The organism is Rubrivivax sp. JA1026, assembly GCF_011065555.1.
GTDB classification, from domain to species: domain Bacteria; phylum Pseudomonadota; class Gammaproteobacteria; order Burkholderiales; family Burkholderiaceae_C; genus Rubrivivax; species Rubrivivax benzoatilyticus.
Genome location: NZ_JAALCQ010000006.1, coordinates 1 through 54,350, shown reverse-complemented (window position 1 = coordinate 54,350; position 54,350 = coordinate 1). Strand labels below are relative to the sequence as shown.

At 69.6% G+C, this 54,350-nt stretch carries 55 protein-coding genes and 3 pseudogenes (1 of these 58 running past the window's edge); 41 read left to right on the top strand and 17 right to left on the bottom strand.

What is annotated here, in order from left to right; all coding sequences use genetic code 11:
- Both G5B56_RS11555 and ccoG read left to right on the top strand, forming a co-directional pair.
- On the top strand, window positions 1–253 hold the 3' portion of the coding sequence (locus G5B56_RS11555) for a NifB/NifX family molybdenum-iron cluster-binding protein (RefSeq protein ID WP_164963300.1). The gene continues 146 nt to the left of window position 1, outside the view; 253 of the gene's 399 nt are visible here — the last part of the coding sequence; its start codon lies beyond the left edge, outside the window; its stop codon occupies window positions 251–253.
- A gap of 68 nt (window positions 254–321) precedes the next feature.
- Window positions 322–1,812, top strand: a complete 1,491-nt coding sequence (ccoG, locus tag G5B56_RS11550) for a cytochrome c oxidase accessory protein CcoG (RefSeq protein ID WP_050801715.1) — start codon at window positions 322–324, stop codon at window positions 1,810–1,812.
- 6 nt (window positions 1,813–1,818) lie between these two features.
- Here the strand turns inward: ccoG and G5B56_RS11545 are convergent, their stop codons facing one another.
- The 3 genes from G5B56_RS11545 to G5B56_RS11535 form a co-directional block, all read right to left on the bottom strand.
- On the bottom strand, window positions 1,819–3,831 hold the full coding sequence (locus G5B56_RS11545; protein WP_240920797.1) for a TonB-dependent receptor: 2,013 nt from the start codon (window positions 3,829–3,831) through the stop codon (window positions 1,819–1,821).
- A gap of 119 nt (window positions 3,832–3,950) precedes the next feature.
- On the bottom strand, window positions 3,951–4,373 hold the full coding sequence (locus tag G5B56_RS11540; protein ID WP_164963299.1) for a hypothetical protein: 423 nt from the start codon (window positions 4,371–4,373) through the stop codon (window positions 3,951–3,953).
- Window positions 4,374–4,413: 40 nt separating this feature from the next.
- Window positions 4,414–5,367, bottom strand: a complete 954-nt coding sequence (locus tag G5B56_RS11535; RefSeq protein ID WP_164963298.1) for a LysR substrate-binding domain-containing protein — start codon at window positions 5,365–5,367, stop codon at window positions 4,414–4,416.
- 112 nt (window positions 5,368–5,479) lie between these two features.
- Between G5B56_RS11535 and G5B56_RS11530 the strand changes: the two genes are divergently transcribed.
- The 6 genes from G5B56_RS11530 to G5B56_RS11505 all read left to right on the top strand — a co-directional run bounded on the left by G5B56_RS11530 (window position 5,480) and on the right by G5B56_RS11505 (window position 12,076).
- Window positions 5,480–6,994: an acetyl-CoA hydrolase/transferase family protein gene (locus tag G5B56_RS11530; protein WP_164963297.1), complete on the top strand. Its 1,515-nt coding sequence runs from the start codon at window positions 5,480–5,482 to the stop codon at window positions 6,992–6,994.
- A 182-nt stretch (window positions 6,995–7,176) separates the two neighbouring features.
- Window positions 7,177–8,943 (top strand): S8 family serine peptidase, encoded by a 1,767-nt coding sequence (locus tag G5B56_RS11525; protein WP_164963296.1) that lies wholly within the window; start codon window positions 7,177–7,179, stop codon window positions 8,941–8,943.
- A gap of 146 nt (window positions 8,944–9,089) precedes the next feature.
- A complete protein-coding gene (locus tag G5B56_RS11520) occupies window positions 9,090–9,854 on the top strand; it encodes an XDD4 family exosortase-dependent surface protein (RefSeq protein ID WP_164963295.1) in 765 nt (254 codons plus the stop codon).
- A gap of 160 nt (window positions 9,855–10,014) precedes the next feature.
- Window positions 10,015–11,148, top strand: a complete 1,134-nt coding sequence (locus G5B56_RS11515) for an aminotransferase class V-fold PLP-dependent enzyme (RefSeq protein WP_029718981.1) — start codon at window positions 10,015–10,017, stop codon at window positions 11,146–11,148.
- Window positions 11,149–11,204: 56 nt separating this feature from the next.
- Window positions 11,205–11,696 carry a hypothetical protein gene (locus G5B56_RS11510; protein WP_029718982.1) on the top strand — a complete coding sequence of 164 codons (492 nt, stop codon included), beginning with the start codon at window positions 11,205–11,207 and terminating at the stop codon, window positions 11,694–11,696.
- A 38-nt stretch (window positions 11,697–11,734) separates the two neighbouring features.
- The gene (locus G5B56_RS11505) at window positions 11,735–12,076 is read left to right on the top strand and encodes an ArsC family reductase (protein WP_009857228.1); all 342 of its coding nucleotides are present in this window, start codon (window positions 11,735–11,737) and stop codon (window positions 12,074–12,076) included.
- Here the strand turns inward: G5B56_RS11505 and G5B56_RS11500 are convergent.
- Entirely contained in the window at window positions 12,073–13,164 is a 1,092-nt protein-coding gene (locus G5B56_RS11500; protein WP_009857227.1) for a DNA alkylation repair protein, read from the bottom strand. The two genes, G5B56_RS11505 and G5B56_RS11500, sit on opposite strands and share 4 nt — an antisense overlap.
- Before the next feature lie 80 nt (window positions 13,165–13,244).
- Here G5B56_RS11500 and G5B56_RS11495 point away from each other — a divergent pair, with 80 nt between their 5' ends.
- Together G5B56_RS11495 and argG are read left to right on the top strand one after the other, a co-directional pair.
- Window positions 13,245–13,952, top strand: coding sequence for a riboflavin synthase subunit alpha (locus G5B56_RS11495; RefSeq protein ID WP_164963294.1), 708 nt, complete (start codon window positions 13,245–13,247; stop codon window positions 13,950–13,952).
- A 310-nt stretch (window positions 13,953–14,262) separates the two neighbouring features.
- Window positions 14,263–15,606, top strand: a complete 1,344-nt coding sequence (argG, locus tag G5B56_RS11490) for an argininosuccinate synthase (protein ID WP_164963293.1) — start codon at window positions 14,263–14,265, stop codon at window positions 15,604–15,606.
- 117 nt (window positions 15,607–15,723) lie between these two features.
- Here argG and G5B56_RS11485 read toward each other — a convergent pair whose 3' ends face one another.
- The gene (locus G5B56_RS11485; RefSeq protein WP_164963292.1) at window positions 15,724–16,173 is read right to left on the bottom strand and encodes a hypothetical protein; all 450 of its coding nucleotides are present in this window, start codon (window positions 16,171–16,173) and stop codon (window positions 15,724–15,726) included.
- A 269-nt stretch (window positions 16,174–16,442) separates the two neighbouring features.
- On the opposite strand from G5B56_RS11485, the gene G5B56_RS11480 reads away from it, so the two are divergent.
- Complete coding sequence (locus G5B56_RS11480; RefSeq protein ID WP_164963291.1) at window positions 16,443–16,913, top strand: hypothetical protein; 471 nt, start codon at window positions 16,443–16,445, stop codon at window positions 16,911–16,913.
- 34 nt (window positions 16,914–16,947) lie between these two features.
- On the opposite strand, the gene serC is transcribed toward G5B56_RS11480, so the two are convergent.
- Complete coding sequence (gene serC, locus G5B56_RS11475) at window positions 16,948–18,030, bottom strand: 3-phosphoserine/phosphohydroxythreonine transaminase (RefSeq protein ID WP_164963290.1); 1,083 nt, start codon at window positions 18,028–18,030, stop codon at window positions 16,948–16,950.
- 197 nt (window positions 18,031–18,227) lie between these two features.
- Between serC and G5B56_RS11470 the strand changes: the two genes are divergently transcribed.
- Window positions 18,228–18,671, top strand: a complete 444-nt coding sequence (locus tag G5B56_RS11470) for a universal stress protein (protein WP_009857221.1) — start codon at window positions 18,228–18,230, stop codon at window positions 18,669–18,671.
- 35 nt (window positions 18,672–18,706) lie between these two features.
- Here the strand turns inward: G5B56_RS11470 and G5B56_RS11465 are convergent, their stop codons facing one another.
- Complete coding sequence (locus tag G5B56_RS11465) at window positions 18,707–19,780, bottom strand: integron integrase (protein ID WP_240920796.1); 1,074 nt, start codon at window positions 19,778–19,780, stop codon at window positions 18,707–18,709.
- Between the two features lie 846 nt (window positions 19,781–20,626).
- Here G5B56_RS11465 and G5B56_RS11460 point away from each other — a divergent pair.
- The 8 genes from G5B56_RS11460 to G5B56_RS11425 all read left to right on the top strand — a co-directional run bounded on the left by G5B56_RS11460 (window position 20,627) and on the right by G5B56_RS11425 (window position 25,746).
- Window positions 20,627–21,127 (top strand): DUF4240 domain-containing protein, encoded by a 501-nt coding sequence (locus tag G5B56_RS11460; protein WP_164963289.1) that lies wholly within the window; start codon window positions 20,627–20,629, stop codon window positions 21,125–21,127.
- 109 nt (window positions 21,128–21,236) lie between these two features.
- Window positions 21,237–21,602, top strand: coding sequence for a zinc ribbon domain-containing protein (locus G5B56_RS20135; protein ID WP_164963288.1), 366 nt, complete (start codon window positions 21,237–21,239; stop codon window positions 21,600–21,602).
- A gap of 171 nt (window positions 21,603–21,773) precedes the next feature.
- Window positions 21,774–22,238 (top strand): GNAT family N-acetyltransferase, encoded by a 465-nt coding sequence (locus G5B56_RS11450; protein ID WP_164963287.1) that lies wholly within the window; start codon window positions 21,774–21,776, stop codon window positions 22,236–22,238.
- Between the two features lie 229 nt (window positions 22,239–22,467).
- Complete coding sequence (locus G5B56_RS11445) at window positions 22,468–22,833, top strand: hypothetical protein (RefSeq protein ID WP_164963286.1); 366 nt, start codon at window positions 22,468–22,470, stop codon at window positions 22,831–22,833.
- Window positions 22,834–22,866: 33 nt separating this feature from the next.
- Window positions 22,867–23,232, top strand: coding sequence for a zinc ribbon domain-containing protein (locus G5B56_RS11440; RefSeq protein WP_164963285.1), 366 nt, complete (start codon window positions 22,867–22,869; stop codon window positions 23,230–23,232).
- Between the two features lie 169 nt (window positions 23,233–23,401).
- Window positions 23,402–23,836, top strand: a complete 435-nt coding sequence (locus G5B56_RS11435; protein WP_009857219.1) for a hypothetical protein — start codon at window positions 23,402–23,404, stop codon at window positions 23,834–23,836.
- Between the two features lie 688 nt (window positions 23,837–24,524).
- Window positions 24,525–24,926, top strand: coding sequence for a hypothetical protein (locus G5B56_RS11430; protein ID WP_164963284.1), 402 nt, complete (start codon window positions 24,525–24,527; stop codon window positions 24,924–24,926).
- A 289-nt stretch (window positions 24,927–25,215) separates the two neighbouring features.
- Window positions 25,216–25,746, top strand: a complete 531-nt coding sequence (locus G5B56_RS11425) for a hypothetical protein (protein WP_164963283.1) — start codon at window positions 25,216–25,218, stop codon at window positions 25,744–25,746.
- A 517-nt stretch (window positions 25,747–26,263) separates the two neighbouring features.
- On the opposite strand, the pseudogene G5B56_RS11415 reads toward G5B56_RS11425, so the two are convergent.
- A pseudogene (locus tag G5B56_RS11415) lies at window positions 26,264–27,006 on the bottom strand (IS110 family transposase).
- A gap of 150 nt (window positions 27,007–27,156) precedes the next feature.
- Between G5B56_RS11415 and G5B56_RS11410 the strand changes: the two are divergent.
- The 10 genes and pseudogenes from G5B56_RS11410 to G5B56_RS11365 all read left to right on the top strand — a co-directional run bounded on the left by G5B56_RS11410 (window position 27,157) and on the right by G5B56_RS11365 (window position 33,046).
- Window positions 27,157–27,564, top strand: a complete 408-nt coding sequence (locus G5B56_RS11410) for a hypothetical protein (RefSeq protein WP_164963281.1) — start codon at window positions 27,157–27,159, stop codon at window positions 27,562–27,564.
- A gap of 52 nt (window positions 27,565–27,616) precedes the next feature.
- Entirely contained in the window at window positions 27,617–28,075 is a 459-nt protein-coding gene (locus tag G5B56_RS11405; protein WP_164963280.1) for a hypothetical protein, read from the top strand.
- A gap of 125 nt (window positions 28,076–28,200) precedes the next feature.
- A pseudogene (locus G5B56_RS11400) lies at window positions 28,201–28,335 on the top strand (transposase); the annotation flags it as partial.
- A 280-nt stretch (window positions 28,336–28,615) separates the two neighbouring features.
- Window positions 28,616–29,206: a lysophospholipid acyltransferase family protein gene (locus G5B56_RS11395; protein ID WP_164963279.1), complete on the top strand. Its 591-nt coding sequence runs from the start codon at window positions 28,616–28,618 to the stop codon at window positions 29,204–29,206.
- 112 nt (window positions 29,207–29,318) lie between these two features.
- Entirely contained in the window at window positions 29,319–29,786 is a 468-nt protein-coding gene (locus G5B56_RS11390; protein WP_164963278.1) for a hypothetical protein, read from the top strand.
- A 113-nt stretch (window positions 29,787–29,899) separates the two neighbouring features.
- A complete protein-coding gene (locus tag G5B56_RS11385) occupies window positions 29,900–30,109 on the top strand; it encodes a hypothetical protein (protein ID WP_164963277.1) in 210 nt (69 codons plus the stop codon).
- Window positions 30,110–30,232: 123 nt separating this feature from the next.
- On the top strand, window positions 30,233–30,493 hold the full coding sequence (locus tag G5B56_RS11380) for a hypothetical protein (protein ID WP_164963276.1): 261 nt from the start codon (window positions 30,233–30,235) through the stop codon (window positions 30,491–30,493).
- 88 nt (window positions 30,494–30,581) lie between these two features.
- The gene (locus tag G5B56_RS11375) at window positions 30,582–31,361 is read left to right on the top strand and encodes a cyclopropane-fatty-acyl-phospholipid synthase family protein (protein WP_164963275.1); all 780 of its coding nucleotides are present in this window, start codon (window positions 30,582–30,584) and stop codon (window positions 31,359–31,361) included.
- 42 nt (window positions 31,362–31,403) lie between these two features.
- The gene (locus G5B56_RS11370; RefSeq protein ID WP_164963274.1) at window positions 31,404–32,399 is read left to right on the top strand and encodes a hypothetical protein; all 996 of its coding nucleotides are present in this window, start codon (window positions 31,404–31,406) and stop codon (window positions 32,397–32,399) included.
- Between the two features lie 167 nt (window positions 32,400–32,566).
- Window positions 32,567–33,046: a DUF1648 domain-containing protein gene (locus G5B56_RS11365; protein ID WP_050801754.1), complete on the top strand. Its 480-nt coding sequence runs from the start codon at window positions 32,567–32,569 to the stop codon at window positions 33,044–33,046.
- A 22-nt stretch (window positions 33,047–33,068) separates the two neighbouring features.
- Here G5B56_RS11365 and G5B56_RS11360 read toward each other — a convergent pair whose 3' ends face one another.
- From G5B56_RS11360 to G5B56_RS11345, 4 genes are all read right to left on the bottom strand, one after another.
- On the bottom strand, window positions 33,069–33,776 hold the full coding sequence (locus G5B56_RS11360; RefSeq protein ID WP_164963407.1) for an EAL domain-containing protein: 708 nt from the start codon (window positions 33,774–33,776) through the stop codon (window positions 33,069–33,071).
- 17 nt (window positions 33,777–33,793) lie between these two features.
- Window positions 33,794–34,249 carry a BLUF domain-containing protein gene (locus G5B56_RS11355; RefSeq protein ID WP_037291058.1) on the bottom strand — a complete coding sequence of 152 codons (456 nt, stop codon included), beginning with the start codon at window positions 34,247–34,249 and terminating at the stop codon, window positions 33,794–33,796.
- Window positions 34,250–34,521: 272 nt separating this feature from the next.
- Entirely contained in the window at window positions 34,522–35,136 is a 615-nt protein-coding gene (gstA, locus tag G5B56_RS11350; RefSeq protein ID WP_164963273.1) for a glutathione transferase GstA, read from the bottom strand.
- A gap of 106 nt (window positions 35,137–35,242) precedes the next feature.
- Entirely contained in the window at window positions 35,243–36,334 is a 1,092-nt protein-coding gene (locus tag G5B56_RS11345; RefSeq protein ID WP_029719078.1) for an Acg family FMN-binding oxidoreductase, read from the bottom strand.
- 145 nt (window positions 36,335–36,479) lie between these two features.
- On the opposite strand from G5B56_RS11345, the gene G5B56_RS11340 reads away from it, so the two are divergent.
- The 3 genes from G5B56_RS11340 (at window position 36,480) to G5B56_RS11330 (ending at window position 39,645) form a co-directional block, all read left to right on the top strand.
- Entirely contained in the window at window positions 36,480–37,193 is a 714-nt protein-coding gene (locus tag G5B56_RS11340) for a DUF6781 family protein (protein WP_164963272.1), read from the top strand.
- A gap of 56 nt (window positions 37,194–37,249) precedes the next feature.
- The gene (sbcB, locus tag G5B56_RS11335) at window positions 37,250–38,689 is read left to right on the top strand and encodes an exodeoxyribonuclease I (protein WP_164963271.1); all 1,440 of its coding nucleotides are present in this window, start codon (window positions 37,250–37,252) and stop codon (window positions 38,687–38,689) included.
- A 227-nt stretch (window positions 38,690–38,916) separates the two neighbouring features.
- On the top strand, window positions 38,917–39,645 hold the full coding sequence (locus G5B56_RS11330) for a mobilization protein (RefSeq protein ID WP_009857203.1): 729 nt from the start codon (window positions 38,917–38,919) through the stop codon (window positions 39,643–39,645).
- 16 nt (window positions 39,646–39,661) lie between these two features.
- Here the strand turns inward: G5B56_RS11330 and G5B56_RS11325 are convergent, their stop codons facing one another.
- From G5B56_RS11325 to G5B56_RS11310, 4 genes are all read right to left on the bottom strand, one after another.
- On the bottom strand, window positions 39,662–41,998 hold the full coding sequence (locus tag G5B56_RS11325) for a penicillin-binding protein 1A (protein ID WP_164963270.1): 2,337 nt from the start codon (window positions 41,996–41,998) through the stop codon (window positions 39,662–39,664).
- A gap of 291 nt (window positions 41,999–42,289) precedes the next feature.
- Entirely contained in the window at window positions 42,290–44,881 is a 2,592-nt protein-coding gene (gene acnB, locus G5B56_RS11320) for a bifunctional aconitate hydratase 2/2-methylisocitrate dehydratase (RefSeq protein ID WP_164963269.1), read from the bottom strand.
- Window positions 44,882–44,989: 108 nt separating this feature from the next.
- Window positions 44,990–46,003, bottom strand: a complete 1,014-nt coding sequence (locus G5B56_RS11315) for a CoA ester lyase (protein WP_164963268.1) — start codon at window positions 46,001–46,003, stop codon at window positions 44,990–44,992.
- Between the two features lie 98 nt (window positions 46,004–46,101).
- Window positions 46,102–47,088: a malate dehydrogenase gene (locus G5B56_RS11310; RefSeq protein ID WP_164963267.1), complete on the bottom strand. Its 987-nt coding sequence runs from the start codon at window positions 47,086–47,088 to the stop codon at window positions 46,102–46,104.
- A 96-nt stretch (window positions 47,089–47,184) separates the two neighbouring features.
- On the opposite strand from G5B56_RS11310, the gene G5B56_RS11305 reads away from it, so the two are divergent.
- The 8 genes from G5B56_RS11305 to G5B56_RS11270 all read left to right on the top strand — a co-directional run bounded on the left by G5B56_RS11305 (window position 47,185) and on the right by G5B56_RS11270 (window position 53,899).
- Window positions 47,185–47,931 carry a GntR family transcriptional regulator gene (locus G5B56_RS11305; RefSeq protein ID WP_009857198.1) on the top strand — a complete coding sequence of 249 codons (747 nt, stop codon included), beginning with the start codon at window positions 47,185–47,187 and terminating at the stop codon, window positions 47,929–47,931.
- A gap of 96 nt (window positions 47,932–48,027) precedes the next feature.
- Complete coding sequence (sdhC, locus tag G5B56_RS11300) at window positions 48,028–48,450, top strand: succinate dehydrogenase, cytochrome b556 subunit (protein ID WP_009857197.1); 423 nt, start codon at window positions 48,028–48,030, stop codon at window positions 48,448–48,450.
- Between the two features lie 10 nt (window positions 48,451–48,460).
- Window positions 48,461–48,823, top strand: a complete 363-nt coding sequence (gene sdhD, locus G5B56_RS11295) for a succinate dehydrogenase, hydrophobic membrane anchor protein (RefSeq protein WP_009857196.1) — start codon at window positions 48,461–48,463, stop codon at window positions 48,821–48,823.
- A gap of 2 nt (window positions 48,824–48,825) precedes the next feature.
- The gene (gene sdhA, locus G5B56_RS11290; RefSeq protein WP_164963266.1) at window positions 48,826–50,619 is read left to right on the top strand and encodes a succinate dehydrogenase flavoprotein subunit; all 1,794 of its coding nucleotides are present in this window, start codon (window positions 48,826–48,828) and stop codon (window positions 50,617–50,619) included.
- Between the two features lie 15 nt (window positions 50,620–50,634).
- Window positions 50,635–51,339: a succinate dehydrogenase iron-sulfur subunit gene (locus G5B56_RS11285; protein WP_009857194.1), complete on the top strand. Its 705-nt coding sequence runs from the start codon at window positions 50,635–50,637 to the stop codon at window positions 51,337–51,339.
- Between the two features lie 23 nt (window positions 51,340–51,362).
- Window positions 51,363–51,644 (top strand): succinate dehydrogenase assembly factor 2, encoded by a 282-nt coding sequence (locus G5B56_RS11280; RefSeq protein ID WP_009857193.1) that lies wholly within the window; start codon window positions 51,363–51,365, stop codon window positions 51,642–51,644.
- A gap of 19 nt (window positions 51,645–51,663) precedes the next feature.
- On the top strand, window positions 51,664–52,974 hold the full coding sequence (gene gltA / locus G5B56_RS11275) for a citrate synthase (RefSeq protein ID WP_009857192.1): 1,311 nt from the start codon (window positions 51,664–51,666) through the stop codon (window positions 52,972–52,974).
- Window positions 52,975–52,984: 10 nt separating this feature from the next.
- Window positions 52,985–53,899 (top strand): HDOD domain-containing protein, encoded by a 915-nt coding sequence (locus G5B56_RS11270; protein ID WP_164963265.1) that lies wholly within the window; start codon window positions 52,985–52,987, stop codon window positions 53,897–53,899.
- A 60-nt stretch (window positions 53,900–53,959) separates the two neighbouring features.
- Here G5B56_RS11270 and G5B56_RS11265 read toward each other — a convergent pair.
- Window positions 53,960–54,350 (bottom strand): annotated as a pseudogene (locus G5B56_RS11265) (succinate--CoA ligase subunit alpha); the annotation flags it as partial.

Here is a 54,350-nt window from a genome sequence, read left to right as displayed (position 1 = left end):
CCAGGCCTTCCACGACGCCGCGGCCGACGCCCCGCACCCGCTGGACGGTGTCGACGTGCTGATCGGCGCCAGCATGGGCGGCGGCCTCGTCGCCAAGCTCGCCGCGCGCGGCATCCGCGCCGCGACGACGGACGAACGCGAACCCGCCGCCGCCGTCGCGCGTTACCTCGCCGGCGAACTGCCGCACCTGAGCCCGCCGGCAGCGCGGCCGGGTGCCGGTCACGGCTGCGCCTGCGGCTGCCAGCACGACTGAAGCGCTTCGTGAAGAGCGACCGACTGGTTCGCTCACGAATTCGTGAAAACCCCCATCGGATGGGGTCCATGGGGCAGAATCAGTCCATGGCTGATACCCCTGCCCCTATCAATGCGGGCGGCGACGCCCCCGCGGCGTCACCCAAGGCGGCCGCTGGCGCGGCCACCGTGTCGCTGTACCAGAAGTCGCGCAAGATCTACGCGCGTGCCGTCAGCGGGCGTTTCGCCAACTGGCGCTGGGCCCTGGTCTGGCTGACGCAGATCGTCTTCTACGGCCTGCCCTGGCTGCAGTGGAACGACCGCCAGGCGGTGCTGTTCGACCTGGCGGCGCGGCGCTTCTACGTCTTCGGGCTGGTCCTGTATCCGCAGGACCTGATCTACCTGTCGGCGCTGCTGATGATCTCGGCCTACGCGCTGTTCCTGTTCACCGCGGTGGCCGGGCGGCTGTGGTGCGGCTACGCCTGCCCGCAGACGGTCTACACCGAGATCTTCATGTGGTTCGAGAAGGTCACCGAAGGCGACCGCACGCAGCGCATGAAGCTCGACGCCGCGCCGTGGAGCGCGGCCAAGCTCGGCCGCAAGGCGGCCAAGCAGGTGCTGTGGGTGGGCTTCGCGCTGTGGACCGGCGTCACCTTCGCTGGCTACTTCACGCCGATGGGCGAGCTTCTGGGCTCGATCGCCAGCGCCTCGCTGGGCCCGTGGCAGACCTTCTGGGTGCTGTTCTACGGCTTCGCCACCTGGGGCAACGCCGGCACCATGCGCGAGCAGGTCTGCAAATACATGTGCCCGTACGCGCGCTTCCAGAGCGCGATGTTCGACAAGGACACGCTGATCATCAGCTACGACCCCGAACGCGGCGAGCCGCGCGGGCGGCGCTCGAAGAAGACCGACCCGAAGCAGGCTGGCCTGGGCAGCTGCGTCGACTGCGGCGTCTGCGTGCAGGTCTGTCCGACCGGCATCGACATCCGCAACGGCCTGCAGTACGAGTGCATCGGCTGCGCGGCCTGCATCGACGCCTGCGACGACATCATGGACAAGATGAGCTACCCGCGCGGGCTGATCCGCTACGCCACGCAGAACGGCATGGCGCAGCACCACGACCGCGGCCAGATGCTGCGCCGCGTGCTGCGCCCGCGGGTGCTGGTCTACACGGCGATCCTGTTCATCATCCTCGGCGCCTTCGCGACCAGCATCGCGCTGCGCCACCCGTTCCGCGTCGACGTCGTGCGCGACCGGGCGTCGCTGGCGCGCATCGTCGACCAGGGCACGATCGAGAACGTCTACCGCCTGCAGATCATGAACAACGCCGAGCAGACCGAGCGCTACCGCGTCGCGGTCGACGGCCTGCCCGGCATCACGATCGAACACGCCGAGACGGTGGACCTGGGCCCGGCCGAGGCGCGCTGGGTGACCTTGAACGTGCACCTGCCGTTCGAGGCCGCCCAGCAGGCCGGGGCCGGCGTGCACGCGATCCGTTTCCGCATCGAGCGCCTGCCGGCCGCGGCCAACGACTCGGCCATCGAGATCGACGAGAAGTCGACCTTCGTCGTGCCGCGCTGAGCGGCCTCAGAAGTCCAGCCGCAGCCCGGTTGCCAGCGCGCGGCCGGGCAGCGGCGACAGCCCGCGGATCGTCTCGATCGCGGTGGCGTTGTAGGCCAGCCGGTCGGTCGCGTTGTCCAGCTTCAGGTACCACAGCGCGTCCTGGCCGCCGAGCGTGAAGCGGTACGAAGCCGCCAGGTTCAGCAGCGTGTAGCCGGCGGTCGTGCTGTCGCCCGTGGGCACACGGTTCTGTCGCCCGGCGTGGCGCAGTTCGGCGCGCAGCGTCCAGTCGGCACGCGACGCGGCCAGCGCCAGCGTCGCGCGCCAGGGCGCGATGCGCGGCAGGGCCTCGTCGGTCGTGGTGTTCGTCGCGCGCGTGAAGTCGGCGCTGGCGCTGGGCGTCCAGCGCCAGCCGGCGGCGTCGAGCGTGGTCCGGGCCTCGAACTCGGCGCCGTACAGCCGCGCCCGCACCGCGTCGAAGCGGTACAGCGGCACGCCGTCCTCGGTGACGACCTCGCCGTCCTCGTCGACCGAGACGCCGGCGCTGTCCAGCGAGATGAAACGCGAGAAGCGCGTCGCGAAGACGCCGGCGCGCAGGCTGGACGCACCCGACTTCCACTGCAGCGCCAGGTCGGCGCTGACGCCGCGTTCGGCGTCCAGCGTCGGGTCGCCGCGTTCGTAGGCGCCGGTGGCGGCGTGCACGCCGTCGGCGTAGAGCTCGAAGTAGGTCGGTGCACGCTCGGTCGACGCCAGGTGGGCGCTGACGTTCCAGCCCGGCGCCAGCGGCATCGTCGTGCCCAGCGACGCGCTGAACAGCGTGAAGCCGCGCGAGCGCGCGTCGCCGAAGCGGCCGCCGCCGTCGGAGTCGACGTCGGCACGTTCGACCCGCGCGCCGGCCGAGACCGTGCCGGGCCCGAGGTCCGTCTCCTCCAGCACGAACAGGCCCAGGCGGCGTGTCGTCGTGTCGGGCACGAAGGCCTCTTCGCCCAGCGCCGAGAAGTCGAAGCTCTCGGCCTGCACGCCGACGACGCCGCGCAGCGGGCCCAGCGCACGGTGGCGGGCCTCGGCGCGCAGTTCGCCGCCGCGGCTGGAGAACACGGTGCCGACCTCGGCGCCTTCCATCTCGCGGTGCTCGTAGTCGGCGCCGCGCGCCTGCAGCTTCAGGTTGGAGAACGGGCCGCCGTCCAGGCGCCACTCGCCTTCGGCGCGCAGCTGGTTGCGGCGCATCAGGATCGTGACGTCGGGTTCGGCGACGACGCCGTACGAGCTGTCGTAGTGGTCCAGCGCCAGGCCGACCCGGCCGCCGGCGAAGAACCACGAGCCGCCGAGCGCGGCGCTGCGGGTCCTGGCGGCCGAGTTGCGCACCTCGTCGGTCCGCGCCAGGGCTTCACCGTCGGCCACCGGCGTGTGCTCGGGCACGTCCAAGTCGTCGGTGTTGCGCGCCGCGGCGTCCAGGTGCAGCGCCCAGCCGGCGCCGCCGGTCTCCAGCACCGCAGCCGCGCCGCGTTCGGCGGCGGCGCCGCCCAGGCGCAGTTCGGCCGAGCCGCCGGTGCGAGTGACCGGCGCGACAGGGATGCGGTTGTCGAGCACGTTGACGACGCCGCCGACGGCGTTGCCGCCGTACAGCAGTGCCGCCGGGCCGCGCAGCACCTCGATGCCGGTGGCCACCAGCGGGTCCAGCGGCACCGCGTGGTCGTAGCTCAGCGCCGAGGCGTCCAGCGTCGAGCCCGAGTTGTCGAGCACGCGCAGGCGGTCGCCGTCCAGGCCGCGGATCACCGGCCGGCTGGCGTTGGGGCCGAAGCCGGTCTGCGAGACGCCGGGCAGCGTGTCCAGCGTGTCGCCCAGCGTGCCGCCGCGGCGCAGCACGAGCTCGTCGCCGGCGAGCACCGACACCGGCTGCGTGCTGCGCTCGCTGCCCAGCGGATTGCCGGTGATGACGATGCGTTCGACCGGGGTCGGCGCGGACTGCGCCGCGGCCGGTTGCGACAGGGCGGCGCAGGCCAGCGCCACCGGACTCAGGGTGAGGACGAGGGATTTCATCGGATCAGGACAGAGGGGCGTGCGGCCACGCCGCACGCCGAAAAGACGTGAGCAGCCGCTTCGGCTCCAAGCGCCGTGCGGCCGGGGATCGAGGCGGGAAGGGCGCCGGGGCGGCGCGCTCAGGCGCGTGGCGGGCCGCGCGCGGCGTAGGGCGCCGCTTCGGCCGCGGCGTCGTGCGTGCGGCCGGCCGCCAGCCGCGGCGGTGCCGGCGGCAGCGTGTCCAGCGCCGGCAGCGCCGGCGGCAGCGGCTCGGCGTGGGCGAGCTGGTCGTAGAGCCGGCAGTCGGCGCTGCCGTCGTCGTGGCCGGCGAACAGCGCCGCCAGACCGTGACGGTGTTCGTGTGCCGGCGCAGCGTCGTGCGCGGGGTGCGGCGACGGCGGATGGCCGGACGCCTGCGCGGCCGACGGCGCTGGCGCCGTGCCGTGCAGCACCGTGTGCGCCAGCCCCAGCCATTGCGCCGCCAGCAGCGCGAAGACGACGGCGAACGTCAGCCCCAGCCGCGAGGCAGGGTGTCGGTCGTCAGGGTGGCGGCGGCGGCGCATCGGGCGCGAGCATAACCAGCCGGCGCGGCCGAGTCCCGGCTCAGGTCTCCCGGCGCGAGGCCTCGACCAGCCAGTGGCGGAACGCCGCGACCGCCGGCCGCTCGGCGCTGTGGCGGCGGCCGACCAGGCAGTAGGTGCAGGGCGAGGCGATGGCCAGCGCGAAGGGCGCGACCAGCGCGCCGCTGGCCAGGTGGCCGGCGACGATGGGCCGCGCCGCCAGCGCGACACCCTGGCCGGCCAGCGCCGCCTCGATCGCCAGCACCGCGTTGGAGAAGTGGCGGCCACTGCCGGCGGCCTGGCGGTCCAGGCCGGCGGCCTGCAGCCAGCGGTGCCAGCCCCAGGCCTCGTCGCCGCCGTGGTTCAGCGTGTCGTCGTGGATCAGCGTGTGCTGCACGATGTCGGCCGGCACCGCCAGCGGCGCCGCGCCGCGTGCCAGCGCCGGGGCGCAGACCGGCAGGTACTCGGGCGTCAGCAGCGGGTCGACACGCCAGCCCGGGTAGCGCCCGGTGCCGAAGACGACGGCCAGCTCGCTGCGGCCGTCACCCGGCGCGCGCGCCAGCGCCGCGAGCACGTTCGCGGCACCGGCGTGGTCGACGGTCTCGGAGCTGCTAGCCAGCCGGATCTCGACCTCCGGATGGCGCGCGTAGAAGCCGGGCAGGCGCGGCAGCAGCCAGTGGCTGGCCCAGGACGGCGGCGCGATGACGCGCAGCAGCTCGGTGGCCGCCGGCGCGCAGGCCTGGTCCACCGCCTCGGCCAGCAGCGCCAGGCCGTCGCGCACCTTGGGCAGCAGGGCTTCGCCGCGCGCGCTCAGCCGCACGGCACGTGTCAGGCGCTCGAACAGCACGACGCCGAGCTCGGCCTCGAGGCTGCGGATCTGCTGGCTGACGGCCGCCGGCGTGACGTGCAGCTCGGCCGCGGCCTGCTTGAAGCTGAGGTGGCGCGCGGCGACCTCGAAGGTGCGCAACAGCGCCAGCGCGGGCATGCGGCGGGTCATCGACAGTTAAGCGCAGCTTGTGCGTCGAATCATAAATGCTTGTTTGCCTCGGTTCTGGGCGGGCTCTACATTGCCGCGCTCGCGTAACCGCCTTGTAACCCGTTCCCGACGTATGACCCAAGCCGAAAGCCGCGTCCTCTGTCCCGCCTTGCGCAATCGCATCATGTCTGCCGACGAAGCGGCCGCCTTGATCCGAAAAGGCGACAACATCGGCATGAGCGGCTTCACCGGGGCGGGTTACCCGAAGGCGATCCCGGGCGCGCTGGCGCGCCGCATCCACCAGGCCAACTCCGAGGGCGACCGCTTCAAGGTCGGCATCTGGACCGGCGCGTCGACCGCGCCCGAGCTCGACGGCGCGCTGGCCAGCGTGGCCGGCGTCGAGATGCGCCTGCCCTACCAGAGCGACCCGGTGTGCCGCCAGCGCATCAACGCCGGCGAGATGGAGTACATCGACATCCACCTCTCGCACGTCGCGCAGTTCGTCTGGTTCGGTTTCCTCGGCCATCTGGACGTCGCGGTCGTCGAGGTCACCGGCATCACCGAGGACGGCCGGCTGATCCCGTCGACCTCGATCGGCAACAACAAGACCTGGCTGGACGAGGCCGACAAGATCATCCTCGAGGTGAACTCGGCGCAGGACATGAACCTGCTGGGCATGCACGACATCTATTACGGCACCCAGCGCCCGCCGCACCGCAAGCCGATCCCGCTGGTCGCGCCCGGCGACCGCATCGGCGAGCCGACCTTCCGCGTCAACCCGGACAAGATCGTCGCCATCGTCGAGACCCACGCCGGCGACCGCAACACGCAGTTCACCGCGCCCGACGAGAACTCGCGCCGCATCGCCGGCCACATCCTCGACTTCCTGCAGCACGAGGTGAAGAAGGGCCGCCTGCCCAAGGACCTGCTGCCGCTGCAGTCGGGCGTCGGCAACATCGCCAACGCCGTGCTCGCCGGGCTCGAGGATGGGCCGTTCGAGAACCTCACCGCCTACACCGAGGTGCTGCAGGACGGCATGCTGCAGCTGATCAAGAGCGGCAAGCTGGCCTTCGCGTCGGCCACCGCGGTGTCGCTGTCGACCGACGCGCTGAAGGAGTTCCGCGAGAACCTGGCCTTCTACCGCGAGCGCATCCTGCTGCGCCCGCAGGAGATCAGCAACCACCCCGAGGTGATCCGCCGCCTGGGCATCATCGCGATGAACGGCATGATCGAGGCCGACATCTACGGCAACGTCAATTCGACGCACGTGATGGGCTCGCAGATCATGAACGGCATCGGCGGCTCGGGCGACTTCGCGCGCAACGCCTACCTGTCGATGTTCATGACGCCGTCCACCGCCAAGGGCGGCACGATCTCGTGCATCGTGCCGATGGTGCCGCACGTCGACCACACCGAGCACGACGTGCAGGTGCTGGTCACCGAACAGGGCCTGGCCGACCTGCGCGGCCTGTCGCCCAAGCAGCGCGCCGAGACGATCATCGAACGCTGCGCCCACCCCGACTTCAAGCCCGCGCTGCGCGACTACTACCGCCGCGCGCTGAAGGGCTCGCCGGGCCAGCACACGCCGCACCTGCTCGACGAAGCCTTCTCCTGGCATCTGCGCGCGCTCGCCGGGCGCGGCATGTGAGGCCCCGGCGGGCGCCGCGGGAGGCGCCTGCCACCGGCGGGCCGTGCTGCCGCGCAGGCGGTTGAACCCGGCCGCGGGTTTACCGCTTGAAACGACGGCGTGCTCAAGACGCCCGTCCCGGCAGTCGATGCTCCGGGGTCCGCGCCATCCGGCCGCGGGCCCGGACCACCGAGACGACTGCCATGAGACAACTCCCGCCTGCCTGCCTTCCCCGTGCCGTCGCCGCCGCCGTGCTGCTGGCCACTTCAGGCCTCGCCGCCGGCCCGTCGGCCGCGGCCGACGACTGGGCCGAGCGCCGGGTGCTCGTGTCGCCGCGTGCCGGCCTGCCGGCGGGCGACTTCCGCGCGCTGCTGGCGGTGCACGGCGGCAAGGCGCGCAAGATGGGCCAGAGCGAGCTGTACGTCATCGACCTGCCGGCCGGCGTCTCCGAACGCGCCGTGCAGCAGCGCCTGGCGCGCCACCGGCTGCTGAAGTTCGCCGAGCTCGACCGCCGCATCGCGCCGGCCTATGCCGCCAACGACCCCTACCTCGGCAGCCAGTGGCACCTGGGCACGATCGGTGCCGCCACCGCCTGGGACCAGTCGCAGGGGGCCGGCGTGACGATCGCCATCCTCGACAGCGGCATCGACGCCAGCCACCCCGACCTGGCCGCGCGCATGGTCGCCGGCTGGAACTTCTACGACGGCAACTCCGACACCCGCGACGTCCACGGCCACGGCACCGCGGTGGCCGGCGCGGCCGCCGCGACCAGCGACAACGCCACCGGCGTCGCCGCCGTCGCCGGCAAAGCCAACCTGATGCCGGTGCGCATCGCCGACGCCAACGCCTACGCCTACTGGAGCACCGTCGCCCAGGGCCTGACCTGGGCCGCCGACCACGGCGCACGCATCGCCAACATCAGCTACAACGGCGTCGCCGGCAGCTCCACCGTCGCCAGCGCCGCGAACTACCTGCGCGGCAAGGGCGGGCTGGTCGTCGTCGCCGCCGGCAACGACGGCACCGACCCGGGTTTCGCGGCGACGACGGCGATGATCCCGGTGTCCGCCACCAACAGCGCCGACCAGCGCACCGGCTGGTCCAACTACGGCGCCTTCGTCGCGCTGGCCGCGCCGGGCGAAGGCATCTGGACCACCAACCGCGGCGGCGGCTACTCGGCGTGGAGCGGCACCTCGTTCGCCAGCCCGGTCACCGCCGGCGTCGTCGCGCTGATGATGGCCCGGCGGCCCGACCTGCCGAACACGACGATCGAGAGCCTGCTCTACGCCAGCGCCCGCGACCTGGGCGCGGCCGGGCGCGACGCGAACTTCGGCCACGGCCGCGTCGACGCCGCCGCGGCGGTGGCGGCCGCAGCGGCCGCGGCCCCCGCCGCCGACACCACGCCGCCGACGGTGGCGATCGGCTCGCCGGCCGGCGGCAGCACGGTGTCCGGCACGGTGACGGTCGACGTCGCGGCCAGCGACAACGTCGGCGTCGCACGCGTCGAGCTGAGCGTCGGCGGCACGGTGGTCGGCATCGACTCCGCCGCGCCCTTCGCCTTCGCCTGGGACAGCACCGGCGCCGCCAACGGCAGCCGCTCGCTGGTGGCTACCGCCTACGACGCCGCGGGCAACCGCACGAACTCGGCGGCCGTCAGTGTCAACGTCGCCAACACGCTGCCGCCGGTGGCCGCCGACACGACGCCGCCGCTGGTCGCGCTGGTCAACCCGGTGGCCGGCGCCGTCAGCGGCACGGTGACGGTCAGCACCAGCGCCAGCGACGACCGTGGCGCGGCCGGCATCCGCCAGCAGCTCTACGTCGACGGCAAGCTCGCCGCCAGTGGCAGCGGGGCGACGCTGTCCTATGCCTGGAACACCCGGCGAGTGCGCGCCGGCACGCACACGCTGAAGGTCGTGGCCACGGACGCCAGCGGCAACAGCGCGGCGGCCTCGGTGAGCGTCAGCGTGCGTTGAACCGCCGCGGGGTGTCGGCTGGCTTGACAGTCGGCGCCCCGTGCCCGGCGGCTTCGCCGGCCCCCACGTTTCAAATCAAGGTCTTGGCGCTTCTGGCGCAGCGTTTGCTTCGTGTTGCCGAAACTCACGCTTCCGGGAGTCCCTCGGTGAAAAAGCATCTCGTCTGCCTCGCGATCGCGGCCCTGGGCAGCACCGCCGCCGTCGCGGCTCCGGTGAGCTTTGCCGGCAGCAACGATCCGCTGTCGGCGTCGGTCAGCTTCGACGTCGTCAACGGCCAGCTGCAGGTCGTGCTGTCGAACACCAGCCAGAACGACGTGCGCATCGGCGACCACGTGCTGACCGCGGTGTTCTTCGACATCGCCGGCGTGGCGCTGTCGCCGCTGGCGGCGATTTCCGGTGGCGCCACCTACCAGGGCACGGACTGGATCAGCGGCGCCGGCACCAACGTCGGCGGCGAGTGGGCCTTCAAGAGCGACCTCAACCAGTACGGCGCCTCGCTGGGCATCTCCAGCTCCGGCCTGGGCCTCTTCGGCCCGTTTGCCCGCTTCGACACCAGCACCAACCTCGCGGGCCCTGCTACGCCCGACGGCCTGCAGTACGGCATCACCTCGACGGCCGACGACCGCACGACCGGCACCGGCCAGCACCACAGCGAGGGCGGCGTCATCAACAGCCCGCTGACCGTCGGCTCGGTGACCTTCCTGTTCAACGTCCGCGGCACGGTGGATCTGGCCTCGATCTCCAAGGTCACCTTCCAGTACGGCACGGGGCTCGACGAGCCGCATTTCGCCGGCACCCCGGTCGATGGCGGCGGGGGTTCCGGCAGTGCCGTGCCCGAACCGGCGACGCTGGCGCTGGCCGGTGCCGCGCTGCTGGGTCTGGCCGCATCGCGCCGCCGCCGCGCCGGCTGAACCGGCCGCCGTTTCCTGCCCCGCGCAAGCTGCACGGCCCGCTTCGGCGGGCCGTGTCGTTGCTGCGCCGGCCCCTGACTTCCCTCAGCCGGCCCCTGCCGAGGGCGGTGCTAAGCTGCCCGGCTCGTTCATGCGCCGCCTGGCGCCGCAAGGAAGTTCCATGCCCGGATTGCTGCCCGACCTCGATCCCGACGGTCTGCTCGAGTACTCGGTGGTGTTCACCGACCGCGCCGTCAACCACATGTCGCAGAAGTTCCAGCGTGTGATGCGCGACCTGACGGCGACGCTGAAAGAGGTCTACGGCGCGCACGCCGTCGCCATCGTGCCCGGCAGCGGCACCTTCGGCATGGAAGCGGTGGCGCGCCAGTTCGCCACCGGGCGCAAGGCGCTGGTCATCCGCAACGGCTGGTTCAGCTACCGCTGGACGCAGATCTTCGAGACGGGCGCGATCCCGGCCGAACACACGGTGCTGAAGGCGCGCCCGGTCGCCGAAGGCGCCAAGCAGCCGTTCGCCCCGGCGCCGATCGCCGAGGTGGTGGCCACGATCCGCGCCCAGCGCCCCGACGTCGTCTTCGCGCCGCACGTCGAGACCGCCGCCGGCATCCTGCTGCCCGACGACTACCTGAAGGCCGTGGCCGACGCGGTGCACGAAGTCGGCGGCCTGTTCGTGCTCGACTGCATCGCCTCGGGCGCGGCCTGGGTCGACATGCGCGCCACCGGCGTCGACATCCTGATCAGCGCGCCGCAGAAGGGCTGGAGCGGCTCGCCGTGCTGCGCCTTCGTGATGTTCAGCGAGCGTGCGCGCGAGGCCATCGGTGCGACCACCAGCACCAGCTTCGCCGCCGACCTGAAGAAGTGGCTGCAGATCGCCGACGCCTACGAGGCCGGCGGCCACGCCTACCACGCGACGATGCCGACCGACGCGCTGACGCGCACGCGCGACGTGATGCTCGAGACGCGCGAGATCGGCTTCGCCAAGCTGCGCGATGCCCAGTTCGAGCTCGGACAGCGCGTGCGCGCGCTGCTCGCCGAACGCGGCCTGCCCAGCGTCGCTGCGCCGGGCTTCGAGGCCCCGGGCGTGGTCGTCGCCTACACCGACGACGACGCCATCCAGACCGGCAAGGCCTTCATCGCCCAGGGCCTGCAGACGGCCTCCGGCGTGCCGCTGATGTGCGACGAGCCGGCCGGCTTCAAGACCTTCCGCATCGGCCTGTTCGGCCTGGACAAGCTGGCCGACGTCGACGCCGCTGTGGCGCGTCTGGTGAAGGCGCTGGATACCGTCAAGCCCGCCTGAGCGGCGGGTGACGGCGGCGGGCGTAAGCTCGGCCCACCGGTTGCCCGCCCGCCGCCATGCGTCAAACGCTCGCCCTGTTGATCGTCACCGCCGCCCTGAGCGGCTGCGCGGCGATGAAGCCGCCGCAACCCGGCTGGACCGAACCGCAGACGCTGGCCCACTGGGGCCCGCCGACCTCGCGCTACACGCTGGCCGGCGGGCTGACGCGGCTGGAGTACGCCACCGGCCCCTTCGGCCGCACGACCTGGATGATCGACGTCGCGCCCGGCGGCCGTGTCGTCGCGGCGAAGCAAGTGCTGACCGAAGAGAACCTGATGGCGGTTCAGGGCCGCCTGCCCGGCATGTCGCGCGACGAGCTGCTGCGCACGCTCGGCCGCCCGGGCGAGCGCCGCGGCGGCGGCTGGCAGGGCGGCGAGGTCTGGTCCTGGCGCTACGCGACCCACGAATGCTGGTGGTTCCAGGTCTCGATCGGCGACGACGGCGTCGTGCGCGACGGCGCCTTCGGCCCGGACTGGCGCTGCGAACATCCCTTCGATCCGCGAAACTGAGCGCCCGTCATCGTCTTCCGGCCGCGCGCCGCCCGCCCATGATCGTCTACGGCATCCCGAACTGCGACACCGTCAAACGCGCCCGCGCCTGGCTCGCCGAGCAGGGCCACGACTACCGCTTCCACGACTTCAAGAAGGCCGGCGTGCCCGACACGCGGCTCGATGCCTGGATCGCCGCGCTCGGCTGGGAGCCGCTGGTCAACCGCCAGGGCACGACCTGGCGCAAGCTCGACGAGACCGTGCGCGCCGGCGTCGTCGACGCCGCCTCGGCGCGTGCGCTGATGCTGGCCCAGGCCAGCGTCATCAAGCGCCCGGTCGTCGAATGGGACGACGGCCGCATCACCGTCGGCTTCGACGCCGCGCGCTGGGCAGCGGCCTAGAGTTCCAGCTCGAACTCCGCGCCCGCCACGACGCGGCCGTTGACCTGGATGTCGACGCGGTGCGCGCCGGCGAAGTAACGCCGCGTCGTCACGAGCTTCATCGAATGGCGCTTGGCCAGCGCCAGCGTCGCGCCCGCGGGCAGTTCGAGCTGCCAGCCCTTGAACACCTTGGGCGTGCGCCGGCCGTCGGCCTTGACGTGGTGCACCAGGTAGTCGACGACCAGGCGCTGCGCCACCGCGGCGCGGCTGGCCAGCGTCAGCGACAGCACCAGCGTCTCGCCGACCGCCAGCCGCGGCGGCGCCAGTTCCAGCACCGCGTCGCCGACGAAGTCCTCGCCGTGGCCCCACAGCGCCAGCATCGCGGCGTCGCCCTTCTTCACCAGCGTGCGGCTGGCGTGGCGCAGCAGCGCGCGGCGTTCGCGCGTCGCGCCGGGCAGGTGTTCGCGCACCCAGGCGACGACGATCTCCGGGTGGTCCTTGGCGATGTCGTTGAGGTGGTTGGCGACGCTGCGGCGCACGAACTCGCTGGGGTCGTCCTGCAGCCGGCGCAGCAGCGGCAGGCTGGGTGAGGGGTCGGCCACCAGCGCCGTCAGTCGCAGGCCCCAGGGCAGGCGCGGGCGCGTGCCTTCGCTGACCAGGCGGCGCACCCGTTCGTCGGGGTCCTCGGCCCAGCGTTTGAGCGTCTCGTAGACCCGCGCCGGATGCTCGACGATGAAGGGCCGGATCGCGAACTCGGCGGTGAAACGCCGCGTCAGCCGGTGCAGCGTCGCCAGCGCCCGTTCGGGCTGGTGCAGGCCGCGGCGCGCGACGTATTCGCCCACCGGCCACAGCGCCCAGCCCTCCAGCCCGTCGTCGCCGTCCATCGCGGCGTCCAGCCGGTCGGCGGCAGCGCCGAAGTCCGCGGGCAGCGTCGCTTCCAGCGCGGCGCAGAGCTGCAGCGTGCGCGCCTTCAGCTCCAGTGCCTCCAGGCCGTCGGCGGCCAGGCGCTCGAAGGCGGCGGCGTCGAAACCCGGGCCGGCGGCCGCCAGGCGCGCGGCCATCTGCGCCACCAGCGCCGGGGAGATGAGGTTCTTGAACGGTTCGGCCATGCGCCGACGATAAGCGCCTGCACGCCGTGCGCTAAGCTCGACGGCTTCGCCGCGCTTGCGGCCCCTGCCTCGCATCACCCATGTTCACCGGCATCGTCCAAGGCATCGCCACCGTCGCCGCGCTCGCCGACCGGCCCGGCCTTCGCAGCTTCACGCTGCGCTTTCCGCCCGGTTTCGCCGACGGCCTGGCGATCGGCGCCAGCGTCGCCGTCGACGGCGTCTGCCTGACCGTCACCGAGCTCGAAGGCAGCGACGCCGCACGTTTCGACGTCATGCAGCAGAGCCTGTCGCTGACGACGCTGGGCACGCTGGCCGAAGGCAGCCGCGTCAACGTCGAGCGTGCCGCGAAGGACGGCGCCGAGATCGGCGGCCACCCGCTGTCGGGCCACGTCGACTTCACCGCCACGGTGGCCGAGGTGCGCCGGCCCGAGAACAACCACGTGCTGCGCATCGCCGTGCCGGCGCCGTGGATGCGCTACGTCTTCCCCAAGGGCTACATCGCGATCAACGGCGCCAGCCTGACGGTGGCCGAGGCCGACCGCGAGGCCGGCTGGTTCGAGGTCTGGCTGATCCCCGAGACGCTGCGCCAGACGACCTTCGGCGACAAGGCGCCGGGGGCCGCGCTGAACGTCGAGATCGAGCGTGCGACCCAGGTCTTCGTCGACACCGTGCGCGCGACGCTGGAAGAGCGCCTGGGCCCGCTGCTGCCGGCGCTGGAGTCGCTGCTGCGCGAGCGCGGCCTGAACCCCGAGGCGCTGGCCGGCGGCGCGCCCAAGCTGCCCGGCTGAGGCTGGACGCGGGACGCCCGAAGGCCGGGGTCAGGTCCTGTGGGACCTGACCCCTTCGTCCTTCTGAGACCGCCGCAGGGGTCAGGTCTCGAAAGACCTGACCCCTCCCGCCGTGCCGCGCCTAGGGTCGGGGTCAGGTCCTGTGGGACCTGACCCCTTCGTCCTTCGTCCTTCGGTCTGCGGCCTTCGGTCGCGCTGCGCCCGCGTCGCCCGCGGCCACCGCCGCAAACCTTGCGACAATCACGGGTTCGCGCGCGCGACCGCCCGGCGTCGCCGCGTCACCGTCCGTCCCACCTTCCGAGCCCGCACCATGTCTGCCACGATCCTCCAAAACCTGCCCGTCGGCGAGCGCGTCGGCATCGCCTTCTCCGGTGGCCTGGACACCAGCGCCGCGGTGCACTGGATGCGCGCCAAGGGCGCCATCCCCTGCGCCTACACCGCCAACCTCGGCCAGCCCGACGAGAGCGACTACGACGCGATCCCGAAGAAGGCGCTGGAGTACGGTGCCGAGAAGGCGCGCCTGGTCGACTGCCGCGCGCTGCTGGTGTCCGAAGGCATCGCCGCGATCCAGTGCTCGGCCTTCCACATCAGCACCGGCGGCGCGACCTACTTCAACACCACGCCGCTGGGCCGTGCCGTCACCGGCACCGCGCTGGTCGTGGCGATGAAGGAGGACGACGTCAACATCTGGGGCGACGGCAGCACCTACAAGGGCAACGACATCGAGCGCTTCTACCGCTACGGCCTGCTCGCCAACCCGGCGCTGCGCATCTACAAGCCGTGGCTGGACCAGACCTTCATCGACGAGCTCGGCGGCCGCAAGGAGATGAGCGAGTACCTCGTCGCCAACGGCTTCGACTACAAGATGAGCGTCGAGAAGGCCTACAGCACCGACAGCAACATGCTGGGTGCGACGCACGAGGCCAAGGACCTGGAGTTCCTGAACAAGGGCCTGACGATCGTCAACCCGATCATGGGCGTGGCCTTCTGGCGCGAGGACGTCGAGGTCAAGGCCGAGACCGTCAGCGTGCGCTTCGAGGAAGGCGTGCCGGTGGCGATCAACGGCCGCACGTTTGCCAATGCCGTCGAGCTGTTCGAGGAAGCCAACCGCATCGGCGGCCGCCACGGCCTGGGCATGTGCGACCAGATCGAGAACCGCATCATCGAGGCCAAGAGCCGCGGCATCTACGAAGCCCCGGGCATGGCGCTGCTGCACATCGCCTACGAGCGCCTCGTCACCGGCATCCACAACGAGGACACGATCGAGCAGTACCGCCTGAACGGCCGCAAGCTCGGCCGCCTGCTCTACCAGGGCCGCTGGTTCGACCCGCAGTGCCTGATGCTGCGCGAGACCGCGCAGCGCTGGGTGGCGCGCGCCATCACCGGCGAGGTCTGGATCGAGCTGCGCCGCGGCAACGACTGGTCGCTGCTGGACACGCAGAGCCCGAACCTGACCTACGCGCCCGAGCGCCTGTCGATGGAGAAGGTCGAGGACGCCGCGTTCACGCCGGCCGACCGCATCGGCCAGCTGACGATGCGCAACCTGGACATCTCCGACACGCGCGAGAAGCTGGGCGTCTACAGCCGCACCGGGCTGCTGGGCAGCACCAGCGGCGGCGCGATCCCGCTGCTGTCTTCGCCCGAAGGCGAGTGACCACGGCCCGCGCACGATGAACAAAGCCGCCCTCGGGCGGCTTTTTCTTTGCCGTGGCGAATGTCTCAGTCCTTCACGGCGTGAACGGACGATGCCGTCCGCCACGCGCCCGGCGCGTCAGTCCTGCTGCGGCCGTCCGACGATTTGCACGTCCAGGCGGGGTTCGGCGAGTTTCTGGTCGATGCGGCTCTCGACGAAGATGTGTTTCGGGTCGATGCCGCGGTCGGCGAGGAACCGTTTGACGGCGTCCAGACGCGCCGGCGTCAGCGCACGTTCGTCGCGGTGGCTGCCGTCGATCTTCCACGGGCCGGTGGGCACCAGCAGCGCCACCTCGACCTGCAGCCCCAGCGCGTCGAGCACCAGCTCGGCCAGGCGCTGGCGGCCGTCGGCCGACAGCTTGTCGCCGTCGAACAGCCCGCGTGCCGGCAGCGACGCGGTCTGCGTCTTCACCTCGCTCTTCTGCGTGCTGGGCACGAGCGGCGGCACGGGCTCGTCGCCCGGCGCCGGCATCGCGGCACTGGCGGCCAGCAGGCACAGCAGGGCGAGGGACAGGCGGGGGGCTTGCATCGGCTCTTCTCTCGGATGGAACGTCTTCGCCCCATTCTGCACGCGCGGCGCGCGCTTGCGCAGCGTTGCAGGCGAAACGGCGGTACCGCCGCGTGGACGGGGCTGCCGTTCGCGCCGTCCCGGCTCGCCGCCCGGTCGACCGGCCGGCCGCAGCGCGCTGATCGCAACACCTTGTTGCAGCTGGGTGGAGTTTCTTGACCAGCGGCGACGGGGGCGTCACGACACGCCGGTGAAATGCGGCCGTTGCCGAATCTTCAGGAGAACCCGCGATGAAGAACCCGTCCCTCGTGAGCCTGGCGGCCGTGCTGGCGCTGGCCGGCCTGGCCGGCACCGCCCAGGCGCGTGAGCGCGCCGTGCAGCGCGACGTCGTGCGCGAACGCGGCCACGTGCAGACCCGTGTCACCGGGCCCGAGGGCCGCAGCTTCAGCCGCGACACCACGCGTGCCGGCGGCGACAAGTCCACCACGATCACCGGCCCCGACGGCAAGACCGTCAGCCGCGAGGTCGACCGCGACGGCAACGACAAGACCGTCACGCTGACCGGCGCCGACGGCAAGACCGCCACGCGCGACGTGACGCGCGAGGGCGGCGACAAGACCGGCACCGTCACCGGCCCGGACGGCCAGAGCGCCACGCGCGTGGTGGACCGCAGCGCCGACGGCCGCACGGTCACCGTCACCGGGCCCGACGGCCAGACCCACACCCGCACCGTGCCGCGCCGCCGCCTGCACCAGCCCTGACCGGGCGGGCGGCCAGCCGGCCGGCCGCGTGCGTTCAGCCGTGCGCGGCCTCGAATTCCTTCATGTAGGCCACCAGCGCCTGCACGCCCTCGATCGGCATCGCGTTGTAGATCGACGCGCGCATGCCGCCGACGATGCGGTGGCCCTTCAGCTGCACCAGCCCGCGTTCGTCGGCACCCTTCAGGAAGGCGGCGTCGAGCGCGCTGTCGTGCAGGCGGAACGGCACGTTCATCCACGAGCGGCAGTCGCGCGCGATCGGGCTCGAGTAGAACGAGGTCGAGTCCAGGAAGTCGTACAGCAGCGCGGCCTTGGCGCGGTTGTGCTCGGCCATCGCGGCCAGGCCGCCGCGCGCCTTGAGCCAGTTGAACACCAGGCCGGCGATGTAGATCGCGTAGGTCGGCGGGGTGTTGTACATCGAGCCGTGCTCGGCGACGACCTGGTAGTCGAAGGCCGTCGGCGTGCAGGGCAGGGCGCCGCCGAGCAGGTCCTCGCGCACGATGACGATCGTCAGCCCCGAGGGGCCGATGTTCTTCTGCGCGCCGGCGTAGATCAGGCCGTAGCGCGAGACGTCGATCGGGCGCGACAGGATGTCGCTGGACATGTCGCCGACCAGCGGCACGTCGCCGACCTCGGGCGTCCAGTGGTACTGCACGCCGCCGATGGTCTCGTTGGTGCAGATGTGCACGTAAGCGGCGTTCGGGTCGAGCTTCCAGCTGTCGCGCGGCGGGATCGACACCGAGCCGCCGTCGGCGTTGCTGGCGACGATGTTGACCTGGCCGTAGCGGCGCGCCTCGGCGATCGAGCGCCGGCTCCATTCACCGGTGTCGACGTAGTCGGCGCCGGCGCGGCCGCGCAGCAGGTTCATCGGCACGATCGCGTTCTCGGCGATCGCGCCGCCCTGCATGAACAGGATCTTGTAGTTGGCGGGCACCGCGAGCAGCTCGCGCAGCAGCGTCTCGGCTTCCTCGGCGATGGCCGTGAAGTGCTTGCCGCGGTGGCTCATCTCCATGACCGACATGCCGCTGCCGTGCCAGTCCAGCATTTCCTCCGCGGCCTGGCGCAGCACCGGTTCGGGCAAGGCGGCGGGGCCGGCGCTGAAGTTGTGGACGCGGCGCATCGGAAGCATCTCCTGGGCAGTGGCTCGAAGCGCCGATTATCCCGGGCGCGACGCGTGCCAGTTCTGATCCGGTCGGGGCCGGCCCGGGGCGCGGCCCCGGTGGTTGTCCTGCGTCTTGAGGTTGGTCAATATCCCGGGGGCGCACGCACCTAGACTGGGTTGCAAGCCCCGCCCCCGGGGCGCCAAGAGGAAGCGAGATGTTCCAGCACCTGCTCGTGCCGGTCGACGGCACCGAACTCTCCGAGAAGGCCGCGCAGACCGCGATCGACCTGGCTGCCAAGCTGGGCGCGTCGCTGACGGCCTTCGTCGCCGAGCCGATGCCGCCGCTGCCCAACATGGGCAGCAGCCCGTCGGTCTACAAGCGCGACGCCGACGCGCACATGGCGCGCACCGAGCAGCACGCGCGCCAGGTGCTGGCGCGCATCGGCGAGCGGGCGCGGGACCAGGGCGTGCAGTACCAGGGCAAGTTCCTGCGCACCGACGCCATCGACGAGGCCATCGTCGACGCGGCCAAGGAGTTCGGCTGCGACCTGATCGTGATGGCCACGCACGGGCGCGGCGTCTTCGGCGAGCTGCTGTTCGGCTCGCACACCAAGAACGTGATGACGCGCTGCAAGCTGCCGGTGCTGGTGCTGCACTGAGCGCCGCCTGACGGCCCGCGGCGCCGGGCGGGCGATCAGCGCGCCGGCGCCAGCCGGTCGAGCGGGCTCTGCACCGCGAAGCCGCCCAGCCGCAGCACGTGGGTGTAGATCATCGTCGTCGCGACATCCGCGTGGCCCAGCAGCTCCTGCACGGTGCGGATGTCGCTGCCCGACTGCAGCAGGTGCGTGGCGAAGCTGTGGCGCAGCGTGTGCGGCGTGGCCGGCTTGGCGACGCCGGCGGCCTGCAGCGCGCGGGCGAACGCACGCTGGAAGCTGCCCGGCACCAGGTGATGGCGGCGCACGACGCCGCTGCGCGGGTCCGCCGAATGGCGGCCCTGCGGGAAGACCCAGAACCAGGCCCAGCTCGCGCCGGCGCGCGGGTATTTGCGCTCCAGCGCGTCGGGCAGCTGCACGCCGGCGCGGCCTGCTGCCGCGTCCTCGGCCCAGACCGCGTGCACGGCGCGCAACTGATCGCGCAGCGGCGCCTCCAGCGCGGCCGGCAACATCACGACGCGGTCCTTGCCGCCCTTGCCGGCGCGCACGAGGATCGCGCGCTGGGCGAAGTCGACGTCCTTCACGCGCAGCTGCAGCGCTTCGGTGATGCGCAGGCCGGTGCCGTACAGCAGCTCGCCGAGCAGGCGGTAGGTGCCGTCCAGCCGGGCCAGCACGGCGGCCACCTCGGCGGGTGACAGCACCACCGGCAGCCGGCGCTTGGGCACCGGGCGGCCGATCTCGTCCATCCACGGCAGCGACTGGCCGAGCACCTTGCCGTAGAGGAACAGCAGCGCCGACAGCGCCTGGCGGTGGCTGGACACCGACAGCCCACGCTCGGCGGCCAGGTGGCAGAGAAAGGCCGCGACCTCCGGCCCGGCCATCGTCGCCGGGTGGCGCAGGCCGTGGAAGCGGATGAAGGCCTTGGTCCAGTGCACATAGGCCTGCTCGGTGCGCAGGCTGTAGTGGCAGCTGCGCAGGGCGTCGCGGAGCTGGTCCAGAAGGCGGCGAGGGGCGGGGGATCGTGTCGCGGTGGATGCGGCGGCTGCGTCGGACGCCGGCGGACCGGCGGCCGGGGTGGTGGCTGCGGGTGCAGTACAAGCGGTGGACGACACCATGGCGGCCTCCCTTGGCAAGCCGGCGGACGCCGCCCAGAATGAGCTGTAACCGACGCCGCTTTTGTCGTCACTTTTACGCCGCTGCCAGGGTCGGTCAACAGGGAGAAAAGTGTGATCCGACAAGCACTTGAGGTGCCCCGGCTGGGGGCTGTTACGCAGGCGTTGGGTGTGATAAATGGCGTTGGTACGCCGCATACAACACGTTAGGCGTCATGACAGCAAGGCTTCTGTCCCCTGCCGAGAACGATCAAGTACGCCGAGCTATGTCGTACTGGTCAACCCACTGGGACTGGGAGTGCCCAACTCTTTTCGGGATTGAACTGGAAGAGCTTCGCAGTGTTCTTCAAAGCTGGCCTCGTTCATCGAACAATCGCGAAACCGAGGCTTTGGCTGCCATCGGGGCTCTGCGAGAGCTTCTGTACGGAGCATCTACTCCGCCGAAGACCCAACTGCCGGCTATCCTTGGCATCGAGTACGAAGAAGCGTCTGCGCTCTGCACGAGGGTACATGAGCTGTATCGCGAGGGCGCAGGTAGTGGAAAGTAGTCGCCGAAAGGCTCTCCACTCAGGAACCGTCAGCGAACGAAAACACGCGCATGCGGGCGCTGTGCGCGATGACGCCTAACCCCTCGCTCAAGCGCGGACTGTCCGCGGCGGGCCGTCTTGGCCGCGCGGCGCCTGTGGTCTATGCTGCGCCGCGCCGCCAAGCCGTCCCACCACGGCCAGCCGCTTAGCTCGAACGTTAGGCGTCATGAATCCAGCACGCCGCTCTCACCTTCTGCTCGTCGCTTCCGCGACCATCTTCTGGGCCACTTCATCACTCGCGTCTGCGTCTCCAAGGAGAATCATGGAAGAGATAGCTTTCTGGAGTCTGGTCGAACGCGCCAAGGCCAGAGCCGGTTCGGATATCAATAGCCGACCTGCAGTTCTTCAAGAGCTCCTTCAGGAACTGAGTCTGCCGGACATACAAGCCTTTCAGCGTAGGTACGAGAGCTACCTTCTCCTTGCAAACAGCTGGGAACTTTGGGGAGCAGCCTATCTCATGAATGGCGGCAGTTCAGACGACGGTTTCAAGTACTTTAGAGACTGGCTGATCTCCGAAGGACAGGCAACTTTCACAGAAGCTCTGACAGCGCCAGACTCATTGGCGCAGATTCCCCAGCGCGGAGACTACTTCGAGCTTGAGGCTTTTGGCTATGCCGCGTTGAAGGCATTTGCAAGCAAGGGCGGAGGCGAACTTGATCGCGAATTCAATGTCGAGTTGGCCGCACCGACTGGCAAAAACTGGGAGGAGGCTGAACTGCCAGCAATGTTTCCAAGGTTGGCCAGCCGCTTCCTGCGAAGGTAGCGCGATGACGCCTAACCCCTCCATCGAGCTGACGTGCCCCGGCAAGCCGGGCCACGCGACTCATGTCAAACGTTAGGCATCACATTCAACTCTCCTGGTTTCGACGCATATGACCGCTTCCACGGCTTGGCGGGTTCCATCTCCGGCGGAGATCCCCGGTCTCAGCTATGACGCGTTGGTGGAGCACCTCAGGCTCTCCAAGGTCAATGTTGGGCACTACCAAAGCGTTGCGTCCGCCTTGCAAGAAGAGCTAGCCAAGCGCTCGCCTACCAACGCATATCGGTGCATCAAGTGCGGCCACACCGAGTACCAAGTTGGCGCAATCAGAACTGCGCGTTCGGGTTGGAGCTCCTTCTTCGGTGTTGAGACGGCGCAGTACCACGCGATCATCTGCGCACACTGCAAGTACACAGAGTTCTATCAGGGTAAGGTTCCGCCTGGTCAGCAGGCGCTGGACTTCTTGTTTGGCAGCTAGTGACGAACCCAAGAATCTGCTTGGCACACGCGGTGATGCCTAACCCCTCGCTCAAGCTGACCCGCTACGGCAGGCACTGTAAGCCCGGCCTGAAGTACTCCGTACATTGTCTCAGTCCGGGCTTACAGTACCTGCCTCCGCGGGCAGCTTAGCTCGAACGTTAGGCCGCACATGAATCTCCGCCGCGGGACGCCAGAAGACATCCCGGCGCTCAATGCCATCGCGCTTGAAGCCAAGGCGTACTGGGGCTACTCCGTGGAGCAACTGCAGGCCTGGCGCGAAGACCTGTCCGTCCCTGCGGAGTCGCTGCTCGCCCGCCCTGTGTGCGTAGCCGAAGAGGAGGGCCAGCCCATTGGCTTCGCGCAGGTTGCCACCGACACCCAGCCGTGGGAGCTTTGGGCAATGTGGGTCCGTCCAAGGCACATGGGCAGTGGCGTGGGCAAAGCGCTGCTTGCTTGGGCCCGGGGTTTCGCTGCGGCCGGAGGTCAGGAAGAGCTGGCCATCGACTCAGATCCCAACGCCAGCGGGTTCTACGAACACCTCGGAGCGCGAGTGGTCGGCACCGTCGCGGCGCCCATTCCGGGCAATCTCAAGCGGGCTCGCCCACAGCTGCGGTTGCGCACAAGTGCGGCCTAACCCTTCGCTCAACGCGACCGCCCACGGCTGGCCGGGCGTGCCCCGCCTGGGCCATCTCGGTTATCGTCCCAGCCGTGTCCCGCCCGGCCAGCCGCGGGCGGCGCGTTAGCTCAAACGTTAGCCGGCAATGGTGAAATTCGTACGACTCAACGAGGGTTGGAATGCTGAGCCAAATTCTCCCGAGCCGTCGGTTTTGGTATCTGGGCCTGACGTATCTGTCACCTTCTATGTGAACACCTTCCAGTTCCCTGAGTTCAGCGAAGGAACCAAGGCAACGCTGCGCTTCAAGAACTGCCAGCGTTTTCGCGACGGGCCAACTAACGATGAGGGTTGGTACATGGGTCACTGCCGATTCAGTCGCTTGGCTCCGGCCTGGGGTGAGTTCTATGCAGTGTCAGGTGACTCAGCTTTGCTCTCCGCCCCGTCGGATTGGGTCGTCAACGCCGATGCTCCGAATACCGGTCTGGCCACGCACTATCTCTTCTATTTCAAGGACGAAACGTTCGAGTGCCTGGCCGATGACTGGACCCTGGAGTTGCCGGCTAACCTTTCGCTGCAGCGGACGGCTTCGCCGCCCGCTGAGCTTTCACGTTAGGCATCACATTCAACTCTCCTGGTTTCGACGCAAATGAACGCTTCCACGGCTTGGCGGGTTCCGTCTCCGGCGGAGATCCCCGGTCTCAGCTATGACGCATTGGTAGAGCACCTCAGGCTCTCCAAGGTCAATGTTGGGCACTACCAAAGCGTTGTGTCCGCATTGCAAGAAGAGCTCGCCAAGCGCTCGCCTACCAACGCATATCGGTGCACCAAGTGCGGCCATACCGAGTACCAAGTCGGCGCAATCAGAACCGCGCGTTCCGGTTGGAGCTCCTTCTTTGGTGTTGAGACCGCGCAATACCACGCGATCATCTGCGCACACTGCAAGTACACAGAGTTCTATCAGGGCAAGGTTCCGCCTGGTCAGCAGGCGCTGGACTTCTTGTTTGGCAGTTAGTAACGAACCCAAGAATCTGCTTGGCACACGCGGTGATGCCTAACCCCTCGCTCAAGCTGACCCGCTACGGCAGGCACTGTAAGCCCGGCCTGAGCCACTCGTACTATCGTCTCAGGCCGGGCTTACAGTACCTGCCTCCGCGGGCAGCTTAGCTCGAACGTTAGGCCTCATGAACAACGAATTCCTCCGCCGCTTCGTCCTTTGGCTCATCTCTGGCTTCGGCCTCACACTCGGCGTGCTGCTGGCCATGTTGGTGTCGGAGTTCGTCAAGCCATCGCTTCGCCCAGGTCCAGACTACGTCGCGAAGAACGAAGGTGAACTCAAGGTAACGCGAGTCGAACCTTTGGGCATCACAACTGTCGCCGGGGCACTGGTCACAATCTCTAACGTGGGGACGCGTGGCTCGCTTCGGCCCTCCGACGTCGAGCTCGTCTTCAAGCACGACGGAAAAGTGCTCTTCTGGTGTGCTCAGTATGTTTCGCGAGAGGTCGCTCAAGGAGCGCAGATCGTTGAGCAAATGCTTTGCGACAAAGTCGAACGTACTCTGCTTCCACAGGGGACGGAGTACGTGGTCAACATCAACAGATTCGAACACTGGAAGTGAGTCCACATGCTGGCATGTTCCCACATGAGGCCTAACCCCTCGCTCGAGCTGACTCCCTCCGGCGTAGCACTTGGCCCGCTTCCCGGAGTGGCTCATCATCCGTTCAGCGGGCCAAGGGCTACACCTGCGCTCGCAGCTCAGCTCAAACGTTGGGCGTCATTGGAGATGCGGTGCCAAGCAAAGCGATGAACGAGTCAACGCGCCGCGAGTGGCGGTCACTCGGGTTCTACTACGAGCGCGATGACGATCGGAAGCAGTGGCGCGTCGTTGGCACACGCGATGGGCTATGTGGCTTCGCTCGTCATATTCGTGAGTACACAAACGATCCCAAGAGTTCCCAGATCTCCGAGCACATCCACCTGGGGCCTTACTGGTACCTAAAGGTTGGCACTTGGTCACGCCCACAAATAACAGATCACTGGATCGCCGGCCCCGTTCAGTCCTTAGCGGCGCTTGCCTTAAGAATCGAAGAGTTGGCGACTGAAGCCGAAGAAGACGAGCACTTGCAGTTCAGGGCGTGGTTCGCGCCGGATTCTCCGTACGAACTCACGCTAGAAGTGCGGGCCAAAGGGTTCGATCCTGCGGGCGCTGATCCCGAGTGCAAGTAGATGACGACCAACCATTCCATCGAAGGGATGTCCAACCGGCTTCGCCGGTCGGTCACCCCTCATGTCAAACGTTGGGCGTCATGAGGCAGAGCGCGCTGCTTGAATTCGTTTCCTCTGCGTTTGCCACTGAGGCAGGTGAAGATGACCACACAAATCCAGGCGTCTTCGGAAAGGCCTTGGCCGAGTGGTTGGCGGAGCAGCTTCGCGCAAGAGGTCTGGGCATTGGTGAGGTCATCGCCGAAGACTTCGGGTGGTGCATCCCAGTCGAATCAACGCCGCATCGTCTTTACGTCGCCTGCGCGAGCGGCGAGGAAGGGCCGCACCACTGGAGAGTGTTCGCGTTCGCAGAAGGCGGCCTCGTAGCCCGATTGTTCGGCAAAGACCAAAGCACTCGGTCCGTCGCGTTGCTCTTTGCCGCGCTCAAAGAGGTCTTGCAGAGAACGCCGCACGTACGGGGCCTGCGCGAGGAGGAGGCACCATGACGCCCAACCATTCCATCGAGCGGACACCCAACCGGCTGCGCCGGTCGGTCACCGCTCATGTCAAAAGTTAGGTCTCAAAAGCATGCGTGCGCCAGTCAAAGCTGCTTTTGCCGCAGTAGTCGCCCTTGCGGCGGTGCTAACCGCTCCGACTTGGCTGCCCATTGCGGGCTACGGAACACTGTTTGTAATGACGCAGGCGGCGGGCGGGCCTTGTAGCGGCTCCGCAGTCCTCCACTACATACAGAGAAATGGCTGCGCGACGGGCGATTCACCAATAGTGGCTTCCGTCGTGGACAAGCCAGTTGGAGATCCGGCCGAGTGTCCTCTCCTGCAGGCAGTCCTGCACTCGAACTTCGAAGCATTCTCGGAGTTGCTAGCCAAGGGCGCACAGCCGCCTAAGTGTGAGGGTTACCCTGACAAGTTCTTCGACTACCTAAGCGGCCATTGCGGGGAAAGGCCCGAGCTTGCCGAGAGATTCCTCGTCTCTTTTGATGATCAGCGCATCGCGCATTCGAGCGCAGATCAGCTGCTACTGACGCAGGCGGACGCCAACTGTGTGCCGGGTATCCGACTTGCCGTCGCGCGCGGTGCCAGTGCTAACGTGCAGGCGCCCGACGGTCGCGCTCCTCTTCACTACACGACGCGCTACGCTGACGAAGCCTCGATTCGGGCGACCGCCGCTTTGGTTGCGCTTGGCGCTGATCCAGGTCTTCCGACCTCAAAACTGGAAGCCCCCTATGACGTTGCGAAGCGCAATCTGGAGCAGGCCGGCAACTGGCCTAAGTTGCAGTCAGCACTTTCGCGCGAAGCAATCAAGTGAGACCTATCCATTCAATCGAGCCGACGGCTTCGGGCGCGCTGCGCAAGCCTGCAGCCGCGGATCATCTCCTACAAGGGCATCCCCACCTGTCAAGCAAAACGAATCCTTGATGAATCGATCATCGATTCATCAAGGCACTTCGATGGTGTGCTGCCATTGCATCGCCTGAGGGCAAAAGAACCAAGGTGCGGACTGCACAACTACAACCGGCCTTTGATGCAGCGTTCGATGCTGCGGGCCCTGATGAAAGACGCGCGCGGGGGCCGAGTGCGGACGCAGCGCGGCCGGTGGCCGGCCTGCGCCACACGAGGGGCCGGGCCACTGGCCCGGCGCGGCCTGCAAGGCCCATTCGTTCGCCGCGGTCGCCATCACTGGCGCCGCCTGGAGTTAAACGAGCACTCCCCGCGCAGGTCCAACCTTGATCCATCAACGCAGGCGTCACGCGGTGGCAGAAACGGATTCGAGGTCGCCTTTCTCCGATGAGGTTGGCGGTTGGCTTGGGCGGCGTGGCTCGTGTTCAGGCCATGGGCTTGAACGCTTCGCCCTTGGCGAGCATCGCCCAGGCCATGCGCGCGTTCTTGGCGGCGATGGCGACCACGGCCTTCCAGTAGCCGCGGCGCTCGGGCAGCGCGGTGGCCCAGCGGCTCAGCCGGTCGTGCTTGTTGGCTGCGGCGGCCAGCACGGCGCGCGCTCCAATGATGAACAGCGTGCGCAGGTAGGCGTCGCCGGCCTTGGTGATGCGCCTGAGCTGGCCGGGCGCCAGGCCCATCCAGGCGGCGAGTTGGCGGCCTTGAGCGGCAGCACGATGCCGAACTCGCTGAGGACGCCGCGCAGGCGGTTGATGACCGCTGTGCGCGCGCTCACCCAGCCTTGGCGTGCCGTGTGCACCGCCAGGCGCGACTGCGCCTGCGTCGACTTGACCGTTACGAAGCGCATCGCCGGGCGCTGCAGCGCTTCGCAGATTGCAGCCGCGTCGGTCGCGTCGTTCTTGCCGCGGCGCCCGCTCATGCGGTACGGCACGACGAACCTGGGCGCCATCAGCCGCACCGTGTGGCCGAAGTCCTGGAAGCGGCGCGCCCAGTGGTGCGCACCCCAGCAGGCTTCCATCCCGATGGTGCACGGCGGCAGCTTGGCGACCGCTTCGAGCAACTGGTCGCGGCGCACGGCCGGACGCACCAGCGCAGGTTTGCCGCGCTCGTCGACACCGTGCAGGGCAAACACGTTCTTGGCCAGATCGATGCCGAGAAACAGATTGGTCATGGACATCTGCTTGCGTCAGCCGGGTGGAGGATGAGATTTCGCAACCCCATCGTCGTACCGGGCGGCCGTCCTTGCCTAAGGGATAATCTCGGGCGGGTGGGACGCTATGGGGATGTCCCTTTCATTCGGTAGATTTCTTAGGAGCCACGCTTGCCTGACATAGCGCAAGTCTTCTGCCTCGGTGCACAAGACATCGCACTACTCGAAACCTGCCCAGTCATCGCTGGGCTTGCAAGCTTGGTGCGCGCCTGGGTTACCGAGATCAACCTGCGACAGCCGCCACCAATCGAACAAATCCACTCTGACGAAATTGAACCAAATTCCAAGCAAACAAAAGAAAGCGTGCGCAAACGCGGCTATTGGGTTGGCGGCATGCTGCTGGCTGGCGTTGCCGTCGGCTTCGGTGTGGCATTCATGTTTCTCGGCGCAGTGCAGCCCCAGAGCAGCGCCATTGGCAGAGTATGGCTCCTGGCCCTCTTGCTAGGTTTCTCAACTCCAACAGTTCTCGAAAAGGTTGAGCTGAGGCTGCTTCGCAGTTTTGACGGCCCGAAAAAATAGTGTTCTCTCATAACATCTTGCAGTTCTTAATCACCTCCAAGAAAGGCTTCAAATGAAACTCTCGGCTACTCTCTGTATGTTGCTGCTTCCAGTGACCGTTCTTGCTGCATCAGATCTGCCTCTGCGAATGGCGCGTGACAAAGGATTTGCTGGCTGTGACGCTGCAATTACCAAGGCTTTTGAACACGCGGGTGGCGATGTCCGCGTTAGCATTAGTCAATTTCCCGAAACGAAAGCTGATTCGATCAAATTGACTGCCACTGCTGGATCGCCGGGTGACAGCATCTACATTGAAGCCGAGTTCAGGAGGGTTGGGTCAAAGTGCTATTGGACACAAACTGCCATTCTCTCTTCGGAGAAGAGTTGCATGGCATACAAGGAGGACCTGTCTGCCTTTAAATTTGTGGCCCAAAATTCGGACTTTACTTGGACTGAAAACAAAGGCGGTGTCAATATGATACTTAAAGGTGTTGGCTCAGGTTGCATGGCGATCTTTCAGTTAGATAACTAGCAGTAGGAAAAGAAATCTAACGCTGCGCTCCAAGGGGGCGTCCTGATTAGCAACGTGCCTCAGTATTCTCACGCGGTAAGCCAGTGAACTTCTACGCTGGCAGCACCGCTCACGAGGAGACGCTGATGGCGATAAACCGAATCCAGTTCCAGCCCGGCCTGCCGATGCCGGAGTTCCAGCGCTGCTTCGGCACCGAGGAGCAATGCGCCGCCGCGGTGGCGGCTGCGCGCTGGCCCAACGGCTTTGCCTGCCCGCGCTGTGAACTGCTCCGGCTTCCGAGGAGGCTCCTTCGCTTGCGCCTGGGGTCGGCATGAGGAAGTCAGCCCTTCACCGGCCCACCGGAAAGACAGTTCTGGGGCGGCACCCTCGCGACACTGCAGGATCCGTCGGGCAATGAACTTCAAATCGTTCAGCACCCCGCCGGGGCCTGAACCTCGACGTGTTTCGCCGCGGCAAGCCGGTTCAAGCCCCCGTCTCCCACGCGATGCAACAGATCCATGCCCGGGCGCCGCGCGTGCTGGACAATGCCGGCCTCAGCCCATGCACCACACCCTCTTCGACACCCCGGGTGTCAACCATCTGCTCCGCGGCCTCTCCCGTCTGATCCTGCGTCTGCAGGGCTGGACGGTCGAGGGCGCTCTTCCCAAGGAAGCGAGCAAGTGCGTCCTCATCGCGGCGCCGCACACCAGCAACTGGGATCTGCCGTACACGCTCATGGTGGCGTTCTGCCTGCGCCTGCGCATCTACTGGCTGGGCAAGGCGAGCCTGTTTCGCTGGCCCTTCGGGCCGGTGATGCGCTGGCTGGGCGGCGTGCCGGTCGACCGCAGCAAGAGCAACAACCTCGTCGCCTCGGCCGCGGCGTCGATCGTCGCGGCGCAGGGCCCTCTGCAACTCGTCGTGCCACCCGAAGGCACACGAGGCAAGACCCGTCACTGGAAGACCGGCTTCTACTTCATCGCGCTCGAAGCGAAGGTCCCGATCGTCCTGGCCTACATGGATTACGCGCGCAAGGTCAGCGGCTTGGGGCCGGTGTTCGAGCCGACGGGCGACGTCGAGAAGGACATGCAGGAGATCAAGCGTTTCTACGCCGGGGTCCGGGGCCGCAATCAGGACCAGTTCGCGCCGGACTGACGCCATGGCCGCCAACAGGCCCGCAGGCCTCCCCGATTTCGGCTTGTTTCGCGGTGATGCGCCTCGGGCTGCCACCTCGTCAGGTTCCCGGGTTCACACGCCAGCTCACGCGATGCGTCTGTCGCTGTCTCTTGCCGCCGCCGCGCTTCTGGCCTCCTGCGCTTGGGGGCCGGTGCTGGAGCCTTACGCGGTCGGCGCCGCCGAGCGCATGCCCGTCGCCGAGGCTGCCACCGTGTGGGGCGTCCGCCAGGGCGCCAGGCTGCACTTCACCCACGTCGACGGCACCTCGCTGCCGTCCCGTGGCGGCGGCGGGTACCCGGTCTCGCTGGTGCTGGCGCCGGGCCAGCACACGCTTCGCGCCTACTTCGTCACGCCGGACCACCGGTCCACCGAGCAGTCGCTCACGGCCGTCGTGGAGGCGGGGCACACCTATGTGGTCGAGTACCTCCTCATACCCGGAACCCCTGCAGTTCTCCTGAAGTTCGTCGACCAGGGCAAGAACCAGCAGTGCAGCTACAGACGCACGGACGAACTGCGTGGCACCGCCGTGTTGCACTGCACGGCCCGCGCGGCCTCCTGAGCCCAGCCTGCATGGAGGTCCGGCCGGGTCATCACGCCATCGCTCCGACGAGGCGTCTTCCGGCCGGGGCCGGTTTCCGTCGGATCTCGGTGTAGCCGCCTCTCGAGCAGGCGATGACCTCCTCCGTGGCGCTCAAGCTGATGCTGGCACTGGCGATCGTGCCGGCCGTCTGCCTGCTGATGGAGCTGGTGAAAAGACGCTGGCCTGACGCCGGTCCGGCGCGCCGATGGCTCGAACGGCAGGGCTGCCTGCGGATCGCGACCTGCGCGGTCCTGGTGGTCCTGGTGGTGGGGGGCCTCGGCTTGACGGTCGCCTATTCGTGAACTGTCCGGCTGCGGTCAACCCGGCCGGCCTCGGCCAGGACGTAGCATCACCGACGATCGGGCGGCCCCGCGTCGGGCCGGATGTGCAACGGCGCCGCCGCGGCGCTCTCCAGGAGACAGACCTTGAGACGACGTGCCCCCTTGTCGCGAGATCAGCGCATCGTCTGGTACGTGGCCTCGCTGATGTTCGGCCTGTGCGTGGCCTGGGTCGCGGCCCAGTCGGGCGCTTTCGCCGATGGGGCGCCGACGCTGGTCCCGGCGGCGATCTTCGCGGTGTCGTGGCTGGCGGGGGTGCTGGTCATTCGGGTCTACGTCATGTCGCTCGGCGAACCCCCGACGCTGCGCGATCTCGTGCGTCTGCCCGCCCGGCTGCGCCGCAGGTAGGCAGCCGGTGCGCGGCTCCGTCCGCAGCCACCGGCCCGCGCCGCCGTCAGCCCGACGTCCGCCTCGCTTTGTCCACCCGCCCCGCACCATGCCCGCCACCGAGCTCGACATCCCGCGCATCTTCAACGTCATGGAGAGCGCGCACCGCATCCACAACCCGTTCACGCCCGACAAGTTCGCCACCCTCGGCGTCGCGCTGCGCCTGGCGCCCGGCATGCGGGTGCTCGACCTCGGCTGCGGCTCGGGCGAGATGCTGTGCACCTGGGCGCGCGACCACGGCATCGGCGGCATCGGCGTCGACATGAGCCGGCTGTTCAGTGCCCAGGCCGTGCACCGCGCCGCGGAGCTGGGGGTCGCCGAGCGCGTGCGCTTCGTGCATGCCGACGCCGCCGGCTACGTCGCCGACGAGCCGGTCGACGTCGCCGCCTGTGTCGGCGCGACCTGGATCGCCGGCGGTGTTGCCGGCACCGTCGAGCTGCTGCTGCGCAGCCTGCGCCCGGGCGGCATCGTGCTCGTCGGCGAGCCGTACTGGCGACGGCTGCCGCCGACCGAGGACGTGGCCCGGGGCTGCCTGGCGCACGCGATCTCCGACTACCTGCCGCTGCCCGAGCTGCTGGCGTCCTTCGGCCGGCAGGGCTGCGACGTCGTCGAGATGGTGCTCGCCGACCAGGACGGCTGGGACCGCTACGAAGCCGCCAAGTGGCTCACGATGCGCCGCTGGCTCGAGGCCAACCCCGGCGACGAACTGGCGCCCGAGGTGCGCGCCCGGCTGTCCACCGAGCCGGTGCGCCACGCCACCTACACCCGCGAGTACATGGGCTGGGGCGTGTTCGCGCTGATGCCGCGGCAGGGTGCGGTGCCGGCCTGAGCCGGGACGCCGGTCGACTATCCTGCTGCCGTCCGTCTGCCGATGCCCGCCTTGTTCCCGAGATCCCTTGCCGCGCTCGCGCTGTCCTCGTTCGTCGCCGGCTGCGCCGGCGCGGCCGGGCTGCAGCCCTTCGAGTTTTCGCCCGAGGCCGAGCCGGCGGCGTCTGCCGCCGCCCGGCCCGTGTGCGCCCTGGCCGGGCTGCAGCTGCCGGAGAACGTCGCCGTCTTCGCGGCCGGGGCCTACAGCGGCCGCAAGCTGGCGTTCCAGATCGACCAGAGCGGCCACGAGGGCACGCAGATCGACGTCGCGGTCAACAGCCCCGCGCGGCCGGTGGTGCTGATGCTGGGGGCCTACGAGCCGACGATCTGGAACATCGGCTGGTCGCCCGGCACGCGCATCCTCGCGGTGCTCGTCAGCGGCTATCACCGCCAGGCGGTCGCCGGGCTGCAGGCGCAGGTGCCGCAGCTCAACAGCTCCTACGACAACCGCGGCCCCTGCGGCTACTTCTACATCGGCTCCGACAACCTGGCGGCGCTGAACCCGATGGCGCGGCGCGTGTTCGGCCGGCCGGTCGACATGGTGTTCCCGGCGGAGAACGGGCGTGTGGTGGTCGGCGACGCGCTGCGTGCCGGCACGCGCCTGCTCACCTCGCCGGAGGTGGCGCCGGCCTCGTTCCGCGACCCCGGCGCGCCGCTGGCCGGCCCGGCGGGCCTGGAGGACGCGGTTCGCCGCGGCGTGCTGCGCCGGGCCACCGCCGCGGACGCCGACGCCTGGGCCGACGCGGTGATGCGCAGCAGCCCGCCGCGCGACCTTCCGCCGGTGGCCGGCCAGGGCGTGCCGCGGCCGCCGCGGCCGTCGCTGCACAACGCCTACGTCGTGCTCAAGCCGTTCACGCTGCCCGCCGGGCTGTTCGGCGCCCACGCCGCCACCTTGCTGGTGCCTGTCGGCGTGCCGCGCCCGGAGGGCAACGCCGGCCACTCGACGATCTACGACTTCAACACGCTCCAGTGCCGGGGCACGGCCTGCAGCGGGCGCTGAACGGCCGCGACGTCACCTCGACTCCGGATGCGCCGGCGGCGCCGTATGACCGCCGCGTGACCCCCGCGTGATAGAACGCCTGCACCCGCCCGGCGTGCCCGCCTCTGTCGCCAGTGCCCGCCGACTCCGCGCCATCGCGCTGTCCCCGCCTTGCCGTCGACGCCGCCATGCCCGGACTCCTCGTTCTCGCCGGTTCCGCCCTCGGGGTGGCCTTCGTGCTGGCGCTCGGCGCCGGGCTGCCGGACGTGGTGGCCTCGCACTTCGACGCCTCGGGCCGGCCCGACGGCCACCTGCCGCGGCCGGTATTCGTCACGCTGATGGCCACGCTGGTCGGCGGCGTGCCGCTGCTGACCTGGTGGATGCAGCTGCGCGGCCTGGGGGCGGCCCGGGTGGCGCTGCCGAGTCCCGACGTCATGCCGGCGCAGGCCGCGCGCGCCGCGACGCGGCGCTGGCTGCAGCAGCACGCCGCGGTGTTCAGCCTCGTGACGACGGCCTTCCTGGCCGGCCTGTACGGCCTGGTCGTCCAGGCCAACCACGACCCCGAGCGCACGCTGGCGGGCAGCGCGCTGTGGTCGGCGCTGGCCGCCTACATGGTCTTTCTCGGGCTGTGGACGCTGCGCCTGCACCGGCGCTTCAGCCGCCGCTGAGCGGCAGCGCCGGCCGCGCGGCTCAGCCTTCGGGCAGCGTCGGCAGCGGCAGCGTCTCGAAACCCGGCCGCGCGAACAGATAACCCTGGAACAGGCGCACGCCGCGGGCGCGCAGCCAGCGGTAGTCGGCGGCCGACTCGACGCCTTCGGCGACGACGTCGATGCCCAGCAGCTCGCAGGTCAGCAGCAGGCCGCGCAGGATCGCCTGGCGCGGGCCGTGGGCGTCGACGCCGTGGATCAGGTGGCGGTCGACCTTGATCATGTCGGGCTGGAAGTCGGCCAGCAGGTTGAGCCCCGACTGGCCGGCGCCGAAGTCGTCGATGGCCAGCAGCAGGCCGTCGCTCTTGTGGCGGTTGACCAGCGCGGCGAACGCGGCGCGGTCGGCGATGGCGTCGCTCTCGGTGATCTCGAAGACCAGGCGCTCGGGCGGCAGGCCGGCGTCGCGTGCGGCGCGCAGCGTGGCGTCGATCGCGTCGCCGTCGGCCAGCAGGCCGTGCGGCAGCAGGTTGAGGTTCAGCAGGCAGGGCAGGCCGAGCTGCGCGGCCAGTGCCAGCGCATGGGCGCGGCTGAGGCGGTCGAACGCGGCGAGCTGCGCTTCGGGCACCCGTCCCAGCACCTCGGCCGCCGGCTCGCCGCCCGGGCCGCGCACCAGCGCCTCGTACGACACGACGCGGCGCTCGACCGCGTCGATGATGGGCTGGAACGCGTAGCTGAACGGTGGCGTCGCCATCGCCTCGGGCACGGCGCTCAGGCGGCCAGCGGGGCGAAGTCCGACAGGCGCTGGCGCCAGCGCCCGGCGCCGAACGCCTCCAGCAGCTTGCGCGCGCGGCCGACGTCCAGCCGCGCGAGGCAGCCGCCGTGGCCGAAGAAGTCGTTGAAGCCGGGCAGTGCCGACAGGTCGTCGCAGACGCCGGGGAAGCCCATCGACCAGTCGGCGAACCGGCGGCGCGCGATCGGCTCCTCGATGATGCGTGTGACCTGCTCGTGGCGCGGGTCGGCGGCGATGCGCGCGAACAGCGCGCTCACCGCCTCGGCCGGGCCCTCGATGACCTGGAAGAAGCTGCCGTCGGCGTAGAGCAGCATGCCGGTGATGCCGGCCTGCTCGTTGTGGGCGCGAGAGTTCTCGAGCAGGCCGCGCAAGGCCGCGCCGTCGAAAGGTTGGCAGGCGGCGCTGGCGTAGATGCAGTGCGTCAAATGGGTCATCGGCTCGTCTCCGGTCGGCGCGGAGGGCCGCGCCTGCGGCGCCCGGACGCTGGCGGCCCCGTTGCGGGCCGCCGCGGCCGACAGCTCGACGCCGTCCCCGCTCGCCACTCGATGCGAACAGGTTGCGGCCATTGTTCCCGCGGTCTTGCCTTCTGTCATGCGGTGGAGCACCGGATTTCGGGTCCACTTCGTTTGCCTTGACATTGCACAAGCCGGGGCGTGGGCCGGCGCCGCCGGGCCGGATGCGCGCCGCGACGAGGCCGGTCGCGGCTTCAGCCGCCCTTGATCAGGCCTTCGGCGCGCATCGCCTGCTGCACCGCCGGGCGCGCGCCGACACGCTCGATGAAGCGCGCCAGATGGGTGAAGCGCGACAGGTCGACGCCGACCAGGCGCGCCCAGCCGCTGACGACGAAGAGGTAGGCGTCGGCGACGCTGAAGTCCTCGCCGAGCAGGTGGGGCTTGTCCGCCAGCGCCGCGTCGACGTGGGCGAAACGGTCGCCGAGCTTGTTGCGGAACAGCGCCTTGGCTTCTTCGGGCATGCCCGGCGTGAACAGCGGCGAGAAGCCCTTGTGCAGCTCGGTCGAGATGAAGTTCAGCCACTCGACGAGGCGGTAGCGCGCCATCGTGCCGGCCGGCGGCGCGAGCTTCTTCTCGGGCACCTGGTCGGCGATCCACTGCACGATGGCCGGGCCTTCGCTGAGGCGCTCGCCGCTGTCGAGCTCGAGCAGCGGCACGTAGCCCTTGGGGTTGATCGTGTAGAAGTCGGTGCCGTCGGCCAGGCGGTGGGTCTTGGTGCTGGCCATCACCGCCTGGAAGGGCAGGCCGGACTCGAGCAGCACGATGTGCGGCGACAGCGAACACGCGCCGGGGCTGTAATAGAGCTTCATGGGGTCTCCGTCTGAAGGGGATGCCGATGCTGCCGCGGCGCGCGGCGGCATCGTGACGGCGCGATTGAATGCCGGATTCGAAAACGCTGCACGCGCCGGGGCCGTGTCAGGCCAGGACGGCGGCCGGCGGCCGGCGCAGCGAGTCCGGCAGGCGCTCGCCGCGGCCGATGCGCACCACCAGGTCCGGCCGCAGCGTGCCCAGCCCGAAGGCCGCGGCGAAGGGCGCGCGCAGCGCGGCCACCTCCACCGGAGGGTTCAGCAGCGAGAGCTGCAGCCCGGCGGCGGTGGCCTCCAGTGCCAGGCGCTGGAACGCGCGGCCGACGCCGACCCAGCCCGCCGGCCCCGCCGCGGCGTCGGAGGCGAGGATCAGCACGCCGGCGCTGCTGCGCAGCTGTTCGGCGGCGAGGTCGGTCTCGGCTCTGGCACCGAGGAAACGGCGAACCAGCCGCCGCGCCAGCCAGGGCGGCAGGCTGGGGCGGCCGCTGCAGCCGACGAACAGCCCGTCGCCGCTGGCCGCGGCTTCGTCGGCGTCGAACCGCAGCCACTGCACCAGCTCGTCGACGAAGGCGGCGTCGGAGAACTGCGCGCGGTGGCCGGCGGCCACGGCGTCGAGCAGGCGTTCGAGGCCTGCGGTGTCGCTGACCAGGTGCGTGTTCACGCCGTTGCCGGCCGCGGCGTCCTCCAGCTGGCGCCAGGTGGCGGCGGGCAGCGGATGGCCGTCGAACGGGCCGCGGGTGGTCTGGCGCTGCGGGATGGCGGCATAACGCGTGGCGAGCTGCGGCCGTGTCGGCGCCAGCGCCACCTCGATCCGCCCGTCGCGGCCGACCTGCGGCTCGGCCTGCAGCCCGTGCGCGAGCGCGGCCAGCACCAGGTTCTCGGTGGCGCAGCCCAGCGAGACGAAGAGGTGGTGGTCGTCGGGGTCGACGGCGGGGCAGCGCCGCGTGAAGTCGGGCTCGATGCGGATCGAGTCGCGGCCGAGCACGAAGCGCCAGCACTGCGTGTTGTGGCTGGAAGGGGCCAGCGTCGCCGCGTGCACCAGCGCGCGCAGGCGCTCGTGGCCGTCGACGCTGCCGGGCAGTGCCAGGCGGCGCTGCAGCAGCGCCGTGGCCTGCTGCACGTCGCCGTCGTCGCAGCCGGCGAGCGGGGCGCCGCCGGCCAGCAGCGCGCCGTAGGTCATCACGCGTCGACGAGTCGGCATCGCACCCTCCCGCAGCGGTTTCGTCGGTGACCTTAGGCCGCGCCCCCGGCCGGGCGCTTGAGCCGCGTCAGCGCCCGCGTGTCGCCCCGTCTTGCCGCTGCCGTTGGCCGGTGCCAGCATCGGCGCTCCACCACAGGAGCAGACGATGGCCAAGCCGATGTTCGACGCCGAAGCGCTGATCGCGATGTTCGAGACCGCCACCGCCCAGCAGGGCGAACAGCTGCGCCAGGCGGTGACGCAGACCGCGTTGACCGCGCTGCAGGGCCGCGAGCTGACGCTGAAGAATCTGCGTGCGACGGTCAAGGCCGTCGGCGACGCCGCCAGCCTCGGCGTGGCGCGCAACACGGGGGCCGGCGTCGATCCGACGGCGCTGCTCGACAGCGCCGTCGCCGGGCTCGACGCCGCGGTGCTGAAGGCCGTGGAAGCCAACCGCGTCGCGCTGCAGCGCCTGGTGCAGCAGGGCGCCGACCTGCGCGAGAAGCATCTGCAGAAGGCGCTGGACGACCTCGACAAGATGGAGGACACGCTGTTCGCGGCGCTGAAGAAGAGCGCCGCCGGCAGCGGCGGCGGTGTCGCCGCGGCCTGGGGGCCGGTGCTCGAACGGCTGCAGGCCGGCGGCACGCTGTCGGGCGTGCAGGCCTCGCTGACCGCCGAGCAGATGGCCGAGCAGATGCAGGCCGCGATGCGCACGACGCGCCACGCCTCGGTGCGCGCCGCGCAGGCGCTGGCCGACAGCTACACGGCGATGGTCAGCGGCGTGCTGATCGGCCTGGCCGAGGCGCTGCAGGCGGCGCCGGCCACCCCGCCGGCGGCCGAGGCGCCGGCACGCAAGACCGCGGCGCGCAAGCGCACGGCCTGAGCGGCCGCCGGGGCGCCGTGGGCACCCCGGCGCAGGCGATGCGCTATCGTGCCGCGATGGCTGAGACCACCTTCTTCTGGCACGACTACGAGACCTTCGGCCGCGTGCCGCGGCGCGACCGGCCGGCGCAGTTCGCCGGCATCCGCACCGACGCCGAACTCAACGAGATCGGCGCGCCGGCGATGTGGTTCTGCCAGCCGCCGACCGACACGCTGCCCGACCCCGAGAGCTGCCTGCTGACCGGCATCCTGCCGCAGCAGGCGCTGGCCGAAGGTGTCGCCGAGCGCGAGTTCGCCGCGCGCATCGAGGCCGCGCTGGCCGCGCCCGGCACGATCGGCGTCGGCTACAACAGCATCCGCTTCGACGACGAGGTCACGCGCTTCCTCTTCTGGCGCAACCTGATCGACCCCTACGCGCGCGAATGGCAGAACGGCTGCGGCCGCTGGGACCTGCTGGACGTCGTGCGCTGCTGCTGGGCGCTGCGCCCCGAGGGCATCGAGTGGCCCAAGCACGAGGACGGCCGGCCCTCGTTCAAGCTCGAGCACCTGACGGCGGCCAACGGCCTGGCGCACGAGGCGGCGCACGATGCGCTGTCCGACGTGCGCGCGACGATCGCGCTGGCGCGGCTGATCCGCCAGCGCCAGCCGCGGCTCTGGGACTTCTGCCTGAAGCTGCGCCACAAGGACGCGGTGCGCACCGAGATCGGCGTCGGCCGGCCGTTCCTGCACCTGTCGGGCATGTACGGCGTCGAGAACGGCTGCATGGCCGTCGTCTGGCCGCTGGCGCCGCACCCGACGAACCGCAACGAGCTGATCGTCTGGGACCTGGCGCAGGACCCGGCCGAACTGGCGTCGCTGGACGCCGAGACCGTGCGCCGGCGGATGTACACCAAGACCGAGGAACTGGCCGCCGCCGGCGAGACCCGGCTGCCGATCAAGACCGTCCACCTGAACAAGTCGCCGGTCGTCATCGGCAACCTGAAGACGCTGGGCCCGGCGCGCGAGCGCTGGGGCCTGGACCTGGAGCGCGCGCTGGTGCACGCCGAGCGTGCTGCCGCGCTGGGCCGCACGCTGGAGCCGCTGTGGGCCCAGGTCTTCGTGAAACCGGCGGCTGGCGGGCCGGTGGACGTCGACGAAGACCTGTACGGCGGCTTCCTCGGCGACGAGGACCGGCGCCAGCTGCAGCGCCTGCGCGGGCTGGACGGCGCGGCGCTGGCCTCGCGCCGCCCGGCTTTCGACGACCCGCGGCTGGACGAGCTGCTGTTCCGCTACCGCGCGCGCAACTTCGCCGACACGCTGGACGCCGACGAGCGCGAGCGCTGGGCGGCGCACCGCCACGCGCGCCTGATAGCCGGCGCCGGCGGCGTGCTGACGCTGCAGGCCTATGCCGAGCGCATCGACGAGCTGGCCGAGGCCGCCGCCGAGCGCGACGACGAGCGCGCGCAGTCGATCCTGGAGTCGCTGTACGACTGGGCGGAGCAGGTGGCGCCGGACTGAGGCTGCGACGGCGAGGATCGGCGAAGTCCGGAAGTCTGGGGTCAGAAGTCTGGGGTCAGGTCTCACAAGACCTGACCCCTCCCGCCTGACCCCTCCCGCCCAAGACCTGACCCCGCCGTCAGCCGCGGAAGCCTGGGGTCAGGTCTCGCAAGACCTGACCCCGCCACCCGCCGCCGTTTCACCCCGAAACATCGTGCCGCGGCAGGCCCGGCGGCACAATCGGTGGCATGGAAGACGTGCCCACCCTGCAGACCCAACAGGTCTCGAAGATCCACCTCATCGGCGGCGAGAAGGGCGGCGTCGGCAAGTCGATGGTCTCGCGGCTGCTGGCGCAGTACTTCATCGACCACGAACTGCCGTTCGTCGGCTTCGACACCGACCGCTCGCACGGCGCGCTGCTGCGCTTCTATGCCGAGTTCGCGTCGCCGGCGCTGATCGACCGCTACGAGGCGCTGGACCGCATCGTCGAGACCGCCGTCGAGCAGCCCGGCCGGCGTGTGCTCGTCGACCTGGCGGCGCAGACCCAGGAGCCGCTGGTGCGCTGGATGGACGAATCCGGCGTGCTCGACATGGCCGACCTGTCGGGCATCGCGCTCCACGCCTGGCACGTGATGGACAGCGGCCGCGACTCGGTCGACCTGCTGGCGCGGCTGCTGGAGCGTTTCGGCCAGCGTGTGCAGTACGTGATCGTGAAGAACGAGCTGCGCGGCGACGACTTCGGCCAGCTCGAACGTTCAGGTCAGCTCGAACGTGCGCTGGGCCTGGGCGCCAAGGTGATCTCGCTGCGCCGGCTGCACGACGCCGTGGTGCAGAAGATCGACGCCCGCAACGCCAGCTTCTGGGCGGCGAAGAACGTCTCGACGATCGACGGCCCGGGCCTGGGCATGATGGAGCGCCAGCGCCTGAAGCTCTGGATGGCGCACGCCTACGGCCAGCTCGACAGCGTCGAGCCCTGAGCCCTGACCCCGGCGCTCAGCGCGCCGCCGCCGAGCCCGGCACGGAGGCCGCGGCCGCGGCCGGCGGCGCTGCCGACGCGGCGGCCGATGCCGCCGGTGCCGCCGGTTCGGCTTCGGCGGCGTCGAGCAGGCGCTCCACCGGCGCGTGTTCGGCCCATTCGGCATAACGCCAGTCCTGTGCGCCGTGCACCACGCCTTCGGGCGGCTCGGGCGTCGCCACCGGCACGCCGCGCAGCATGACCTGCATCGCGTCGATCCACATCGGCAGCGCCAGGCCGCCGCCGGACTCGCCGCTGCCCAGGCTGCGCGGTTCGTCGTAGCCCATCCAGGCGACCGCGACGACACCCGGCTGGAAGCCGGCGAACCAGGCGTCGACGGCGTCGTTGGTGGTGCCGGTCTTGCCGTAGAGGTCCGGGCGCTTGAGACTGGCCTGGGCGCGTGCCGCAGTGCCCGCGCGCGTCACGTCGCTCAGCAGGCTGTTGACGAGGAAGACGTTGCGGGCCGGCACGGCGCGCGAGTCCTCGTCCAGCGCGGGCGGCGGCGGCGCCTGCCAGATCGTCTTGCCGTCGGCGTCGGTGATGCGTTCGATGACGGTGGGGGTCACGCGCCAGCCGCCGTTGGCGAACACCGCGTAGGCCGACGCCAGCTGCATCGGCGTCGTGCTGCCGGCGCCCAGCGCCAGCGTCAGGTTGTCGGGCTGGCGCTTGGGGTCGAAGCCGAAGCGGGCGGTCCACTGCAGCGCCTCGGCGATGCCCAGCTGGCGCACGACGCGGATGCTGACCATGTTCTTCGACCGCGTCAGCGCCTCGCGCAGCGTGATCGGGCCGTCGTAGCGGCCGTCGGAGTTCTTCGGGTCCCAGCCGCCGGGGTTGCCGTTGGCGTCGCTGCCCGACCAGGGCGCGTCGTCGACGACGGTGTCGGGCATCAGCCCGGCCTCGAAGGCCGCCGAGTACAGGAAGGGCTTGAACGACGAACCCGGCTGGCGCCAGGCCTGCGTCACGTGGTTGAACTGCTGGGTGCCGAAGTCGAAGCCGCCGACCAGCGCGCGCACGCGGCCGGTCTTCGGGTCGAGCGCGACGAAAGCGCCTTCGGCGCGCGGCCACTGGGCGATGCTCCAGTCGGTGCGTTCGCCGCGCGTGCGCCCGGCCAGCCGGATCACCGAGCCGCGCGTGATCGCCAGCGCCTCCTTGGCCTTGGGCTGCAGCCCCGGGGCCGCGGCGCGCAGGCCGGCGCCGGTGACGCGCACCGTCTCGCCGTTGGCCAGCACCGCGACGACTTCCTTCGGGCTGGCTTCGGTGACGACGGCCACGCGCAGGTCCTCGTCGTCGTTGTGGTCGCGCAGCGCCTGGGCGGCGGCACGTTCGAGGTCGCCGCCGGAGGGCAGGTCCTCGTGGCCTTCGGGGCCGCGCCAGGGCTGGCGTGCCTCGTGGGCCAGCACCGCGCGGCGCAGCGCCTTGTACGCAGCCTCCTGGTCGGCAGCGTGCAGCGAGGTGTAGACGCGGATGCCCTGGGTGTAGGCCTTGTCGCCGATGCGCTCGACGACCGCCTGGCGCGCCATCTCGGCGACGTGCGCGGCGTGCACCTCGACCTCGCCGGGCTTGCGCACCGCCAGCGGTTCGTCCAGCGCCTGGCGGTAGGCCTTCTCGTCGATGACGCCGGTGTCCAGCATGCGCTGCAGCACGATGGCCTGACGGCGCTTGGCGCGTTCGAGGTTGGTGATCGGGTTGGCGTAACCCGGGTTCTGCGGCAGGCCGGCGAGCATCGCCGCCTCGGCGACGTCGAGCTGGTCGAGCGTCTTGCCGAAGTAGACCTGGGCCGCGGCGCCGAAGCCGTAGGCGCGCTGGCCGAGGTAGATCTGGTTCAGGTAGAGCTCGAGGATCTGGTCCTTGGACAGGCGCCGCTCGATCTCCAGTGCCAGCAGCGCCTCCTTGATCTTGCGTTCGGGCGTGCGCCGGGTCGACAGGAAGAAGGTGCGTGCGACCTGCTGCGTGATCGTGCTCGCGCCCTGCGGCATGCCGCCGGTGAGGTTGGCCCACAGCGCACGCAGCAGCGCGCGGCCGCTGATGCCGCCGTGTTCGCGGAAGCGCCAGTCCTCGACGGCCAGCACCGCGTCCTGCATCAGCTTCGGTGCCTTCTCGATCGGCACGAAGACGCGGCGCTCGGTGCCGAACTGCGCGATCTCGACGCCGTCGGCGGTGAACACCTGCAGGTGCTGGCGCGGGCGGTAGTCCAGCACCTCGTCCAGCGACGGCAGCCGCGTCGAGTACCAGACGACGGCGATGACGAACACCAGGACCAGCGCGCCGACGACGGCGCCCGCGCCGAGCGCGATCTTCTTCACCAGCGGCGACATCAAAGCCTCGGAACGGAAACGCGGGCGGGCAGGGCGGGGCCGGTGGCGGCAGGCGGACGGATCACGGCACGGGGAGCGCCGCGGTGGCAGGCCACGCGACGGCGCGTTGGGGCGAAAGGCGCGAGGGTAGCAAACCGCACGATGCCGTGGGGTCAGGTCTTGCCTTTTGCATCCCGGCCCGCGGCACGGGCACCTCGAACGGCCGCGATGCAAAAGGCAAGACCTGACCCCGAGAAGACGAAAAAAAGCCCGCCGGTTGCGGCGGGCTTCGGGTTTGGCGTGGTACGGCGCTCAGACCGTGACCGTCTTCGCCGTCTCCGCGTATTCGGCGATCTGGTCGAAGTTCATGTAGCGGTACACGCTCGCGGCGTCCTGGTTGATGATGCCCATCGCCTCGTGGTACTCGGCCAGCGTCGGGATGCGGCCCAGGCGCGAGCACACCGCGGCCAATTCTGCCGAGCCGAGGAAGACGTTGGTGTTCTTGCCCAGGCGGTTGGGGAAGTTGCGCGTCGAGGTCGACATCACCGTCGCGCCTTCCTTCACCTGGGCCTGGTTGCCCATGCACAGGCTGCAGCCGGGCATCTCGGTGCGCGCGCCGGCGGTGCCGAAGGTGGCGTAGTGGCCTTCCTTGACGAGCTCGTTCTGGTCCATCTTGGTCGGCGGCGCGACCCACAGCTTGACCGGGATGTCGCGCGCCCCGCCCAGCAGCTTGGCCGCGGCGCGGAAGTGGCCGATGTTGGTCATGCACGAGCCGATGAAGGCTTCGTCGATCTTCGTGCCGGAGACCTCGGACATGAACTTCGCGTCGTCCGGGTCGTTCGGGCAGCAGACGATCGGCTCCTTGATGTCGGCGAGGTCGATCTCGATGACCGCGGCGTACTCGGCGTCGGCGTCGGCCTCCAGCAGCTGCGGATTCGCCAGCCAGGCCTCGACGGCCTGGATGCGGCGCTCCAGCGTGCGCTTGTCCTGGTAGCCGTCGGCGATCATGTTCTTCATCAGCACGACGTTGCTCTTCAGGTACTCGATCACCGGTGCCTGGTCGAGCTTGATCGTGCAGCCGGCGGCCGAACGTTCGGCCGAGGCGTCGGAGAGTTCGAACGCCTGTTCGACCTTCAGCTGCGGCAGGCCTTCGATCTCGAGCACGCGGCCGCTGAAGATGTTCTTCTTGCCCTTCTTCTCGACGGTCAGCAGGCCGGCCTTGATGGCGTACAGCGGGATCGCGTGCACCAGGTCGCGCAGCGTGACGCCGGGCTGCATCTGCCCCTTGAAGCGCACCAGCACCGACTCCGGCATGTCCAGCGGCATCACGCCGGTGGCGGCGCCGAAGGCGACGAGGCCCGAGCCCGCCGGGAACGAGATGCCGATCGGGAAACGGGTGTGGCTGTCGCCGCCGGTGCCGACGGTGTCGGGCAGCAGCAGGCGGTTCAGCCAGCTGTGGATGACGCCGTCACCCGGGCGCAGCGCGACGCCGCCGCGGCTGGAGATGAACTGCGGCAGCTCGCGGTGCATCTTCACGTCCACCGCCTTCGGGTAGGCGGCGGTGTGGCAGAAGCTCTGCATCACGAGGTCGGCGCTGAAGCCCAGGCAGGCCAGGTCCTTCAGCTCGTCGCGCGTCATCGGGCCGGTGGTGTCCTGGCTGCCGACGGTGGTCATGCGCGGTTCGCAGTAGGTGCCCGGGCGGATGCCCTGGCCTTCGGGCAGGCCGCAGGCGCGGCCGACCATCTTCTGCGCCAGCGTGAAGCCGCGGCCGCTGTCCTGCGGCGCGACCGGCAGGCGGAAGGTGGTCGACGCAGGCAGGCCGAGGAACTCGCGCGCCTTGGCGGTCAGCGAGCGGCCGATGATCAGGTTGATGCGGCCGCCGGCACGCACCTCGTCGAGCAGGACCTCGCTCTTGAGCTGGAACTCGGCGACGGTCTCGCCGTTCTTCAGCAGCTTGCCGTCGTAGGGCAGGACCTCGATGACGTCGCCCATCTCGAGCTTCGAGACGTCGACCTCGATCGGCAGCGAACCCGAGTCTTCCTGGGTGTTGAAGAAGATCGGCGCGATCTTGCCACCCAGCGTGACGCCGCCGAAACGCTTGTTCGGCACGAACGGGATGTCCTGGCCGGTGGCCCAGATGACGCTGTTGGTCGCGCTCTTGCGCGACGAGCCGGTGCCGACGACGTCGCCGACGTAGGCCACGAGGTGGCCCTTGGCCTTCAGCTCGTCGATGAACCTCATCGGGCCGCGCTTGCCGTCTTCCTCGGGCTTGAAGGCCGCGTCGGGGCGCGTGTTCTTCAGCATCGCCAGGTAGTGCAGCGGGATGTCCGGGCGGCTCCAGGCGTCGGGCGCCGGCGACAGGTCGTCGGTGTTGGTCTCGCCGGGCACCTTGAAGACGCTGACGGTGATCGACTTCGGCACCTCGGGGCGCGAGGTGAACCACTCGGCGTCGGCCCAGGACTGGATGACTTCCTTGGCCCGGGCGTTGCCGGCGCGCGCCTTCTCGGCGACGTCATGGAAGTAGTCGAACATCAGCAGGGTCTTCTTCAGGCCCGCGGCGGCGACATCGGCGACCTCGGCGTCGTCCAGCAGTTCGATCAGCGGATGCACGTTGTAGCCGCCGACCATCGTGCCCAGCAGCTCGGTGGCCTTGGCCTTGGAGACGAGGCCGACCTTCAGGTCGCCGTGCGCGACGGCGGCCAGGAACGAGGCCTTGACCTTGGCGGCGTCGTCGACGCCCGGCGGCACGCGGTGGGTCAGCAGATCCAGCAGGAAGGTCTCCTCGCCGGCGGGCGGGTTCTGGATCAGCTCGATCAGCGCGGCGGTCTGCGCGGCGTCCAGCGGCAGCGGCGGGATGCCGAGCGCGGCGCGTTCGGCGACATGTTGGCGGTAGGCGGTCAGCACGGGCGTTCTCCTGCGGCAGGGCGGGTTTCGGGGCGGGCCCCCGGCCTCGCCTCCTGTATTTTATGTCTTATATAAGACTTGAGGCGAGCATCGGGGGGGATCAACGGCTCAGGCATCGGCGAAGAAGGCGCGGCGCACCTCGGCGGGCAACTGCGCGCCGTCGCGGGCGGAGGTCTGGTGGGCGCGCTCCAGCACCTGCCAGAAGTAGCGGTAGCTGGCGCGGTCGTGCAGCGTGTCGCGGTGGCGGATTGGCGCCCAGCCGGCGGCCTGGGCGGCGAAGACGATCTCGATCGCCTGGTCGACTTCGGCGGTGGTCGGCGCGAAGGCGTCGACGATCGGCCGGATCTGCGACGGGTGGATGCTCCACATGCGCGTGTAGCCCAGCCGTCGCGCGGCCTTCTCGGCGGCCGCGGCGATCGCCTTCTCGTCCTTGAACTCGGTGACGACACAGTGCGAGGGCACCTTGCCCCAGCCGTGGCAGGCGGCGGCGATGTCGAGCTTGGCGCGCAGGACCAGCGGGTGCTCGAACTGGCCCTCGACGCCCATCGCGCTCTGCGGGATCGCGCCGCGGTGCGCCGAGACGAAGTCCATCAGCCCGAAGGACAGCGACTCGACACGCGGGTGCGCGGCGAGCGCCTGCACCTCGCGCAGCGCGCCGTGGGTCTCGACCATCGCGTGCAGCGGGATCGTGCGCGCCAGGCCGTGGCGGCGCGAGGCCTCGTCGACGACGGCGGCGGCGCGCTCGAAGTCGGCCAGGCCGCGCGGCTTGGGGATCATCAGATAGGCCAGGCGAGCGCCGACGCGGCCGACGACGAGTTCGGCCACCTGCTCGAAACGCGGGTGGTCGACGGCCTGCAGCCGGATGCCGACGCGGCCGTAGCGGTTGTCCGGCCCGGCGACGAGTTCGGCCATCAGCGCCGCGTGCTCGAGTTCGCCGCCGACCGGTGCGCCGTCCTCGCCGTCGAGCGTGACGTCGAAGATCGGGCCGAGCTCGGCCTGCAGCGCCAGGCTCTTGCGCATGCGTGCCTCGACGCCGCTGTAGTGGTCGCAGACCGACAGCGCCGGGGCGACGAGCTCGTCGGGGTCGAACAGCGCCTGGCGGGGGTGGACAAGCTCGGTCATCGCGTCTTCCGGTCGGGGAAACGAAAACGGCGCCCGTTGCCGGGCGCCGTCGATTGTTGGGGGCGCGGCGCGATCCGCGCAAGCGCCCGCCGCTGCCGTCAGAGCAGGTCCTGGACGGCGTCGCGCTCGCCGATGAGCTCGGCCAGCGTCTTGTCGATGCAGGCTTGCGAGAACTCGTCGATCGGCAGGCCTTCGACGATCTTGTACTCGCCGTTCTCGCAGGTCACCGGGAAGCCGAACATGACGTCCTTCGGGATGCCGTATTCGCCGTTGCTGGGCACGCCCATCGTGACCCATTCGCCGTTGGTGCCCAGGGCCCAGTCGCGCATGTGGTCGATGGCGGCGTTGGCGGCCGAGGCGGCCGAGGACACGCCTCGGGCGGCGATGATCGCCGCGCCGCGCTTGCCGACGGTCGGCAGGAACACGTCCTTGTTCCAGACCTGGTCGTTGATCGTGTCCTTGACCGAGGCGCCGTCGATGGTCGCGAAGCGGTAGTCGGCGTACATCGTCGGGCTGTGGTTGCCCCAGACGGCCAGCTTCTTGATCGCCGAGACCGGCTTGCCGGTCTTGGCGGCGATCTGGCTGGCGGCGCGGTTGTGGTCCAGGCGCAGCATGGCGGTGAAGTTGCCGGGCTTGAGGTCCGGCGCGCTCTTCATCGCGATGTAGGCGTTGGTGTTGGCCGGGTTGCCGACGACCAGCACCTTGACGTCACGCGAGGCGACGGCGTTCAGCGCCTTGCCCTGGGCGGTGAAGATCTGGGCGTTGGCGGCGAGCAGGTCGGCGCGCTCCATGCCGGGGCCGCGCGGACGGGCGCCGACGAGCAGCGCGTAGTCGGTGTCCTTGAAGGCGGTCATCGGGTCGGAATGGGCTTCCATGCCGGCCAGCAGCGGGAAGGCGCAGTCCTCGAGTTCCATCATCACGCCGCGCAGCGCTTCCTGGGCCTTCTCGATCGGCAGTTCGAGGAGCTGGAGGATGACGGGCTGGTCCTTGCCCAGCATCTCGCCCGAGGCGATACGGAACAGCAGGGCATAACCGATCTGGCCGGCGGCGCCGGTAACGGCCACGCGGACGGGCTTCTTGCTCATGGGGAGGCTCCTCAGGATGGGGTGTTGGTCGAGGCGCTGGACATTTTAGCGACGGCGCTGACACCACTCTTATGTCTTATGTAAGACAATCGAGCCATGCCCGACGCCGCTCCGGTCGCCGACCCCACCCCGTCCTTCAGCCCGTTGTACCAGCAGATCAAGGGTCTGCTCGTGCGCAGCCTCGAAACCGGTGAGTGGAAGCCCGGTGACGCCATCCCCAGCGAGATGGAGCTGGCGGCGCGCTTCAAGGTCAGCCAGGGCACGGTGCGCAAGGCGATCGACGAACTGGCCACCGAGAACCTGCTGATCCGCCGCCAGGGCAAGGGCACCTTCGTCGCCACCCATGCCGAGGAGCGTGTGCAGTACCGCTTCCTGCGCCTGCGCCCCGACGACGGCGGCGCCGGCGGCATGCAGCGCCGGCTGCTGGACTGCCGCCGCATGCGTGCGCCGCAGGACGTCGCGCGTGCGCTCGACCTGAAGGCCGGCGAGACCGCGGTGCAACTGCGCCGCCTGCTGCTGGCCGACGGCCGGCCGGTCGTGCTCGACGACATCTGGCTGCCCGGCACGCCGTTCAAGGGATTGAGCATCGAGCGCCTGCAAGGATGGCGCGGGCCGATGTACCGTCTGTTCGAAACCGAATTCGGGGTCCGGATGATCCGGGCCGAAGAGAAGATCCGCGCCGTCGGCGCGGCGCAGGAGGAGGCCGAAGCCTTGGCGATGCCCCTGGGTGCGCCGCTGCTGTCGGTCGAGCGTTTGTCCTTCACCTACGGAGACCGGCCCGTCGAACTGCGGCGCGGGCTTTACAACACGTCTTCCCATCACTACCGCAACGAGCTTTCCTGAACCGCCCAGTTCCGTGTAAGCCTGCCGCGCTGGAATTAGACTCTTTGCGTTGCCGCAAAGCAGCGACGCCGGCGCGAACGAACAGGACAACCCCCCATGGCAAGTACCCAACGCCCGGTCTATCGCAACATCCACATCTCGCAGATCGCCAGCTACCGGCTGCCGCTCGCCGGCTTCGTGTCGATCCTGCACCGCATCAGCGGCGCCCTGATGTTCGTGTTGCTGCCCTTCGTCATCTGGCTGTTCGACAACAGCCTGACCTCCGAAATCTCGTTCGACACCTTCACCTCGGCCTTCGTCGCCGGCGTCGGCTTCGTGCCCGCGTTCCTGGTGAAGCTCGTCGTGCTGGCGCTGATCTGGGCCTATCTGCACCACCTCATCGCCGGCATCCGCTACCTCTGGATGGACGTCTCGCACGCCTACTCCAAGCAGAGCGGCCGCTCCTCGGCCATCGTGACGCTCGCGCTGAGCCTGCCGCTCACCGCCTTGCTGGGCGCCAAGCTGTTCGGCCTGTACTGAGGTCTTTCCCATGTCCAAGAACTACGGTCCCGAGCGCCTCGTCGTTGGCGCTCACTACGGTGCGCGCGACTGGCTCGCGCAACGCATCACCGCGGCGCTGATCGCGCTGTTCACCTTCGTGCTGCTGGTGCAGCTGCTCGCGCCGGGCCCGCTCGGCTACGACCGCTGGGCCGGCATCTTCTCGGCGCAATGGATGAAGGTCCTGACCTTCGTTGTCATCGTGTCGCTCGCGTGGCATGCCTGGATCGGCATCCGCGACATCTGGATGGATTACGTCAGGCCCGCCGGCATCCGCCTGGCGCTGCAGGTGCTGTCCATCGTCTGGCTCGTCGGCTGCGCCGGCTGGGCCGTGCAAGTGCTCTGGAGACTCTGACGATGGCCCTCGCCCATCTTCCCAAGCGCAAGTTCGACGTCGTCATCGTCGGTGCCGGCGGTTCCGGCATGCGCGCCTCGCTGCAACTGGCCCGCGCCGGCCTCAACGTCGCCGTGCTGTCCAAGGTGTTCCCGACGCGTTCGCACACCGTCGCGGCCCAGGGCGGCATCGGCGCCAGCCTCGGCAACATGTCCGAGGACAACTGGCACTTCCACTTCTACGACACCGTCAAGGGCTCCGACTGGCTCGGCGACCAGGACGCGATCGAGTTCATGTGCCGCGAGGCGCCGAAGGTCGTCTACGAGCTCGAGCACTTCGGCATGCCGTTCGACCGCAACCCGGACGGCACGATCTACCAGCGTCCGTTCGGCGGCCACACCGCCAACTACGGCGAGAAGCCGGTGCAGCGCGCCTGCGCCGCGGCCGACCGCACCGGCCACGCGATGCTGCACACGCTGTACCAGCAGAACGTCAAGGCGCGCACCAACTTCTTCGTCGAGTGGATGGCGCTGGACCTGATCCGCGACGCCGACGGCGACGTGCTCGGCGTCACCGCGCTCGAGATGGAGACCGGTGAAGTCCACGTGCTGCAGGCCAAGTGCACGCTGTTCGCGACCGGCGGCGCCGGCCGCATCTACGCCGCCAGCACCAACGCCTTCATCAACACCGGTGACGGCCTGGGCATGGCCGCACGCGCCGGCGTGCCGCTGCAGGACATGGAGTTCTGGCAGTTCCACCCGACCGGCGTGCACAACGCCGGCGTGCTGCTGACCGAAGGCTGCCGCGGCGAAGGCGCGATCCTGCGCAACGCCAACGGCGAGCGCTTCATGGAGCGCTACGCGCCGACGCTGAAGGACCTCGCGCCGCGCGACTTCGTCTCGCGCTGCATGGACCAGGAGATCAAGGAAGGCCGGGGCTGCGGTCCGAACAAGGACTACATCAACCTCGACATGACCCACCTGGGCGGCGAGACCATCCTCAAGCGCCTGCCCTCGGTCTACGAGATCGGCCACAACTTCGCCAACGTCGACATCACGAAGGAGCCGATCCCCGTGGTGCCGACGATCCACTACCAGATGGGCGGCATCCCGACCAACATCCACGGTCAGGTCGTGGTGCCCAAGGACGGCACGCCCAACGCGGTGGTCAACGGCTTCTACGCGGTGGGCGAGTGCTCCTGCGTCAGCGTGCACGGCGCCAACCGCCTGGGCACGAACTCGCTGCTGGACCTGCTGGTCTTCGGCCGTGCCGCCGGCAACCACATCGTCGCCAGCGCGCTGGCCAGCCGCAACCACAAGGACCTGCCGGCTGACGCCGCCGACCGCTCGCTCGAGCGCCTGGCGCGCCTGGAGGCCTCGACCTCGGGCGAATACGCCCAGGACGTCGCCAACGACATCCGCAAGACGATGCAGCAGCACGCCGGCGTGTTCCGCACGCAGGCCGTGATGGACGAGGGCGTGACGAAGATCGCCGCCATCGCCGAGCGTGTGAAGGCCATCGGCCTGAAGGACAAGAGCAAGGTGTTCAACACCGCGCGCATCGAGGCGCTGGAGGTCGACAACCTGATCGAGGCCGCGCAGGCGACGATCGTCTCGGCCGCCGCCCGCCACGAGAGCCGCGGCGCGCACACCGTCAACGACTACGGCGACACCCCGCAACACCCGAACGGCCGCAACGACGAGGAGTGGCTCAAGCACACGCTGTGGTTCAGCGAAGGCAGCCGGCTGCAATACAAGCCGGTCAACCTCAAGCCGCTGAGCGTCGACAGCGTTCCGCCCAAGGTCCGTTCGTTCTAAGGCACAGGTTCCGACATGACGCTCCGTACGTTCCAGATCTACCGCTACGACCCGGACAAGGACGCCAAGCCCTACATGCAGACGCTGCAGGTCGAGCTCGACGGCAGCGAACGCATGCTGCTGGACGCGCTGATCAAGCTCAAGGCGGTCGACCCGTCGCTCAGCTTCCGCCGCAGCTGCCGCGAAGGCGTGTGCGGGTCCGACGCGATGAACATCAACGGCAAGAACGGCCTCGCGTGCCTGACCAACATGCGCACGCTGCCGGGCACCGTCGTGCTGCGCCCGCTGCCGGGCCTGCCCGTGATCCGCGACCTGATCGTGGACATGACGAACTTCTTCAAGCAGTACCACTCGATCAAGCCGTACCTGATCAACGACGAGCGCCCGCCCGAGACCGAGCGGCTGCAGTCGCCCGAGGAGCGCGACGAGCTCAACGGCCTGTACGAGTGCATCCTGTGCGCCAGCTGCTCGACGGCCTGCCCGAGCTTCTGGTGGAACCCGGACAAGTTCGTCGGCCCGGCCGGCCTGCTGCAGGCCTACCGCTTCATCGCCGACAGCCGCGACCAGGCGACCAGCGAGCGCCTCGACAACCTCGAGGACCCGTATCGCCTGTACCGCTGCCACACGATCATGAACTGCGTCGACGTCTGCCCGAAGGGGCTGAACCCGACGAAGGCGATCGCCAAGATCAAGGAAATGATGGTCCGCCGCGCCATCTGAGACAAGAAAAGCGACTACGGCTCATGGACGAACGTCTGGACCCCACCGATCTCGGCCGGCTGCGCTGGCGCTGCCGCCGAGGCCTGCTGGAGAACGACCTCTTCGTCGAACGTTTCTTCCGTGATCACGAGGCGACGATCACGAAGCGGCAGGCCCAGGGGCTGATGGCCCTGATGGACTTGCCGGACAACGATCTGCTCGACCTGCTGCTCGGCCGTCGTGAGCTGCAGGGCGAGCTGGATCGACCTGAAGTGCACGAGGTGCTGGCGCAACTGCGCCGTCCCACCGTCCCTGCTTCCGCCTGAGCTCAAGAAAGGCCTCGACATGACCCCCTCCGACGTGAAAGCCACCCTGTCGTTCTCGGACGGCAGCCCGAGCATCGACCTGCCCCTGTACAAGGGCAGCATCGGCCCGGATGTCATCGACATCCGCAAGCTCTACGGCCAGACCGGCAAGTTCACCTACGACCCGGGCTTTCTGAGCACCGCGTCGTGCCAGTCGACGATCACCTACATCGACGGTGACAAGGGGGAGCTGCTGTACCGCGGCTATCCGATCGAGCAGCTCGCCACGCAGTGCGACTTCCTCGACACCTGCTACCTGCTGCTCTACGGAGAGCTGCCGAACGAGCAGAAGCAGAAGGACTTCCACAAGCTCGTGTCCGAGCACACGATGGTGCACGAGCAGATGCAGTTCTTCCTGCGCGGCTTCCGTCGTGACGCGCACCCGATGGCGGTGCTGACGGGCCTCGTCGGCGCGCTGTCGGCCTTCTATCACGACAGCACCGACATCACGAACCCGAAGCACCGCGACATCGCGGCGATCCGCCTGATCGCCAAGATGCCGACGCTGGTCGCGATGGCCTACAAGTACGGCGAGGGCCAGCCCTACGTCTACCCGCGCAACAAGCTCTCGTACGCCGGGAACTTCATGCGCATGATGTTCGCGACGCCGTGCGAGGATTACGAGCCCAACGAGGTGCTGGTGCGCGCGATGGACCGCATCTTCATCCTGCACGCCGACCACGAGCAGAACGCCTCGACCTCGACAGTGCGCCTGTGCGGCAGTTCGGGCACCAACCCGTTCGCGGCGATCGCCGCCGGCGTGGCCTGCCTCTGGGGCCCGGCACACGGCGGCGCCAACGAGGCGGCGCTGAACATGCTGGAGGACATCCAGCGCAACGGCGGCGTCGAGAAGATCGGCGAGTTCATCAAGCAGGTGAAGGACAAGAACTCCTCCGTCAAACTGATGGGCTTCGGCCACCGGGTCTACAAGAACTACGACCCGCGCGCCAAGCTGATGCGCGAGACCTGCCACGAGGTGCTGGGTGCGCTGGGCCTGGAGAACGACCCGCTGTTCAAGCTCGCGATGTCGCTCGAGAAGATCGCGCTGGAAGACGAGTACTTCGTCGCCCGCAAGCTCTACCCGAACGTCGACTTCTACTCGGGCATCGTGCAGCGCGCGATCGGCATCCCGGTCTCGCTGTTCACCGCCATCTTCGCGCTGGCGCGCACGGTGGGCTGGATCGCCCAGCTCAACGAGATGATCGGCGACCCCGAGTACAAGATCGGCCGCCCGCGCCAGCTCTTCGTCGGTTCGCCGCGCCGCGACGTCCCGCCGCTCGCGCAACGCTGACGAACCGGCGATGAGCTGGCTGGCCCGGCTGTTCGCGCCGCGGCGCCGCGAGGCGACGCGTGCGGCAGTCCCGGTGCCGGCCCTGCGGCCCGATGCGGCGGCGCCTGCCGCCGCGATCGGCCAGGCGCCCCCCGCGGCGCCTCCGGTACCGCTGCTGTGCTGGCTGCTCGGTGCCGAGGAGCCGGCCGCCGGCCCGGCGACCGCCGCCGAGGCCCGGGCGCTGGAGGCCATCGACGCGGTGCTCGCCCAGCCCGGCCTGCCCGAGGACCTGCTGCCGCGGGCTGCGGCGCTGGTGCCGCAGCTGCTGGCGATGCTGCGTCAGGGCGACCAGCTGCCGGTCCCGGCGATGGCGCAGCGTGTCTCGCGCGACGTCGTGCTGACCGCCGAGGTGCTCAAGCTCGCCGGCAGCGCCTACTACCGTGGCCGTGGCGAGGCCGCCGACCTGCAGCAATCGATCTCGCTGATCGGCGTGCAGGGGCTGCAGACGGTCATCGCGCGCGTCGTGCTCAAGCCGATCTACGACCATGCGCCCGGCCCCTGGAGCCGCAGCGCCGGCGCCCGCCTGTGGGCTCATTCCGAGGCGCTGGCCGCGGAGTGCGCGCTGCGCGCCGAGGGCGTGCCGGTGTTCGACGCCTACCTCACCGGGCTGCTGCACGACAGCGGCTGGACGGCAGCGCTGAACCTGCTTGACCGCGGTGGCACCGCGCCCGCGCCGCCGAGCGAAGCCTTCTGCGCCGCGCTCGAACGCCGCGCCTACCGGCTTTTCGGCCGCGCCGCCCGGCGCTGGGCGATCACGCCGGCTTTTGCCGAGCTGGGTGCCGACACGCTGCGCCACCCCTTGGCCACCAGCCCGCATCCGCTGGCCGTCGTGCTGCGCCAGGCGATGCCGGCGGCGCTGGAACGCGCGCGCGACGAGACGGCCTGAAACACCGAGGCCCGGACGTGCCGGGCCTCGTGCTGCGGCGGCGTGCCGCCCGGATCGGCCTCAGATCAGCTTCTGCAGCAGCCGCCCCATCTCGGATGGGTTGCGCGTGATCGTGAAGCCACACTCCTCCATGATCGCCAGCTTGGCATCCGCCGTGTCGGCGCCGCCGGAGATCAGCGCGCCGGCATGGCCCATGCGCTTGCCCGCCGGCGCGGTGACGCCGGCGATGAAGCCGACCACCGGCTTCTTCATGTGCTCCTTGCACCAGCGCGCCGCGTCGGCTTCGTCGGGGCCGCCGATCTCGCCGATCATGATCACCGCGTCGGTGTCCGGGTCCTCGTTGAACAGCCGCATCACGTCGAGGTGCTTCAGGCCGTTGATCGGGTCGCCGCCGATGCCCACCGCGCTGCTCTGGCCGATGCCGAGTTCGGAGAGCTGCGCCACCGCCTCG

What these genes read in the sequence shown, in the direction of transcription:
- G5B56_RS11465 (WP_240920796.1), bottom strand. Translation starts at nt 19,780, where the DNA reads ATGGTGTCGTCCACCGCTTGTACTGCACCCGCAGCCACCACCCCGGCC.
- gltA (WP_009857192.1), top strand. Translation starts at nt 51,664, where the DNA reads ATGACCCCCTCCGACGTGAAAGCCACCCTGTCGTTCTCGGACGGCAGC.
- G5B56_RS11340 (WP_164963272.1), top strand. Translation starts at nt 36,480, where the DNA reads ATGGCCAAGCCGATGTTCGACGCCGAAGCGCTGATCGCGATGTTCGAG.
- G5B56_RS11540 (WP_164963299.1), bottom strand. Translation starts at nt 4,373, where the DNA reads ATGCGCCGCCGCCGCCACCCTGACGACCGACACCCTGCCTCGCGGCTG.
- G5B56_RS11480 (WP_164963291.1), top strand. Translation starts at nt 16,443, where the DNA reads ATGAAGAACCCGTCCCTCGTGAGCCTGGCGGCCGTGCTGGCGCTGGCC.
- G5B56_RS11495 (WP_164963294.1), top strand. Translation starts at nt 13,245, where the DNA reads ATGTTCACCGGCATCGTCCAAGGCATCGCCACCGTCGCCGCGCTCGCC.
- G5B56_RS11515 (WP_029718981.1), top strand. Translation starts at nt 10,015, where the DNA reads ATGCCCGGATTGCTGCCCGACCTCGATCCCGACGGTCTGCTCGAGTAC.
- G5B56_RS11270 (WP_164963265.1), top strand. Translation starts at nt 52,985, where the DNA reads ATGAGCTGGCTGGCCCGGCTGTTCGCGCCGCGGCGCCGCGAGGCGACG.
- argG (WP_164963293.1), top strand. Translation starts at nt 14,263, where the DNA reads ATGTCTGCCACGATCCTCCAAAACCTGCCCGTCGGCGAGCGCGTCGGC.
- G5B56_RS11510 (WP_029718982.1), top strand. Translation starts at nt 11,205, where the DNA reads ATGCGTCAAACGCTCGCCCTGTTGATCGTCACCGCCGCCCTGAGCGGC.
- G5B56_RS11375 (WP_164963275.1), top strand. Translation starts at nt 30,582, where the DNA reads ATGCCCGCCACCGAGCTCGACATCCCGCGCATCTTCAACGTCATGGAG.
- gstA (WP_164963273.1), bottom strand. Translation starts at nt 35,136, where the DNA reads ATGAAGCTCTATTACAGCCCCGGCGCGTGTTCGCTGTCGCCGCACATC.
- G5B56_RS11405 (WP_164963280.1), top strand. Translation starts at nt 27,617, where the DNA reads ATGAAACTCTCGGCTACTCTCTGTATGTTGCTGCTTCCAGTGACCGTT.
- G5B56_RS11395 (WP_164963279.1), top strand. Translation starts at nt 28,616, where the DNA reads ATGCACCACACCCTCTTCGACACCCCGGGTGTCAACCATCTGCTCCGC.
- sdhD (WP_009857196.1), top strand. Translation starts at nt 48,461, where the DNA reads ATGTCCAAGAACTACGGTCCCGAGCGCCTCGTCGTTGGCGCTCACTAC.
- G5B56_RS11430 (WP_164963284.1), top strand. Translation starts at nt 24,525, where the DNA reads ATGAGGCAGAGCGCGCTGCTTGAATTCGTTTCCTCTGCGTTTGCCACT.
- G5B56_RS11355 (WP_037291058.1), bottom strand. Translation starts at nt 34,249, where the DNA reads ATGACCCATTTGACGCACTGCATCTACGCCAGCGCCGCCTGCCAACCT.
- sdhA (WP_164963266.1), top strand. Translation starts at nt 48,826, where the DNA reads ATGGCCCTCGCCCATCTTCCCAAGCGCAAGTTCGACGTCGTCATCGTC.
- G5B56_RS11500 (WP_009857227.1), bottom strand. Translation starts at nt 13,164, where the DNA reads ATGGCCGAACCGTTCAAGAACCTCATCTCCCCGGCGCTGGTGGCGCAG.
- G5B56_RS11330 (WP_009857203.1), top strand. Translation starts at nt 38,917, where the DNA reads ATGGAAGACGTGCCCACCCTGCAGACCCAACAGGTCTCGAAGATCCAC.
- sbcB (WP_164963271.1), top strand. Translation starts at nt 37,250, where the DNA reads ATGGCTGAGACCACCTTCTTCTGGCACGACTACGAGACCTTCGGCCGC.
- G5B56_RS11285 (WP_009857194.1), top strand. Translation starts at nt 50,635, where the DNA reads ATGACGCTCCGTACGTTCCAGATCTACCGCTACGACCCGGACAAGGAC.
- sdhC (WP_009857197.1), top strand. Translation starts at nt 48,028, where the DNA reads ATGGCAAGTACCCAACGCCCGGTCTATCGCAACATCCACATCTCGCAG.
- G5B56_RS11370 (WP_164963274.1), top strand. Translation starts at nt 31,404, where the DNA reads ATGCCCGCCTTGTTCCCGAGATCCCTTGCCGCGCTCGCGCTGTCCTCG.
- G5B56_RS11505 (WP_009857228.1), top strand. Translation starts at nt 11,735, where the DNA reads ATGATCGTCTACGGCATCCCGAACTGCGACACCGTCAAACGCGCCCGC.
- serC (WP_164963290.1), bottom strand. Translation starts at nt 18,030, where the DNA reads ATGCGCCGCGTCCACAACTTCAGCGCCGGCCCCGCCGCCTTGCCCGAA.
- G5B56_RS11435 (WP_009857219.1), top strand. Translation starts at nt 23,402, where the DNA reads ATGAACAACGAATTCCTCCGCCGCTTCGTCCTTTGGCTCATCTCTGGC.
- G5B56_RS11305 (WP_009857198.1), top strand. Translation starts at nt 47,185, where the DNA reads ATGCCCGACGCCGCTCCGGTCGCCGACCCCACCCCGTCCTTCAGCCCG.
- G5B56_RS11460 (WP_164963289.1), top strand. Translation starts at nt 20,627, where the DNA reads ATGGAAGAGATAGCTTTCTGGAGTCTGGTCGAACGCGCCAAGGCCAGA.
- G5B56_RS11470 (WP_009857221.1), top strand. Translation starts at nt 18,228, where the DNA reads ATGTTCCAGCACCTGCTCGTGCCGGTCGACGGCACCGAACTCTCCGAG.
- G5B56_RS11325 (WP_164963270.1), bottom strand. Translation starts at nt 41,998, where the DNA reads ATGTCGCCGCTGGTGAAGAAGATCGCGCTCGGCGCGGGCGCCGTCGTC.
- G5B56_RS11525 (WP_164963296.1), top strand. Translation starts at nt 7,177, where the DNA reads ATGAGACAACTCCCGCCTGCCTGCCTTCCCCGTGCCGTCGCCGCCGCC.
- G5B56_RS11310 (WP_164963267.1), bottom strand. Translation starts at nt 47,088, where the DNA reads ATGAGCAAGAAGCCCGTCCGCGTGGCCGTTACCGGCGCCGCCGGCCAG.
- G5B56_RS11365 (WP_050801754.1), top strand. Translation starts at nt 32,567, where the DNA reads ATGCCCGGACTCCTCGTTCTCGCCGGTTCCGCCCTCGGGGTGGCCTTC.
- G5B56_RS11535 (WP_164963298.1), bottom strand. Translation starts at nt 5,367, where the DNA reads ATGACCCGCCGCATGCCCGCGCTGGCGCTGTTGCGCACCTTCGAGGTC.
- ccoG (WP_050801715.1), top strand. Translation starts at nt 322, where the DNA reads ATGGGGCAGAATCAGTCCATGGCTGATACCCCTGCCCCTATCAATGCG.
- G5B56_RS11485 (WP_164963292.1), bottom strand. Translation starts at nt 16,173, where the DNA reads ATGCAAGCCCCCCGCCTGTCCCTCGCCCTGCTGTGCCTGCTGGCCGCC.
- G5B56_RS11280 (WP_009857193.1), top strand. Translation starts at nt 51,363, where the DNA reads ATGGACGAACGTCTGGACCCCACCGATCTCGGCCGGCTGCGCTGGCGC.
- G5B56_RS20135 (WP_164963288.1), top strand. Translation starts at nt 21,237, where the DNA reads ATGACCGCTTCCACGGCTTGGCGGGTTCCATCTCCGGCGGAGATCCCC.
- G5B56_RS11345 (WP_029719078.1), bottom strand. Translation starts at nt 36,334, where the DNA reads ATGCCGACTCGTCGACGCGTGATGACCTACGGCGCGCTGCTGGCCGGC.
- G5B56_RS11315 (WP_164963268.1), bottom strand. Translation starts at nt 46,003, where the DNA reads ATGACCGAGCTTGTCCACCCCCGCCAGGCGCTGTTCGACCCCGACGAG.
- G5B56_RS11530 (WP_164963297.1), top strand. Translation starts at nt 5,480, where the DNA reads ATGACCCAAGCCGAAAGCCGCGTCCTCTGTCCCGCCTTGCGCAATCGC.
- G5B56_RS11385 (WP_164963277.1), top strand. Translation starts at nt 29,900, where the DNA reads ATGACCTCCTCCGTGGCGCTCAAGCTGATGCTGGCACTGGCGATCGTG.
- G5B56_RS11360 (WP_164963407.1), bottom strand. Translation starts at nt 33,776, where the DNA reads ATGGCGACGCCACCGTTCAGCTACGCGTTCCAGCCCATCATCGACGCG.
- G5B56_RS11545 (WP_240920797.1), bottom strand. Translation starts at nt 3,831, where the DNA reads ATGAAATCCCTCGTCCTCACCCTGAGTCCGGTGGCGCTGGCCTGCGCC.
- G5B56_RS11440 (WP_164963285.1), top strand. Translation starts at nt 22,867, where the DNA reads ATGAACGCTTCCACGGCTTGGCGGGTTCCGTCTCCGGCGGAGATCCCC.
- G5B56_RS11390 (WP_164963278.1), top strand. Translation starts at nt 29,319, where the DNA reads ATGCGTCTGTCGCTGTCTCTTGCCGCCGCCGCGCTTCTGGCCTCCTGC.
- G5B56_RS11450 (WP_164963287.1), top strand. Translation starts at nt 21,774, where the DNA reads ATGAATCTCCGCCGCGGGACGCCAGAAGACATCCCGGCGCTCAATGCC.